General features: G+C 60.7%; 42 protein-coding genes and 1 tRNA gene (1 of these 43 running past the window's edge). 20 read left to right on the top strand and 23 right to left on the bottom strand.

From position 1 onward, the window contains the following. The 6 genes from ABNT42_RS12010 to ABNT42_RS11985 form a co-directional block, all read left to right on the top strand. Window positions 1–572 carry the final stretch of an efflux transporter outer membrane subunit gene (locus ABNT42_RS12010; protein WP_348697235.1) on the top strand. The gene continues 919 nt to the left of window position 1, outside the view, so only the last 572 of its 1491 coding nucleotides appear in the window; its start codon lies off the left edge, out of view; the stop codon is at window positions 570–572. Window positions 573–584: 12 nt separating this feature from the next. Then, window positions 585–1745: an efflux RND transporter periplasmic adaptor subunit gene (locus ABNT42_RS12005; protein ID WP_348697234.1), complete on the top strand. Its 1161-nt coding sequence runs from the start codon at window positions 585–587 to the stop codon at window positions 1743–1745. Between the two features lie 9 nt (window positions 1746–1754). Continuing rightward, window positions 1755–4901 carry an efflux RND transporter permease subunit gene (locus tag ABNT42_RS12000; protein ID WP_348697233.1) on the top strand — a complete coding sequence of 1049 codons (3147 nt, stop codon included), beginning with the start codon at window positions 1755–1757 and terminating at the stop codon, window positions 4899–4901. A gap of 39 nt (window positions 4902–4940) precedes the next feature. Next, window positions 4941–5396: a GyrI-like domain-containing protein gene (locus ABNT42_RS11995; RefSeq protein ID WP_348697231.1), complete on the top strand. Its 456-nt coding sequence runs from the start codon at window positions 4941–4943 to the stop codon at window positions 5394–5396. An 89-nt stretch (window positions 5397–5485) separates the two neighbouring features. Next, window positions 5486–6601: a glycosyltransferase family 9 protein gene (locus tag ABNT42_RS11990; RefSeq protein ID WP_348697229.1), complete on the top strand. Its 1116-nt coding sequence runs from the start codon at window positions 5486–5488 to the stop codon at window positions 6599–6601. Window positions 6602–6735: 134 nt separating this feature from the next. Further along, on the top strand, window positions 6736–7857 hold the full coding sequence (locus ABNT42_RS11985) for a branched-chain amino acid ABC transporter substrate-binding protein (protein WP_348697227.1): 1122 nt from the start codon (window positions 6736–6738) through the stop codon (window positions 7855–7857). A 25-nt stretch (window positions 7858–7882) separates the two neighbouring features. Here the strand turns inward: ABNT42_RS11985 and ABNT42_RS11980 are convergent, their stop codons facing one another. Beyond that, window positions 7883–8989: a two-component system response regulator gene (locus tag ABNT42_RS11980; RefSeq protein ID WP_348697226.1), complete on the bottom strand. Its 1107-nt coding sequence runs from the start codon at window positions 8987–8989 to the stop codon at window positions 7883–7885. Then, a complete protein-coding gene (locus ABNT42_RS11975; protein ID WP_348697224.1) occupies window positions 8986–12642 on the bottom strand; it encodes a response regulator in 3657 nt (1218 codons plus the stop codon). The genes ABNT42_RS11980 and ABNT42_RS11975 overlap by 4 nt, the downstream gene beginning before the upstream one ends. Before the next feature lie 224 nt (window positions 12643–12866). On the opposite strand from ABNT42_RS11975, the gene ABNT42_RS11970 reads away from it, so the two are divergent. Further along, on the top strand, window positions 12867–15929 hold the full coding sequence (locus tag ABNT42_RS11970) for a two-component regulator propeller domain-containing protein (protein ID WP_348697222.1): 3063 nt from the start codon (window positions 12867–12869) through the stop codon (window positions 15927–15929). Here the strand turns inward: ABNT42_RS11970 and ABNT42_RS11965 are convergent. The 13 genes from ABNT42_RS11965 to ABNT42_RS11905 form a co-directional block, all read right to left on the bottom strand. After that, on the bottom strand, window positions 15912–16676 hold the full coding sequence (locus ABNT42_RS11965) for a YoaK family protein (protein WP_348697221.1): 765 nt from the start codon (window positions 16674–16676) through the stop codon (window positions 15912–15914). The two genes, ABNT42_RS11970 and ABNT42_RS11965, sit on opposite strands and share 18 nt — an antisense overlap. A 145-nt stretch (window positions 16677–16821) precedes the next feature. Continuing rightward, complete coding sequence (locus tag ABNT42_RS11960) at window positions 16822–18879, bottom strand: glycoside hydrolase family 97 protein (RefSeq protein ID WP_348697219.1); 2058 nt, start codon at window positions 18877–18879, stop codon at window positions 16822–16824. Window positions 18880–18950: 71 nt separating this feature from the next. Further along, window positions 18951–19943, bottom strand: a complete 993-nt coding sequence (locus tag ABNT42_RS11955; RefSeq protein ID WP_348697217.1) for a LacI family DNA-binding transcriptional regulator — start codon at window positions 19941–19943, stop codon at window positions 18951–18953. Window positions 19944–20098: 155 nt separating this feature from the next. After that, window positions 20099–21205: a carbohydrate-binding family 9-like protein gene (locus ABNT42_RS11950; RefSeq protein ID WP_348697215.1), complete on the bottom strand. Its 1107-nt coding sequence runs from the start codon at window positions 21203–21205 to the stop codon at window positions 20099–20101. 18 nt (window positions 21206–21223) lie between these two features. Then, the gene (locus ABNT42_RS11945) at window positions 21224–22477 is read right to left on the bottom strand and encodes a sugar MFS transporter (RefSeq protein WP_348697213.1); all 1254 of its coding nucleotides are present in this window, start codon (window positions 22475–22477) and stop codon (window positions 21224–21226) included. A 60-nt stretch (window positions 22478–22537) separates the two neighbouring features. Next, window positions 22538–24967, bottom strand: coding sequence for a GH92 family glycosyl hydrolase (locus ABNT42_RS11940; RefSeq protein WP_348697211.1), 2430 nt, complete (start codon window positions 24965–24967; stop codon window positions 22538–22540). Between the two features lie 15 nt (window positions 24968–24982). Beyond that, on the bottom strand, window positions 24983–26461 hold the full coding sequence (locus tag ABNT42_RS11935) for a glycoside hydrolase family 47 protein (protein ID WP_348697209.1): 1479 nt from the start codon (window positions 26459–26461) through the stop codon (window positions 24983–24985). Then, a complete protein-coding gene (locus ABNT42_RS11930; RefSeq protein ID WP_348697207.1) occupies window positions 26458–27381 on the bottom strand; it encodes a carbohydrate kinase in 924 nt (307 codons plus the stop codon). Before ABNT42_RS11930 ends, ABNT42_RS11935 begins: the two co-directional genes overlap by 4 nt. Then, window positions 27374–28591, bottom strand: a complete 1218-nt coding sequence (locus ABNT42_RS11925; protein ID WP_348697205.1) for an AGE family epimerase/isomerase — start codon at window positions 28589–28591, stop codon at window positions 27374–27376. The genes ABNT42_RS11930 and ABNT42_RS11925 overlap by 8 nt, the downstream gene beginning before the upstream one ends. A 21-nt stretch (window positions 28592–28612) precedes the next feature. Then, a complete protein-coding gene (locus ABNT42_RS11920; RefSeq protein ID WP_348697203.1) occupies window positions 28613–29599 on the bottom strand; it encodes a LacI family DNA-binding transcriptional regulator in 987 nt (328 codons plus the stop codon). 249 nt (window positions 29600–29848) lie between these two features. After that, entirely contained in the window at window positions 29849–32563 is a 2715-nt protein-coding gene (locus ABNT42_RS11915) for a glycoside hydrolase family 2 protein (protein ID WP_348697201.1), read from the bottom strand. A gap of 8 nt (window positions 32564–32571) precedes the next feature. Continuing rightward, window positions 32572–34104 carry a tryptophan halogenase family protein gene (locus tag ABNT42_RS11910; RefSeq protein ID WP_348697200.1) on the bottom strand — a complete coding sequence of 511 codons (1533 nt, stop codon included), beginning with the start codon at window positions 34102–34104 and terminating at the stop codon, window positions 32572–32574. A gap of 92 nt (window positions 34105–34196) precedes the next feature. Next, complete coding sequence (locus tag ABNT42_RS11905; protein ID WP_348697198.1) at window positions 34197–37301, bottom strand: TonB-dependent receptor; 3105 nt, start codon at window positions 37299–37301, stop codon at window positions 34197–34199. A 522-nt stretch (window positions 37302–37823) separates the two neighbouring features. Between ABNT42_RS11905 and ABNT42_RS11900 the strand changes: the two genes are divergently transcribed. After that, window positions 37824–37967, top strand: a complete 144-nt coding sequence (locus tag ABNT42_RS11900; protein WP_348697196.1) for a hypothetical protein — start codon at window positions 37824–37826, stop codon at window positions 37965–37967. 95 nt (window positions 37968–38062) lie between these two features. Here the strand turns inward: ABNT42_RS11900 and ABNT42_RS11895 are convergent, their stop codons facing one another. After that, on the bottom strand, window positions 38063–38632 hold the full coding sequence (locus ABNT42_RS11895) for a hypothetical protein (protein ID WP_348697194.1): 570 nt from the start codon (window positions 38630–38632) through the stop codon (window positions 38063–38065). A gap of 144 nt (window positions 38633–38776) precedes the next feature. On the opposite strand from ABNT42_RS11895, the gene ABNT42_RS11890 reads away from it, so the two are divergent. From ABNT42_RS11890 to ABNT42_RS11880, 3 genes are read left to right on the top strand one after another with little or no spacing between them, the layout of a single operon-like run. Then, complete coding sequence (locus ABNT42_RS11890; RefSeq protein WP_348697192.1) at window positions 38777–39319, top strand: PAAR domain-containing protein; 543 nt, start codon at window positions 38777–38779, stop codon at window positions 39317–39319. Then, complete coding sequence (locus ABNT42_RS11885; protein WP_348697190.1) at window positions 39316–39930, top strand: hypothetical protein; 615 nt, start codon at window positions 39316–39318, stop codon at window positions 39928–39930. Before ABNT42_RS11890 ends, ABNT42_RS11885 begins: the two co-directional genes overlap by 4 nt. After that, entirely contained in the window at window positions 39927–40508 is a 582-nt protein-coding gene (locus ABNT42_RS11880) for a hypothetical protein (RefSeq protein WP_348697188.1), read from the top strand. Before ABNT42_RS11885 ends, ABNT42_RS11880 begins: the two co-directional genes overlap by 4 nt. 77 nt (window positions 40509–40585) lie before the next feature. Here ABNT42_RS11880 and ABNT42_RS11875 read toward each other — a convergent pair. The 3 genes from ABNT42_RS11875 to pepN all read right to left on the bottom strand — a co-directional run bounded on the left by ABNT42_RS11875 (window position 40586) and on the right by pepN (window position 44456). After that, window positions 40586–40661, bottom strand: a tRNA-Thr gene (locus ABNT42_RS11875). A gap of 106 nt (window positions 40662–40767) precedes the next feature. After that, a complete protein-coding gene (locus ABNT42_RS11870) occupies window positions 40768–41769 on the bottom strand; it encodes a class 1 fructose-bisphosphatase (RefSeq protein WP_348697185.1) in 1002 nt (333 codons plus the stop codon). A gap of 23 nt (window positions 41770–41792) precedes the next feature. Then, a complete protein-coding gene (pepN, locus tag ABNT42_RS11865) occupies window positions 41793–44456 on the bottom strand; it encodes an aminopeptidase N (protein WP_348697183.1) in 2664 nt (887 codons plus the stop codon). A gap of 200 nt (window positions 44457–44656) precedes the next feature. On the opposite strand from pepN, the gene ABNT42_RS11860 reads away from it, so the two are divergent. Beyond that, window positions 44657–45331, top strand: a complete 675-nt coding sequence (locus tag ABNT42_RS11860) for a DUF4136 domain-containing protein (RefSeq protein ID WP_348697182.1) — start codon at window positions 44657–44659, stop codon at window positions 45329–45331. 48 nt (window positions 45332–45379) lie between these two features. On the opposite strand, the gene ABNT42_RS11855 is transcribed toward ABNT42_RS11860, so the two are convergent. The 4 genes from ABNT42_RS11855 to ABNT42_RS11840 form a co-directional block, all read right to left on the bottom strand. Beyond that, window positions 45380–46354 (bottom strand): quinone oxidoreductase, encoded by a 975-nt coding sequence (locus ABNT42_RS11855; RefSeq protein WP_348697181.1) that lies wholly within the window; start codon window positions 46352–46354, stop codon window positions 45380–45382. A gap of 49 nt (window positions 46355–46403) precedes the next feature. Further along, a complete protein-coding gene (locus tag ABNT42_RS11850; RefSeq protein WP_155433060.1) occupies window positions 46404–46790 on the bottom strand; it encodes a methylglyoxal synthase in 387 nt (128 codons plus the stop codon). A gap of 12 nt (window positions 46791–46802) precedes the next feature. Beyond that, window positions 46803–47711 carry a DMT family transporter gene (locus ABNT42_RS11845; RefSeq protein ID WP_348697180.1) on the bottom strand — a complete coding sequence of 303 codons (909 nt, stop codon included), beginning with the start codon at window positions 47709–47711 and terminating at the stop codon, window positions 46803–46805. A 220-nt stretch (window positions 47712–47931) separates the two neighbouring features. Next, window positions 47932–50451 (bottom strand): alkaline phosphatase D family protein, encoded by a 2520-nt coding sequence (locus tag ABNT42_RS11840; protein ID WP_348697178.1) that lies wholly within the window; start codon window positions 50449–50451, stop codon window positions 47932–47934. A gap of 214 nt (window positions 50452–50665) precedes the next feature. Between ABNT42_RS11840 and ABNT42_RS11835 the strand changes: the two genes are divergently transcribed. The 8 genes from ABNT42_RS11835 to rng all read left to right on the top strand — a co-directional run bounded on the left by ABNT42_RS11835 (window position 50666) and on the right by rng (window position 57655). Then, window positions 50666–51391, top strand: coding sequence for a YebC/PmpR family DNA-binding transcriptional regulator (locus tag ABNT42_RS11835; RefSeq protein ID WP_348697177.1), 726 nt, complete (start codon window positions 50666–50668; stop codon window positions 51389–51391). A 6-nt stretch (window positions 51392–51397) separates the two neighbouring features. After that, window positions 51398–52666, top strand: a complete 1269-nt coding sequence (gene purD / locus ABNT42_RS11830; protein ID WP_348697175.1) for a phosphoribosylamine--glycine ligase — start codon at window positions 51398–51400, stop codon at window positions 52664–52666. Between the two features lie 104 nt (window positions 52667–52770). Continuing rightward, window positions 52771–53685 (top strand): oxygen-dependent coproporphyrinogen oxidase, encoded by a 915-nt coding sequence (gene hemF / locus ABNT42_RS11825; RefSeq protein ID WP_348697173.1) that lies wholly within the window; start codon window positions 52771–52773, stop codon window positions 53683–53685. A gap of 2 nt (window positions 53686–53687) precedes the next feature. Then, window positions 53688–54347: a nicotinate-nucleotide adenylyltransferase gene (locus tag ABNT42_RS11820; protein ID WP_348697171.1), complete on the top strand. Its 660-nt coding sequence runs from the start codon at window positions 53688–53690 to the stop codon at window positions 54345–54347. Continuing rightward, window positions 54347–55033, top strand: a complete 687-nt coding sequence (gene rsfS, locus ABNT42_RS11815; protein ID WP_155433053.1) for a ribosome silencing factor — start codon at window positions 54347–54349, stop codon at window positions 55031–55033. Before ABNT42_RS11820 ends, rsfS begins: the two co-directional genes overlap by 1 nt. A 6-nt stretch (window positions 55034–55039) precedes the next feature. Then, window positions 55040–55510 (top strand): 23S rRNA (pseudouridine(1915)-N(3))-methyltransferase RlmH, encoded by a 471-nt coding sequence (rlmH, locus tag ABNT42_RS11810; RefSeq protein ID WP_072789839.1) that lies wholly within the window; start codon window positions 55040–55042, stop codon window positions 55508–55510. Window positions 55511–55518: 8 nt separating this feature from the next. Further along, window positions 55519–56139, top strand: coding sequence for a Maf family protein (locus ABNT42_RS11805; protein WP_348697169.1), 621 nt, complete (start codon window positions 55519–55521; stop codon window positions 56137–56139). Window positions 56140–56188: 49 nt separating this feature from the next. Further along, window positions 56189–57655 carry a ribonuclease G gene (rng, locus tag ABNT42_RS11800; protein ID WP_348697167.1) on the top strand — a complete coding sequence of 489 codons (1467 nt, stop codon included), beginning with the start codon at window positions 56189–56191 and terminating at the stop codon, window positions 57653–57655. The last annotated feature ends 16 nt before the right edge of the window (window positions 57656–57671 follow it).

Below are 57671 nucleotides of genomic sequence, written 5' to 3'. Positions count from 1 at the left end.
CACGCTATCCGCGCCTGACGCTATCGGGTTCGGTGGGCGTAGCGAACTTCCGCGCCGGTGGCGACAACACCAAAACCGATACATGGACCATAGGCCCGCTGGCCATGAGCCTGCCCATCTTCGATAGCGGCAAACGCAGCGCCAATGTGGACGCCGCGCGCGCGCGCTACGACAGCGCCGTCAGCAGCTACCGCGCCACCGTACGTCAGGCCGTGAGCGAAGTCGAACAGGCGCTGGTCAATCTCGACGCCAGCGCGGCCCGCAGCAGCGATGCCGCCACCGCCCTGCAAGGCTACCGCATCAGCTTCGACGCAGTCGAACAACGCTATCAGGGCGGGCTGGCCAGCCTGTTCGAACTGGAAGATGCGCGCCGCAGCCGCCTCGCCGCCGAGCAGGCCGTCATCAATCTACAGCGCGAGCGCAGCGCCGCATGGGTGGCACTGTACCGCGCCGCCGGTGGCGGCTGGTCCGCCAGCAATACCGACACGACCTCCGGCACCAGCCCAGCGGCTGGCACCGGCTCCGACAACCGCAACGGTAGCGGGTCTAGCGCCCTCGCCAGCCCACAATAAACTCAGCACGCCATGAAAACTCTGAATACTTCCTACAAGCCTGTCGCTCTCGCCCTGCTGGCAATCTTCACTGCCGGTGTAGTCGGCATGACGCTGTTCTCGCCCGCCTCGCATGCTGCCAGCGACGCCAAAGCTACCAGCGCCAAACCTGCCCTCACCGTTACCACGGCCAAACCCGTCGCCGCCAACCTGCCCATCAAGCTAGCCGCCAACGGCAATGTGGCCGCATGGCAGGAAGCCAGTGTCAGCAGCCAGTCGAATGGTCTGCGTCTGGCCGAAGTACGCGTCAATGTGGGCGATGTGGTCAAAGCCGGCGATGTGCTGGCCGTGTTTGCCGCCGAAACGGTAGAAGCTGATCTGGCCCAGGCCAAGGCTGCCCTGCTGGAGGCCGAAGCCAATGCCGCCGAAGCAGTCGCCAACGCCGCCCGTGCGCGCAGCCTGCAGAATACCGGCGCGCTCAGCGCCCAGCAGATCAGCCAGTACACCACGGCCGAACAAAGCGCCAATGCGCGCATCGCTTCCGCCAAGGCAGCGCTGGCCAGCCAGCAGCTGCGCATGAAATACACCAAGGTGGTGGCACCCGATAGCGGCGTAATTACGGCGCGCAGTGCCACGGTGGGTGCTGTCTCCGGCACCGGCACGGAACTGTTCCGCATGATCCTGCAAAGCCGGCTGGAATGGCGCGCCGAAGTAGTCGCGGCCGATCTGCGCCAGCTCAAGCCCGGCACCACGGCCACCGTCAAAGCCGCCAATGGCAGCGAGACCACCGGCAAGGTCCGCATGATCGCCCCTACCGTAGACGCCCAGACCCGCTCTGCGCTGGTGTATGTCGACCTGCCGGCCAGTGCCGCCAGCGGCAAGGATGCACCGTTCAAGGCCGGCATGTTCGCCAGCGGCCAGTTCGAGCTGGGGCAGTCTGCCGCCATCACCGTGCCGCAGCAGGCCATCGTCGTGCGTGACGGCTTCAGTTTCGTGTTCCGTCTGAATGCAGACGGCCATGTGAGCCAGATCCGCGTACAGCCGGGCCGCCGTCTGGGCGACCGCATCGAAGTGCTGAATGGACTGAACGCCGAAACACAGGTGGTGGTGCGCGGCGCCGGCTTCCTCAACGACGGCGATCTGGTACACAACGTGGCGGAAAGCGCTGCGCCAGCCAAAGTGGCCGCCAAATAAGGATTCCCGATGAATTTCTCTTCACTCTCCATCAAGAACCCGATACCGGCGATCATGCTGTTTGCATTGCTCTCGCTGGCCGGCATGATGGCTTACAAAGCCAATCCGGTACAGGATTTTCCTGACATCGAACTGCCTATCGTCACCATTACCGCCACGCTGGACGGCAGTGCACCGGCCCAGCTGGAAACCGAAGTCGCACGCAAGCTCGAAGATTCGGTCGCCACCCTGCAAGGCGTAAAAAACATCTACACCACCGTGCTCGATGGCGTCTCCACCACCACGGTGGAATTCATCCTTGAAAAGCAGATCGCCGATGCCGTCAACGACGTGCGCGACGCAGTGGCGCGGGTCAAAGCCGACATGCCGGCCGAACTGCGCGACCCCACCGTCACCAAAGCCTCGACGGCTGGTCGCGTGGTGCTGACCTTTACCGCCGCAGCCTCGAACGCTGCCGGCGAAAAGCTCGATACGCAGGAACTTAGCTGGTTCGTCGATAACACCGTGTCCAAGCGCCTGCTGGCGGTACCGGGCGTGGGTGCCATCAAACGGGTGGGCGGCGTCAAACGCGAAATCCGCGTCGAGCTCGATGAAAGCCGCATGGCTGCGCTGCGCGTCTCCGCTATCGACGTCTCGCGCCAGTTACGACTGGTACAGAAAGAAGCCCCCGGTGGCCGTGGTGATGTGAGCGGCGCCGAACAGGCCGTGCGTACCATTGCCACCGTCAAGAGCGCGGCCGAATTGAGCGCGATAGAACTGCCGCTGGCCGATGGCCGCCGCGTGCGTCTCGATCAGGTTGCCACGGTGAGCGATACCGTGGCCGAACCGCGCGCCATCGCGCTGCAGGATGGCGTACCGGTGATCGGCTTCGAAATCTTCCGCACCAAGGGTGCCAGCGAACTGGCAGTGGCCAAAGGCGCCCGTGCTGCCATCGAAGAACTGGCACAGGCCAATCCGCGGGTGGAACTCAAGCAGGTGATCGACAACGCCTTCCCTGTGGAAGAAAACTTCGGCGGCTCGATGGAGCTGCTGTACGAAGGTGCGATACTGGCCGTGCTGGTCGTGTGGTGGTTCCTGCGCGACTGGCGCGCTACGCTGGTGGCCGCCGCTGCGCTGCCGCTGTCCGTGCTGCCGGCCTTCCTCGGCATCTACCTGTTCGGCTATACCCTGAATACCGTGACGCTGCTGTCGCTGGCACTGGTGGTCGGCGTACTGGTGGATGATGCCATCGTCGAAATCGAAAACATCGAGCGCCACCTGCGCATGGGTAAAACCCCGATGGAAGCGGCGATGGAAGCGGCCGATGAAATCGGCATGGCGGTGATCGCCACTACTTTCGCGCTGGTCGCCGTATTCCTGCCTACCGCCTTCATGGGCGGCATTCCCGGTCTGTTCTTCAAACAGTTCGGCTGGACTGCCGTGGTGGCCGTACTGGCTTCGCTGGTAGTAGCCCGTCTGCTGACGCCGATGATGGCCGCCTATCTGCTCAAACCTGCCGCCCATACCGAGCAGGCCGATGGCTGGCTGATGTCGCGCTACATGAAGGTGATGCGCTGGTGCCTGCAGCACCGTCTGGTTACGGCCAGTGCTTCCATGGCCTTCTTCGTCGGCTCCATCATGCTGGTAGGCCTGCTGCCAACTGGCTTCGTTCCGGCTGCCGACCGTGCGCAGACCCAGATCAATCTGGAACTGCCCCCCGGTGCCACGCTGGCCGAAACCCGCGTGGTGGCCGAGCGGGCCCGTACCGCTGCAATGGAAGTCAAAGGCATCAAATCTGTCTTCAGCTCCATCGGCGGCGGTTCCAGTGGCGACGCTTTCGCGCCCGGTGCTGCAGCCGAAGCACGCAGCGCCGTGCTGACCCTGACCACCGTGCACCGCAACGACCGCAAAGCCTCCATGGCCGATCTGGAATCTGAAATCCGCGACAAACTCAACGCCATTCCCGGCGCCCGCTTCAAGGTAGGTCCGCCCGATAACGGCGTGAAGATGCAGTTGGTGCTGCGCAGTGAAGATCCGGTGGCACTGGCCGAAACGGCGCAGAAGGCCGAACGCGAACTGCGTACCCTGCAGGGCGTGGGCAATGTGCGCTCCAGCGCTTCGCTAGTACGGCCGGAAATCATCGTCACGCCGGACTTCGCCAAGGCAGCCGATCTGGGCGTGACGGCAGCGGCCATCGGCCAGACCGTGCGCGTCGCTACGGCCGGCGACTACGATACCGATCTGACCAAAATGAATCTGCCCGAGCGCCAGATCCCGATCCGCGTCAAACTGCCGGACGCCGTGCGCGCCGACCTCGATGCCATCGGCCGCCTGACAGTGCCGGGCAAAAACGGCCCGGTACTGCTGGCCACCGTGGCCAGCATCGCGGTGGAAAGTGGCCCGGCCCAGATCAACCGTCTGAACCGCAGCCGTAACGTTACGCTGGAAGTGGAGCTGGGCAAACGGGCTCTGGGCGAAGTCAATGAAGAAGCACGCGCCTTGCCGACCCTGAAGAACCTGCCGCCGTCGGTGAAGATTGCCGAACTGGGCGACACCCAGGAGATGGCCGCGCTGTTCGCCAGCTTCGGCATCGCCATGCTGATCGGCGTGCTGTGCATCTACTGCGTGCTGGTGCTGCTGTTCAAGGACTTCATGCAGCCGGTGACGATTCTCGCTGCCCTGCCGCTGTCCATCGGCGGCGCCTTCGTGGCGCTGCTGATTACGGGCCGTGCGCTGTCGATGCCGTCCATGATCGGTCTGATCATGCTGATGGGGATCGTTACGAAAAACTCTATCTTGCTAGTTGATTATGCTATTCTGGCGCGTCAGGCGGGCATGAGCCGCTTCGAGGCACTGGTCGATGCCTGCCACAAGCGTAGCCGTCCTATCCTGATGACCACCATCGCCATGGGGGCGGGCATGATGCCGCTGGCGCTGGGTCTGGGGGCCGATCCGAGTTTCCGTTCGCCGATGGCGATCACGGTAATCGGCGGTCTGATTACCTCGACCCTGCTTAGCCTGCTGGTAGTACCGGCCGTGTTCACCTACATCGACGATCTGGAACATCTGCTGAAAAAACTGATGGGCAAACTGCGGCGCCGGCGCGCGCCACATGACGACAATCAGCCGGACCAGCCTACACAGCCGCTGCGTCAGGTGGGCGGAGGTGGTCACTAAACCGCTTAACCAACAACGACAGTAGCAAAGGGGCAGGACATGGAATACGACATCAAGCAGCTGGCACCGGTACGGGTGGTCTATCTGCGCTACAAAGGGCCGTTCGGTCCTGCCCTCGGCGAATTCTGGAAGGAAGTCTTCACCCCGTGGCAGAAGGCCATGGGGCTGGTCAGCAAAGTCACTTACGGCGTAGCGCTGGACGATCCGGCCAGCACCCCGGCAGCCGAATGCCGCTACGATGCCTGCGTCGAAGTCTCGGCCGAATACCCCGTGCGCGAACCGGCCCGCGCCACCGAACTGGCGGGCGGCAGCTATGCCGTGGCGCCATTCCACGGCACCGCCGCCCAGATCGGCGCAGCATGGAGCGATTTCTTCGCGCGCCTGCAGGCCGACGGCAAAGCACCTGCTGGCCCCTGCTTCGAACGTTATGCGGCTGATTACAGTATCGATCCCGCCAGCGGCGCCTTCCGCGCAGAACTCTGCATTCCCGTGTAAGTACCTTGTAAAGAAGCTGATACAAATCGGAGTGCAGCAGCCGCCATGGATATGCGATACTCCCAGCCAGTACAGGGACTTTTCAGAACATGGCGTTTTTCCGCAAGCTGCAGCCTTTACCAGCAACGGCAATGGCACCGGGCCGGCGCATCATGCTGGCCAAAACCACGCAACTGGGCGATCTGGTTATCAGCCTGCCCATGGCCGCTGCCCTCAAACGGCACGATCCTCATTGCACTGTCATCCTGCTGACCAACCGGCGCACGGCCGATATCGCACGCCACTGCCCCGATGTGGACGAAGTCTTTGCAGCACCGGAAGATGCGGCTGAACTGACTGCCCTGCTGGCAGCCGTGCGGCCCGACATCTTCATTCAGGTCAACCCCTGTCGCCGGCTAGCGCAATGTGCCTATGATGCCGCGCTGCCTATCCGTATCGGTTCACTATTCCGCCGCTATAACTGGCAGCGCTGCACCCATCTGGTGCCGATCTCCTCGCCCAACTCGGGCCTGAACAAACGCCTGCTCGATCTGCAGTATCTGCGCCCGCTGGGCATCGTCATCAAGGACGCCAGCGAAATACCGGCGCTGTACCACCTCGCGCCTCCGGCCAGCACCGGTGCCACGCCAGCAGAGCAGCAGTTGCCCGCCACCGTGCAGCATCCTGCGCACTATGCACAGGGTCGCCGCACGGTGATCCTCAGTCCGGCGCTGGTCACGGCACGCTCGCACCAGTGGCCACTGGAGTTCTATGCAGAGCTCATCGCCCGCATCGATCCGCGTGAAGTGCACTGGTTCATCTGCGGCACGGCCGAGGATCGGGCCAGCCTGCAGCCGCTACTGCAGCGCCACGCCCACGCGGCCAATGTCACCGATATGGTGGGCCGCCTGTCGCTGACGGAATTCATGGCCTTCATCAGCCAGTGCGACGGACTAGTCGCGGGCAGCACAGGGCCGCTGCATCTGGCCGCCGCGCTGGGCATCCACACGCTGGGGCTGTTCCAGTCACGCCGCAGCGATGTGCAGCGCTGGCGCCCGCTGGGGCCCATGGCCAGCGTGATCCACAGCCAGGTGCGCTGCCGTGGCGAGCGCCGTCTCGAACAGAGCGGCAGTGTGGTGCCCTGCCCCTGCATGCAGGCGATTGCACCGGCCACCGTGGCCGAACATGTACGCAGCTGGTTCGGGATGCGCGGTCAGCCGAACTAAATTCGGCTACAAACCTTATTTTAAGGACGGGGCAGGCAAAAAAGCCCCAATACGCCGCCAAGTCACGCGATAATATTTTCCGAATTTGGCGATAATCCTGCTATCGTTTTACCATACCATGACTCGGAGATCACATGAAATTGAAGCACATCGCACTGGCCGCTGCCTTGCTGGCAGCTACTCAGGTTCAGGCTCAGGAAACCGTGGTGAAGATCGGCCATAGCGGCCCGCTGTCGGGCTCACAGGCTTTCTCCGGTAAGGATAACGAAAGCGGCGCGCGACTGGCGGTAGAAGAACTGAATGCCAAGCCTATCACCGTGGCCGGCAAGAAGATCCGCTTCGAGCTGCAATCGGAAGATGATCAGGGTGACCCGAAAGCCGGTGTAGCAGCCGCCCAGAAGCTGATCGATCAAGGTGTGAAATATGTGGTCGGCCCGTATAACTCGGGCGTGGCGATTCCCGCTTCGCGCGCCTACAACGATGCCGGTGTGCTGATCGCCAGCGTGGCCACCAACCCGAAACTGACCCAGCAGGGCTACAAGGGTATCTTCCGCGTCAATGCCAGCGACACCCAGCTCGGTGGCAAGATGGCGCTGTACGCCGCCAATGAACTGAAACTCAAAACCGTCGCCGTGATCGACGACCGCACGGCGTTTGGTCAGGGGCTGGCGGAAGAATTCAAGAAACAGGCCAAAGCAGCCGGCATGACGGTGGCGGGCCACGAGTTCACCACCGATAAATCGTTCGACTTCAGCGCCATTCTGACCAAGCTGAAAACCAAAAAGGTGGAAGCCATCTTCTTCGGTGGCTATGCGCCACAGGCTGCACCGCTGGCACGCCAGATGAAACAGCTGGGCATCAATGCACGCCTGCTAGGCGGCGAAACCATCTGCACGGCAGAAATGGGCAAGCTCGGTGGCGATGCCGTGGCTGAAAACGTGCTGTGCCCGCAAGCCGGTGCCTTGCTGGACAAGGCTGCCGCCGGCCCTGCCTTCAAGAGCAAGTTCAAGGCGCGCTTCAAGCAGGATGCCGACGTGTACGCAGCCACCTACTACGATGCCACCATGATGTATGCACAGGCCATGCAGAAGGCCAATTCGCTCGATCCGCTGAAGGTAGGCGCCGTCATCGCTGGTGGCGAATACAAAGGCGTGGCCGGCAATTACAGCTTCGATGCGCGCGGCGACATGAAGCAGTCGCCCGTCACTATCTTCAACTTTAAAGCTGGCCAGCCTAGCGCCATCATCACCTACTGATAGACGCTGCGGAGCACGCGCTGTTTCAGGCGACGTGCTCCTCGTCGGCATAGCGCGCTGCAATGGCGCGGAACTCGTTCTGCAGCGTGATGAAGGCGTCGAGTATATCGGCGTCAAAGTGGCTGCCCCGCCCTGCCTGCATGATGGACAGCGCTTCCTCGTGGCTCTTGGGTTCCTTGTAGGCGCGACGCGAAATCAGCGCATCGTACACATCGGCCACCGCCATCAGCCGTGCCGACAGCGGAATCGCATCGCCCTTCAGCCCTTCCGGATAGCCGCTACCATCCCACTTCTCCTGATGCGAGTAGCAGATTTCCTTGGCCGTCTGCAGGAACGGTACGCTCACACCCAGCCCTTGCTCGGCATGGACGATGGCGTTGCGCCCCAGCGTGGTGTGGGTTTTCATGATTTCGAATTCGTCCGGATCGAGCTTGCCCGGCTTGAGCAGGATACGGTCAGGGATACCGACTTTGCCGATATCGTGCAGCGGCGCCGATTTGAATAGCTGGGTGATGTAGCGCGGTGTCAGGGTAGCAGCAAAGCGCGGATGGGGCGCCAGATACTCGGCCAGCAGCTTGACGTAGTGCTGGGTACGCAGAATGTGGTTACCCGTTTCATTGTCGCGCGTCTCGGCCAGCGAAGCCATGATCAGTATCGTCACATCCTGCAGCGCCTGCACTTCATCCGTGCGGCGCTGCACTTCCTGCTCCAGATAGGCGTTCTGGTCACGCAGGAAATCAGCCGAGGCTTTCAGCGTCAGGTGGGTCTGCACCCGTGCCAGCACGATGGGCGGGCTAACCGGCTTGGTGATGTAATCAACGGCACCCAGATCGAAGCCCATCTGTTCATCTTCGCGCTCGGTTTTAGCAGTCAGGAAAATCACAGGTATCCCGGCCGAAACGGGATCGGCCTTGATGCGGCGGCAGACTTCGTAGCCATCCATTTCCGGCATCATCACATCCAGCAGGATCAGATCGGGCGCCTTGTCACTCTGGGCGATCTTCAGCGCGCGGGCGCCGCTGGGTGCGACCTTCACGGTATATTGTTCCGACAGCAGATCGCTCATCAGCGTCAGCTTGTCCGGTGTATCGTCCACAACCAGAATGACGGGCTTACGTGCGGTGATGCTCATGCATTTTCCTTATTGGCTATAGTCTGGCTAGCACTGTCCAGCAGTTCCAGTGCCCGCTCCATATCGAATTCGTGTATTGCCTGTTCCAGCGCGCTAAACTGCTGCGGGAACGCGTCAGCAAACAGGGCTTTATGTTCATCCAGCAGATGCGCACTGCGCGCATCGTCATCGGCCAGCAGGGTCTTCAGTTCGCCCACCAGCTGCGCGCGCTGGGCCGGGGTGTAGTCCACGGCACTGGCCTGTTCCACCTGCGGCAGCGCCGCTTCGATCGCGCCGATCTGGCTGGCCAGCACCTGCGCCAGTTGCGCCAGCTGGGGTTCCAGCTGCTGCGCCAGCACGGCCGCACGGGTGCTGCCCGTCTGCGCCGGCGCCAGTGCATGTTCCATCGCGTCGGCCAGTAACTGCAGCGCATCGGCGCCGATATTACCGGCCAGTCCTTTCAGGGTATGGGCGCTGCGTTCGGCACCGGCACGGTCGCCCGCTTCCAGCTGGGCGCGCATCTGCTGCACGGCGCCCGCCTGATGGGCACAGAAGGCGCGCAGCATGCTGACGTAACGCGCTTGCCGGCCCATCACGCGGCGCATACCGCCCACCATATCCAGCCCCTCGATAGCTGCCAGCGGCGCTTCTGCTGGCGCGGCGTATTCCACCACGGGTTCGGCTGCCACCTCGGCCTGCGCTGGGCTGCTGCTTACCGCATCTGTGCGTACTGGTATCCAGCGCAGCAGCACGCGCCACAGTTCGTCCGGTTCGATCGGCTTGACGATGTAATCAACCATGCCGGCCTGCAGGCACAGTTCGCGGTCGGCCTGCATGGCATTTGCCGTCATCGCCACGATGGGCAGATCGACCAGCGCCGGCAAGGCGCGAATGGCACGGGTGGCCTCTACCCCGTCCATCTCCGGCATCTGCATATCCATCAGCACCAGTTCATACACGCCGCGCTGTGCCATCGCCAGTGCTTCCAACCCGTTCACGGCAATATCCACCTGCAGGCCTGCATCCATCAGTAGCTCGGCCGCTACCTGCTGGTTCAATTCATTATCCTCTGCCAGCAGCACGCGCGCACCGCGTATGGTGCCCAGCGCGGCCAGCATGCTGAGCGGCGCCACCCGCGCTTCGGCCGCATCATCCACCGCTCCACCCAGCAGGCGGATCAAGGTATTGAACAGCACGGAGGCATTGACCGGTTTGATCAGCACATCATCAAAGCCGGCGCTGTGCGCCTGCTGTATCACTTCTTCACGGCCGTAGTCGGTCACCATCAGCAATCGTGGCGGCACGGCCAGCGCCAGCGCGCGGATGGCGCCGGCCGTATCCACCCCGCTCAGCGCGCCCATCTGCCAGTCCAGCAGCACGACTTCAAACGGTACGTCGCTCAGTGCCGCTACCCGTACCATGGCCAGCGCTTCCGCGCCGGAGACCGCCGTCTGCACCTCGAAGCCCATGCTCGCCAGCATGCCGGCAATCACGCTGCGCGCGCTGGCATTATCATCGGCCACCAGCAGACGACGGCCACGCAAATCGGGCGATGGCAGCAGCGTAGGGCGCTGGGTCTGGCCGATGGCCAGCCGTGCCGTGAACCAGAACGTCGAGCCCTGTCCCAGCACACTCTCCACCCCGGTCTCGCCGCCCATCAGGTGTGCCAGCTTGCGCGAAATCGCCAGCCCCAGTCCCGTGCCGCCATATTTGCGCGTGGTACTGGCATCGCCTTGCTGGAAGCTCTGGAATAGCTGGCCTATCTGTTCTTCGCTCAAACCGATGCCGGTATCGCGCACGGCAAAATGCAGCATCACGTGCTGCGCATCGCGGCTCTGCACCCGCACCGTTACGGCTACCTCGCCCCGTTCGGTGAACTTGAGCGCATTGTTGGCGTAGTTGATCAGAATCTGCCCCAGCCGCAGTGCATCGCCTTCCAGTGCCGTCGGCACATCGGCTGCCACATCGAACACCAGTTCCAGCCCTTGCGCGCTGGCTTTATCGCCGATCAGGGTAGCCAGATTTTCCAGCAACTGATCCAGCTCGAACGGCTGCTTATCCACTTGCAGCTTGCCCGCCTCGATCTTCGAAAAGTCCAGAATGTCGTTGATGATGCCCAGCAGGTGCTGGCCGGCGCGCTGGATTTTCTGCACGTAGTCGTGCTGGCGCGGCGTCAGTTCGGTCTTCAGCGCCAGATGGCTCATGCCGATGATGGCATTCATCGGCGTACGGATTTCGTGGCTCATGTTGGCGAGGAATAGCGACTTGCTGCGTGTTGCCTCTTCTGCCGTCAGCTTGGCCGCGCCCAGCGCCTGCGCCGCCGCGTGTTCGGCCGTAACATCGGCCAGATAACCGTTCCACACTTCTTCCTCGGCGCTCTGGTGCACGCAACTGCAATGCAGCTCGACCCAGCGCTGCGACAGGCCGCCTTCGGCGCCAAAGGCGATACGCCGGTGTACAAACCAGTGCTGGCGCGCGCCATCGGCAAACTGCGCCAGCAGGCCGCTCTGCCCTTCCGGATCGAGCAGCGCGAACAAGGTGGCGCCATCGGCCAGCACATCGCTGGCCTGCAGGCCAGTGATCGCGGTGATGGCGGGACTCATGAAACGGAAATGCGGCAGGCCGTTCGCATCCAGCTTGAACTGGTAGACCGCCACCGGCAGGTTGTTGGTGATTTCGCGCATGCGCCGTTCATTCTCGAAGCGCACCTGGCGCGCATGTTCGGCCGCACGGCTGCGCCCCGTCATCACCATGGCAAACAGCCAGACCGCCACCATGCAGCCGGCCGCCAGCGCCAGCTGGTGCCACAGCGGCAGCCACTGGCTGCGGTCTTGCAGGATCAGCACGCGCCACTGGCCACCATCATCGGGCCAGCTCAAAGTAGCATTGGCCAGTGCATAGCTCTGGCCATCGATGTTGGTCAGGCTGCCACGGGTCTCGAACGGTAATTGCAAAGGGCCGGTGGCAGCAAATACATCGCCGAACTGGCGCTCCTTTTCCAGTTGCGCCATGCGTGCCGGCGCAATCTGGCCGCTCACCATGAACAGGTACTCGTTGCGGTTGGTGGCGAACACTACGCCGTCAGGCGACAGCAGCAGCGCCGGATCTTTGCTGCGCGCGAGTATGCGGTCGATTTCTGCGGCCGCCATCTTGATGGTGTAAACCCCGGCGATGGGGGTATCGCGCGAGTTACCGCTGTAGACGGGCGCGGCGAAATACAACCCGCGTTCATGTGAATTACTGCCGATGGCGGCATACACATTCGCCTGCCCTGCCAGCGCACGCCGTACGTAAGGGCGGTAGCGCAGATTGCGCCCCACGCCTATGGCCTTGCCTTCCTTGTTGAGATAAGCCACGGTGGTGCCATCGCCGGCCAGCACGAACACGGTGTCAGCGTTGTACTGATCCAGCACGGCAGCGAAATTCACATGCAGGCGGTAGGCGTCGGCGCTCATATCGCCCGCCAGCAGCTGCTTGACGCTGTCCTCCACCAGTCCCATCAGAATCGCGCCGCCCATCACGCGGCCATCGGTACTATCGATCTGGATCTGCCGCGCAATATCGTCGGCACGCGCGCGCAAGTCGCGGCTGTGCTCCTGAAACACTACCTGACGCTGGATCAGCACGGCGCTGGCCGCCACCAGCACGGCCAATCCGGCCCAGCGTATCAGCATCAATTTACGCCAGCCACGCCGGTGCAGGCTGTTACGGAAATGCCGTAGCGGGCGGACAGGCAGAGCCGCCGCTGGCTGAGGTCTTCCGTCTGCTGGTCGGTCCATTGCGCCTGGCATTGCGTGAATATTTGACAATAGAGTATAACTGAAAAGTACACTGCAAACGCTTCCACCCTGCCCCATTCTGTGATTTACTGGGTGGGCTGACACCGCGAGGATAGAAAATGTTGCGCAATACGGGACGTATTTCCACGGTTTTACTACTGCTGGCGGCGCTTGGCGCTAGCGCACCAGCCGTGGTAGCTGCGCCACGTCCGCTGGCGTTTACCGCCGTCGACTCGCTGGGCGCCGATAGCCGCGCCATTCTCAGCATCCTGCAGGACCGTCAGGGCTTCGTCTGGATCGGCACGATCGAGGGCGGCCTGTTCCGCCACGACGGCCACAAGCAGGTGCGTTTTCTCAGCGATCCGTCCAATCCCGCCAGCCTGCCCGGCGGCCGCGTCACCTCCTTGTTCGAGGATGAAAAAGGCCAACTGTGGGTCGGCACCGATGAAGGGCTGGCGCGCTTCGATCCCGTAACTAACGGTTTCGTGCGCTATCTGCCCAAAGAAGGGCCGGCCAATGCCCGCATCATCCGCCGCATCATCAGCGACAACCGCGGCGGCATGTGGCTGGCCACGTGGGGCGGCTTACAACACTTCGACCCGCGCAGCGGCGCATTCTTGATCTACCAGCACGAAGAAAGCCGCCCGGACAGCCTGCAATTCAACGATGTCAATGCGGTGGCAGTGGATAACAAGGGTGGCGTGTGGGCCTCGACCTGGCCGAGCGGGCTCGATTATCTGCCCGCCGGCGCCAGCGGCTTCCAGCACTTCCGCATCGACGATGCGGCCCGCCCCAACCCCAAGGCCAACGATGTACGCGCACTCTACTTCGATAGCGCCACTACCCTGTGGATAGGCACGGCCGATGGCGTCTACACGTGGAAATTTGGCCAGCCATGGGAGCAGCGCACGCTGATGCCGGTGGCCGCCAAGCGCGTGACGGATATCGATGAAGACCGCGCCGGCGACGTCTGGATCAGCACCCGCACGGCCGGCCTGATACGCTACGACCGCGAACTGCGCCAGTTCCAGAGCTACCGCCATCGCGCCGAGGATGCGCATAGCCTGAACAGCGACGCCATCAACACCACCATGCGCGACCGCGCCGGCACCCTGTGGGTCGGCTCGCTGACGGATGGCGTGAGCCGCGCCAATCTGGGCTACCACGGCTTCGAGCGCTTTGTGCCGCGCGATATCGAACCGGACTTCGTCAAATCCAGTAACTTCGTGCGCAGCATAGGCGCGGCCGCCAACGGCCAGCTTTGGCTGGCACTGGACGATGGACTGGCCCTGTTCGATCCCGTCAAACGCGATATGGTGCGCACCTACAGCGCCATTCCGAAGCGCGAGGGTGCGCTCAGTTCCAACGTCATCTACAGTACTTACCACGCGCCCGATGGCACGCTGTGGGTGGGCACCTCGGAAGGCCTGAACCGGCTGGATAAACCGGACGGCCCGTTCAAGGTGATACGCTTCGGCAGCAAGACCAGTAATTTCGTCAACTCTATCGCGCCCGGCAAGGACGGCGTGTTATGGCTGGCCACAGGCGCAGCGCTGCTGCGCTACGATCCCGCCAGCGGCGCCACCGAAAGCTTTACCCACGATCCGAAAGACCCCGATAGCCGCAGCGTGAACGGCGCCACCACCGTGATCGAAGACCGCGCCGGCCGGGTCTGGACGGGCGAGTTCTATCGCGGTGGCGGGCTCGATATGCGCGACCCCGTAACGGGCAAGTTCCGCCACTTCCGGCACGATCCGAACAATCCGGCCAGCCTCAGTAGCGACCGTGTCAGCACCATGCATCTGGATGCCGACGGCAGCATGTGGATAGGCACTTCGAAAGGTCTGAACCACGTCGTGGCCGGCAAGGACGGCAAATTTAGCGTCACCCGCATCCAGGAAAAAGGCGAACTGGGTACCCGCCTGATCGAAGCCATACGCACCGATAAAAACGGCTTTATCTGGGTCACCACGGCAGCCGGCATGAGCAAGATCGACCCCGCATCGTGGACGGTGACGGAGTACGCGGTGGAAGATGGTCTGACCGAAGGCTTCTACATGGATTCCGCCGCCAACAGCAGCGACGGCCTGCTCTACTTCGGCAGCAGCAGCGGCGTCACGGCCGTCAATCCATCCATCCACAGCAGCGCTTCGCGTCCGCCCCAGCTGGCGATTACCGACCTGCGTGTGCTGAACCGCTCGCTCGGTAACGGTGCGCTACCGGAAGGCGTGCAGCTGGAAGGCACGCTGACCCAGCCCCGGGCACTGACGGTGCCATGGAGTGCCAACACCATCTCCTTCGAATTCGCCGCCCTGCACTACGCCGAACCGCGCCGCAATGCCTATACCTACTGGCTGGAAGGCTTCGACAAACAGCCGGTGCAAGCCGACGCCAGCCGCCCGGTCGCCACCTACACCAATCTTGCGCCGGGCAAGTACCACTTCCACCTGCAAGGCACGAATAACAAGGGCGTGGCCGCGCGCGACGAAATCATCCTGCCCGTCACCATCACGCCACCACCATGGGAAACCGGCTGGGCGCGGGCAGCACAGGCAGTGCTGATGCTGGGCGCGGCCGCCATACTGGCACGCTGGCTGATGCGGCGCTGGCGCGCCCGCGCCCGCGAGCTGGAAGCGCTGCTGGCCGACCGCAATGAAGAACTGCGCAAGGCCCAGCACAAGCTGGCCTACCTGTCGGCCAGCGACAGCCTGACAGGCCTGGCCAACCGGCGCAATTTCGATGACCAGCTAGTGCGCGAATGGCGCCGCGCAGCGCGCGACGAACAGCCGCTGGCCATGGGCCTGATCGCCTTGCAGCAGTTGGACGTGTATCAGGAACTGCACGGCCAGATCGCCACCGACGAACTCCTGCGGCAGGTAGCACAGACGCTGAAGCACTGCATGCACCGCGCGGGCGATACGCTGGCCCGCTACGGCTCCGACCAGTTTGCCTTCCTCGCGCCGGGGGTCGATGCCGATGCGGCGCACCTGCTGCTGCGCCAGATCGGCGGCGGTCTGGAAGCTTGCGGCCTGCCACGACAAGGTGCGGGCAGCCTGCGCTTTAGCGTCGCAGCACGCATCGCCAGCCCGTATCAGGAAGCCAGCGTACTGCAGCAGGCGGCCGAAGAGGCCCTGCACCAGCAATATGGTCAGCCGCTGCAGACTTCAGAAGTTGAGGGGTGACTGGCGCCGCCGCACGGCCTGCCAATCGTCGTAGACGGGGATGATGGCCAGCGTCAGCAAGGCCAGCGCCAGCGGCACGGTCACGATGTAGCCGATGTATTTGAAGCCGAAAGCACCGGCCAGACCACCGCAGAAAAACATCGCCAGCAGCGAGGTCAGCAGGCGCAGTTTATCGCGGTCGGCACACACCGGTTCCAGCGCGGGATCATCGCTGACGCGATTCCAGTACAGCATTTTGCCCAGTTCGATGCCGATATCGGTGACCAGACCGGTAACGTGAGTGGTACGGATTTCGGCGCGCGAAATCTTGGTGACGATGGCGTTCTGCAGCCCCATGACAAAACACAGCAGCGATAGAATCGCTTCGATGTGGCCGGAGGCATCGAGCGTCGCGCCCACCAGACCAAAGCTTAATAGCAGCATGGCTTCCAGTATCAGCGGCAGGGCAAACTGGCTTTGCGCACCGCGCCGCTTGCCCCAGTTGACCATGATGGTGGAGAACGCAGCGCCCCAGACAAACGACAGCAGCGACATCAGGCCAGCGCGCAGCACCGGCACATCGCCCAGTGCCGCACCGTCGGCCAACGAAGAGACGATGCCCGACATATGCGAAGTGTACTGCCCTACTGCGAAGAAGCCGCCGGCATTCACGGCACCAGCGACGAAGGCCAACGAGCGGCCCAGATGGCGATTACTCAGATGTGTGCGATGCGGGCTGGTTAAGGCCCGGAGGTAGTGCATAGGCATAGAAAACCCGATGTGGCAGACGGCTAAACCATTGTAAGCCATCGTCACACCGGATCGTCAAGCTTCACGCATTCTGTCGCACAAACTGGCGCTTTGAACGCCAATACGGCGCTTTTATACGACAAAGCGTGAACTTCTGCCTACATTAGTCGAGCGCCTTGAAGCGGATCGCGGCACCGCCACCGGCTGCCAGATGCAGCGCCAGGCTGTCGCCGGCGCGCACTTCGCGCTGCTCGATCACCATATCGTAAGGCGCGGTTTCCCAGTCAGCCGTAGCGCCATCGCGGTAGATCTGTGCCTGATAGCGCCGCTGCGGATCGAGGAAATCCAGCTTGAACTGCAGCTCGCGCGCACGCTCATTGGTCAGCGCCCCCAGATACCAGTCCGCGCCACCACGCTGCTGGCGTGCCATCACCACGTATTCGCCCACCTCGCCCGCCAGTGCGCGGCTCTGTTCCCAGTCGGTCGGCACGTCGGCGATAAACTGGAAGGCGGCGGGACGGGCCTCGTAGTTTTCGATCAGGTCTGCCGCCATCTGCACGGGCGAGTACAGCACCACATACAGCGAAAGTTCTTTGGCCAGCGTGGAACGCACACGGTTCTCGTGACCTTTACCGTTAGGTTCAAGATTGAAGATGCCGGGCGTGTAATCGAACGGGCCAGACAGCATACGGGTGTAGGGCAGTATCGCCGTATGTTCGGGCGGATTTGGCGGATAGCCCCAGGCGTTGTACTCCTGCCCGCGCGCACCTTCGCGCGACAGCCAGTTGGGATAGGTGCGGCGCAAGCCGGTATCCTTGATCGGCTCGTGGGTATCGATGGCGATATGGCGCTTGGCCGCCTCCGTTACCGAGCGCAGATATTCGCCCGCCATGAACTGGCCGTCATGCCACTCATAGCGTACCTGCCCGTTCTCGTCGATGCGTTTAATGCGCTCGTTGTCAGCCACATAGCCGGTCTTGATGGTGTCGATATTATTGGCGCGCGCATAATCATAGGCTGCCCCCATCTGGCTGGCATAGTGGCTCACGGCGCCGGAAGTTTCGTGGTGGCCGATCAGCTTCACGCCTTTGCTGCGGCCATACGCTGCCACGGCTGCCATATCGAAGTCCGGATACGGCTGGGAGAACTTGAACTTCTCGCCATTCTCCGGCCAGTCGCCATCCCAGCCCACATTCCAGCCTTCGGCCAGCACGCCAGTGAAGCCATGCTTGGCGGCGAAGTCCATATAGCGCTTCACTTCGGCCGTGGTGGCACCGTGCTTGTCACCGGAAGCCCAGGTTTTCTGCCACAGGTGCATGCCCCACCAGATGCCCACATATTTACCCGGTTTAACCCACGACACGTCACCCAGCTTGTTCGGCTCATTCAGGTTCAGGATCAGATCGGAATTCAGCAAACCGGCCGCATCGGGCGACACCTGTACCGTGCGCCATGGCGTATTGAACGGCGCCTGCAACTTCACCTTGCTGCCGTCCGACCATGGCGTCAGATCAGCCTTGAAGACACCTTCACGGCGCTGATTCAAGGTCATCGAAGCGTAGTTGGTCAGTGCCGCTTCATGCATTGCCAGATGTACGCCGCTGTCCAGCCGTACCGTGAATGGTGTCTCCACGTGCGGTGCAGCGTGCAATGCAGTCTTCTGATACAGCGCCTCGTAACTGCGCCAGTAACGCGCCGGAATCCACCATGCGCGCGCCTTGGCGCTATCGGCAAAACGGAACTCGGTACGTTCGTCGGTAATCTCCACCTGCTCTACCCCGCGCTGGCGCGGCACTTCGTAACGGAAGCCCAGCCCATCATCGAACACGCGCAGGCGCAGCGCGAATTTGCGCGGCGTCTTGCCGCCACGCGCCAGTTGCACCAGCAGTTCGCGGTGGTGATCACGCACCAGCCGGCGCTCGCCCCATGGCTGCTGCCAAGTCTCATCCTTGTCCGCCTTGCGGCTGGCTGTAATGGTAAAACCCTCGCCCAGCTCCGGCCCGTCGCGCAGCACCAGACCAAGGCGGGCTGCCGGCATGATTTCCTTGCCCGCATACTGCACGCGATAGTCCGGTGCACCGTGTTCGTCACTGACGATCACGGTCAGCTTGCCATCGGGCGAGCTGACGCTGACTTCCTTGCCCTGCGCCTGAGCACAGACCAGCATGACGGCAGCGAGCAGCGCCGCATTGCGTTTATTCGATTGCAGCTCACGACGCATCGTCTAACTCCCCAATGAATTCAACAGCAAAAAAACCACCATCGCACTGCCCGGCGGGCAGGCGACCTGGCTCAATTATTCGGTCGGCAGACCGTACTCTCGCGCACGACCAGATTGACCGGCAATACCCGCTCTATCACTTCATCCGTTTCGCCATTCAGCAGCAGTTCCACGCCCAGTGCGCCGAGCGCGCTCTTGTCCACACTGAGGGTGGTCAGAGGACGGCGCGCATGGGCAGCGGCGGCAATGTCATCGAAGCCGACGATGCTGATATCGTAGGGGACTTTCAAACCAGCGCGCATGCAGGTATCCATCGCCACCAGTGCCGCCGCATCGTTGTAGCAGAATACGGCATCGGGCGGATGGGGCAAAGCCAGCAGCGTTTCCATGGCTTCGCGCGCAGCCGCTTCCAGCTCCACGCCTTCCTGCATCATCACTTCCAGCCGCGGATCGGCCAGCACACCCGCATTGAACAGCGCCTGGCGGAAGCCACGCGCCCGTTCGCGGATACTGAAGTGTGCCAGCGAGCCGGAGATAAAGCCTATGCGTTCACGGCCGATATCGAGCAAGTGGCGCGCAGCCAGATAGCCACCCATCATATTGTCCGGATTGGCCGAAGTGTAACCGGCCAGCTTCATATCGATCAGCACCAGCGGCTTGCCTATGCTGCGCAGCACAGCCAGTAGTTCCGGCTCGAAGTAGCCGGCGCACAGAATAGCATCCGACTGATGCAGGCGAATCTGTTCGACGATTCCGTCAGCGGGCCCCACTGCCGTGAACGACAGAATGATGCCGTGCTTGCGGCAGGCTTCCGCCGCGCCATGCAGCACGGGCGTATAGAACGGACTGCTGGACATATTGTTGTGCTGGCGGTGCAGCAGAAAGGTCAGACGGCGCAGCTTCTTCTGGCGCAGCCGGCCCATGTCGTAGCCCATGCTGCGGGCTGTTTCCACCACCATGCGGCGGGTTTCTTCCGTCAGGCCGCCTTCATTTTTCAATGCACGCGATATGGTGCCGCTGGAAAGCCCGGTGGCTTTAGCGATATCGCGGATGGTAATGCTCATGTGTCTCGCTCCCGTATTTACTAAACCCCTGCAAGCTGCGCCTCTGCGGGCTGCTACGCCGACCAGTATAGCCATGGCATGGCCAGCGGCAAGCGCTGGCATGGCCGTTGATAGCGAGTTTATCGGGAATTTACTAAACAAAACTGCCGCATGACTCAGTGCAGCAGACCATCGTGGTCAATCTGCAGCACGGACTGCCCATCGCGCGCCTGCAAGCGGGCCGAGAACTGGTAGGGCGTCGCATCGATGCGGGGCGGCCAGACATAGCCCGCCACCGGCGCCAGCTTCAACCCTAGTTGCGGCAGGCTGGCAGCAAAACGCTGGTGTTTAGCAAAATAGCTACGCTGGGCGTAATACACCTGACGCAGCGCCCAGCGTGCCGCCTGTGCAGGATCGGTACGCCACGCGTCGCGCACGCCGCCTACACCATGACCGGAGAACTGCACCACGCCCCACATTTCGGGATAGTGCATATTGATGACGCCCTGCGGCGACCAGACCCAGTTATCCTCTGCCAGCGGTTTGCCCGTCGCAGCGTCGCTCAGCTTGCGGTAGCGTCCATCGGCGCTAGTGGTCTGCCACTCCACCCGTGAAAAATTCAGGCGCCACTGCTCGCCCGCCAGCGGATGCAGCACAGCGTCATGGCTTTCGCGCAGCGCGCGCCACGGTATCGCCACTTCCACCGTCCAGCCCTGATCTTTGTCGCCGGGCTGGTTCAGCGTGCCGCGCAACTGGCGACCGATTTTCAGGCCATGCATATCCCAGCCCGTATAGGCCACCCGCTCGCCATCGCGGTAAGGCTTGGTCAGCAGCAGATCCCATGCCGTACCGTGCTGATTAACTTCCAGCTCCATGTAGCGGTGTGTGCTGCCTTCGGGATCGATGAAGAGTTCGATATCGTTGTCGTGATAGATCACGCTATCGCGCTCGGTCAGCGTGGCCCACAGATCCGGTTCTTCCATCTCCACGGCAAAGTACAGGTATTCGTCGTCCCACAGCATCTTGGCGCGGGTCCGGAAGCGCGGTGCCGGCTTGGCACTGCCTTCGATATCGACAAAGTCTTCCGTCCACTGGGCCTGCTGCCAGTCCGCCTCATTCAACTGGCCATCGATCTGCGGCGGCGTAGTGCTGCGGTAGGCGATGTAGTGGCGCGGCTGGAAGGCGATGGCGGGCGGCGCCACCGCCGCCAGCTGGGGATGGGCAAGGGCACCCGCCCCTGCCAGCGTGGCACAGAGGGCGAACACAGGTTTCAGAATAGGCATGGCGCTGATCCGCGCGCTTTAAGGCTGTTCGCCAGCGCTATACAGACCGGCGTATTTCACACCGAAGTACAGCACAAAGGTATAGCACAGCAGCGGCATCAGGAAGGACAGTTGCAGCCCGATGGAGTCAGCCAGCAGGCCCTGTGCAAACGGCACGATGGCACCACCGACGATGGCCATGCAGAGTATGCCGGAAGCCTGTCCCGTCAGATTACCGAGGCGGTACAGCGCCATACTGAAAATGGTCGGGAACATGATGGAATTGCACAGACCTACTGCCAGTATGGCCCACATAGCCGTCTGGCCATGGCCGAAAATAGCCACCAGTATCAGCGCCATCGATGCAGCCGCATTGAAGGCCAGCGTCTTGCCGGGGCTAACATAGCGCATCACGAGGAAGCCGATGAAGCGGCCTACCATGGCACCGCCCCAGTAGTAGCTGACAAAGTGCGCTGCCGTATCTGCCGGCATACTGGCGATGTTCGGTTCGCCGAGGAAGTTAATCAGGAAGCTGCCGATACTCACCTCGCCACCCACGTACAGGAAGATGCCGATGGAGCCCATCACCAGTTGCGGATGCGATAAAGCTGAGGCCTTGCTGCCAGCGGCGACGGCAGTCACTTCTTCTGCATAGTCGATTTTCGGCAAGCGGGCAAAGGCAAACATCAGTGCCAGCAGCAGCAAGGCGCCCGCCAGTGCCAGATACGGGCCTTGTACGCTAGCCGCTTGCGCGGCACGGTCCGTGACATCGCTGGACAGAATCAGGATGCCGCCCAGCGTAGGCGCCACCGTGGTGCCCAGCGAATTGAAAGCCTGCGTCAGCGTCAGTCGGCTGGACGCCGTGCGCGCATCACCGAGCACGGTGACATAGGGATTGGCTGCCACCTGCAGGATGGTGATACCGGCAGCCAGTACGAAGAAGCCCAGCAGGAATAAGGCGTAACCGCTCATGGACGCTGGATAGAACAGTGCGCAGCCGGCAGCAGCAATCACCAGCCCTGCCACGGCGCCATTCTGATAGCCGATCTTCTTGATCAGCATACCGGCCGGCAGCGAAACGAGGAAGTAAGCTCCGAAGAAGCAGAACTGCACCAGCATGGCCTGTACGTAGTTCAGCGTGTACAGCGCCTTCAAATGAGGGATCAGCACATCATTGAGTGCCGTCAGCAGCCCCCACATGAAAAACAGCGTGGTGATGATAATCAGCGGGCCCGTATTGCCGCTACTGGCCTGCGTTTGCTGCAGCGGCGCGCGCTGCGAGATATGTTCCATCGTGAACTCCTGTGGTCTCTTCGTTGTCGTTGTTATGCAGTGGCGAACCGGTAATCCCGATCAAGGTGCGATGCCGGCTGGCGCCTTGGGCAGATCACGGGCACGGGTGCCCCAGCTACTACCGGCTTGCGGCGTCAGGCTGTAATCGAGCGTGCCGCCTGCCTGTATCTGCTCCCAGTCCAGCCATACGCGCTGCTGCGGCTGACCGGCCCAGCGCACACTCTCGACAAAGCGGCGCTGGCCCGCCACAGCGGCTGGCGCGCTGATGCTCAGCATACGTCCCTGCGGCAGATCGATTTCGGCCTTGGCAAAGCGCGGCGCATGCAGCAGGAAACGGCCGCTGCCCGGTGCATCGGGATACAGCCCCAGTGCGCTGAACAGATACCATGCCGACATGGTGCCCAGATCATCGTTACCCGTCACGCCGCTAGGGCTGTTACCGAACAGCGTCTCGGCAGCGCGCAGCACGGTGGTAGTTTTCCACGGCTGTCCCATCAGCGTGTACATCCACGGCGTGTGCAGATCTGGTTCGTTGTTAGGGTTGTAGCGGAACTGGCTGTAATAGCTATACGGTCCCACTACCCACGATTTACGCACCGCTGCCGCATCGGCCTGCACGGCATCGTAATCGAAGAACTGATCGAGCCGGTGCAGCGCAGCCTTCTGGCCGCCCATCGCTGCCACCAGTCCGGGTACATCCTGCTGTACCAGCCACTGATACTGCCATGCCGTGCCTTCATGGAAGCCACGATCGCTGCGCGGATCGTAGCCACCCGTCAGTTCGCTAAACCAGCTGCCATCCATCAGGCGGGGACGGGGGAAGCCTTGCAGACCGGTAGCGCCATCCTTGACGCTGGCATCCCATATCTTGCGCCAGTTGAGGGCGCGCTGTGCCAGCGTCGCCGCATCGCGCTGCTGCCCCAGTGCCTTGGCCATGGTGGCCAGTGCACCATCGGCTAATGCATATTCCAGCGTGGCCGAAGCGCCGTGGTGCGGATCAACGTCCATGCCTTTGGAGACAAAGCCGCGGTCATACTGCACAAAGCCCTGCCGCATATAGCTCTCGTTACCGGCACGTCCCTGCGCACGGATGCCGTTAGGCGGCACGCCAAAGGCGTTTTCACGCAAGGCTGCATAGGCTTCCTTCTCGCGTCCTTTGAGTGCACCGTAGCGCCACAGGTCAACCAGGAATGGCGTGACCGGATCGCCCGTCATGATATTGGTTTCAAAGTTGGCATAGCCCCAGCGTGGCAGCCAGCCGCCCTGCTCGCGTATCTTCAGCACCGAGTTGGCGATGTCACGCACCCGCTGCGGGTACAGCAATGCCAGCATCTGGTTTTGCGCACGATAGGTATCCCACAGCGAGAAGAACTCGTAATAAGTCCAGTCTTTGGCCGTATGGATCGCACTGTCATAACCGCGATAGCGGCCATCGGCATCGTTACCCGTCAGCGGCTGCAGCAGCGTATGGTACAGCGCCGTGTAGAACACGGTACGGTCATCCTGCGTGCCACCCTCGATGCGCACACGCGCCAGTTCGCGCTGCCAGTTGGCTTGCGCCTGCGCGCGCATGGCATCGAAGGTCAGCGGCCGGCCCGCGGCCATGCCTTCGGCCTGCAGATTGATGCGGGCGCCCTCGGCATCCACATGCGAAATCGCGCTGACTGCCGTAATGCTGCGGCCAGACTTCAGATCGAAACTGAACCATGCGCCGTGGGGGCGCGCTTCGCCCTGCTGGCTAGGGCCGTTCACGCCGGCTTTGCCGCCCTGATCGTCCCAGATGCCGTGTGCCAAGAAAGGCTGATCGAACACCATGCGGAACCACGTGGTGTACTGGGCGCCACCGCAGAAGCTCTTGGTGACCACCTTGCCTTCGACGCTGTGGTTGTCGATAACGCGCAGTTCGCTGCCCACCACTGCATGGCGTTCATTGGCCTGTCCCAGATTGACCAGCAGATGGCCATCTTTCATACCCCCAGCAAAGGTATAGCGCTCGGCAGCGGCGCGCGTCAGTGCCGTGGCTTCGGCGGTAATGCCGCCATAGCTGGTTAGCTGCACTTTATAGTATCCGGCCTGTCCCACTTCGCCATCGTGCGTATACTCGGCCGCATAGCGCCGGTAGTCGAAGCTCTCCGCCTTGGCCGTATCGATATCGCCACCGGCGCCGATACGCCCCGTCACCGGCAGCACCGACACCTGCCCGCCCTGCTCCCAGCAACCGGCGCCGGACAGATAGGAGTGACCGAAGCCGCGGATGCGGGTATCGCTATAGCGCCAGCCAGCGTAATGTTCGCCGCTGGGGCTGATCTGTATCATGCCGAACGGCGCTGAGGCACCGGGGAAGGTATTGCCTTCGTCCTGAGTACCGATGAAGGTATTCACCGGCATGCTGCCAGCCGGCATAGCAGCCAGCGCGAACTGGGGCAGCGCACTGGCTACCAGCAGCAGCCCGATGCAGCGCAGGCTACGGCTTATCGTGATGAGTGTCATCTGTCTGCGCTCCGCTTAGTGCACTGCTGGTGCCGTCGGCGCCGCCGCTGGCAGATGCAGCGGGTGGGCTTCCGTATTAAAGGTCACGGCATCGAAATTCAATGCGCTCTTAGGTGCGAACAGCAGGTAGAAGTACTTGAAGGTCTCGGCAAACACAAAGCTCTCCATCGAATCTTCCTGTTCCTTGCTACGTACATCTTTCAGCGCAGCGTAGCCAGCTTCCGTGCGGCAGTAGCGTACGAACGCTTGCCAGAACTCGCGGCCCATAGCGCGGTAGCGTGGATTGCCCGTGTAGTGATGCAGGTAATAAGCCGATTCCACAATCTCGGGACGCAGCGCGTAGCCGGGCGACTGCACCGTCATGCTGGCATAGTCCAGCGATTCCGGCTCGATGCCATGCAGGCGCCACATGCGCAAGCCCGCTTCCTGCAGCGACTTGGCGCGCTTCATGTCGCCGCCCAGTGCCAGCAGCGCAGGCATGAAGGCATCCAGCGCACCATACTGAGTCTTACTGCGCGCCCCCGTATTCATATCGGCATGGCCGTACCACAGTACGCCACCGCGCTGCTCCGCCAGCGCCTTGTTCACACCCTTGATGCTGTGCTCCCACATGGCTTTGCATTCCATGTCGCCGAACAGACGCCAGCATTTATTCAGGTACTCGTAGTAGGAATCTATGCCACCGCCGATGTGCGCCCCCGTGTCCGTCCAGCGCCCCGTTTCCACATCGATGGTGGAACCTACCAGTCCCAGCGGCGAAGCGGCTTTATACGTCGCCACCAGCGCACGTTTGGATTTCTCGAAGTAGACGGGATTGCCCGTCAGGCGGCTCAGCATACCGAATTCCAGCACCAGCGTGCCCGTTTCCGCGGGATTACTGAGTTTGCCGCGTACTTTACCCGTACGCAGATTTACATGGGTATATGGCATGCCGGTCGGCGTCTCGAACACCGGCAGCAGGCGCTTGCCCAGATCTTCTGCCTTGTTCAGCAGGCGTACATCACCACTGATCTGATAGGCCGACAGCAGGCCACCGAGCAGACGAATCGTGATTTCGAAGTTCTGCACATACATGTCCTGATCGAAGTTGAGCTGCTGGGCGATCAGTTCGCGCGCCTCATCGGCTTCTTCTTTCAGCCCCATGATCATCAGCGTATCGAGTGCGTCCACAGGCGTCATCAGCAGCGAGTGCTCGTACCAGTCACGTGGCTTCTTGCTCAAAGGGCTGAGCGCATCATGGCCCCAAGCATACTGCTTGTAGCCGCGCCAGGCATGGCGAGCTTCTTCCTTCACCTGCTGCGCCAGTGCCGCCGCTTCGGCCTCGCTGACGGGGCGCAGTGGCTGATCCGCCGCAGCTTTGCTGCTTGCCTTAGGTGCTGCCGGCACATCTGCAGCGCTGGCATTCTGCGCAAACAGCGGCAAGGCTGCCAGCAGTGCGATGTTCAGTGCGCGCAAGGTGGGCTGGAACAGGGAAAATCGGAATGCTTGTTTCATTTACTGTCTCCTTGTAATTGTTCGAAGAATTGATTCATCGCCGCGGCCTGCGGCGGATTGGCGCCCGCCTGCAGGCATGCAGCCGAACCGGCTGCCAGCGCTGCATGCAGATGCGCCTGCAGACTGCGCTGCGGATAACCGGCCAGACTATGCAGCAGACCCGCCACGCTGGCATCGCCAGCACCGACGGTATCGACCACCTCAACCTTGGGTGCCCGCGCATCGGCACGCTCGCTGCCATGGAACAGGGTCGCGCCCTGCCCGCCGCGCGTCAGCAGGCAATAGGCAGCTGGATTAGCGGCGCGCAGCTGCTGCAAAGCCTGATCCAGCGTCACATCGGGGAACAGTCCGCGCAGGTCATCATCCGACACTTTGATCACATCAGCCAACGCGGCCATAGTACGCAGCGTAGGCTGATAGCTGGCATCCATCAGATTGCGGTAGTTCGGGTCATAGCTGATCGCCACGCCCTGCGCCTTCAATTGCTGCGCCAGCGCCACCAGCGTGGCCGCCAGTGGCTGGCGCGCCAGACTGATGCCACCGAAGTGGGCCCAGCGCAGCGCACCCGACCAGCCAGCGGGCAGCGTGGACGGATCGAAGTGCAGGTCGGCGCTGTTGTCGCCTACGAAGAAGTAGCTCGGTGGTTCACCCTGCTCCACCACCGCCAGCAGCGGCGAACGCTGCACTCGCTGGATCAGGCGCAGATCCAGCCCCACCGCCGCACTGGCATTCCACAGCGCCGCGCCGAAGCGGTCATTGCTGATGGCACCGGCGAACGCCGTACGTTCACCCAGCGCGGCCAAAGCACGGGCCACATTCCACACCGAACCGCCCACCTGACTGATCCACTGCTCATTCCCCTGATGGATCATATCGGTCAGCGCCTCACCGGCGCACAGCATTACAGGCGCTTCATGCATGATAGTCCTTTCCCAGCACAGTCAGAATATCGTAGCAGGCGCCCATGGTGTGATAATCGACCTTACCGGCAGGGCTTTTGTCGTCACTGAGCTTGCGATTCTGCTGGTCGAGGATGCGATACCACGCGCCGTATTGGTGATCGACCAGATAAGTCCAGCTATACGCCCACAGGCGCTGGTACCAATCCCAGTATTCGCTATTGCCCGTGCGTTGCGCCAGCAGCGCCGCAGCAGCGGCACTCTCGGCCTGCACCCAGAAATATTTATGGCCATCGCACACATGTAGTTCCGGCGCCAGCGAATAGCATACGCCACCATGCTCGGGATCCCAGCCTTTTTCCAGCGCCACGCGGAACAGTCGTTCTGCTGTCGGCACCAGCCAGTCTAGCGGCTGCGCCAGTACGCTGTTTGCACGGGCTTCCAGTTGCACCAGCAGCTTGGCCCACTCGGTAAAGTGACCGGGCTGATAGCCCCATGGACGGAACAGGTTTTCCGGATCGTGAATATTGAACTTCCAGTCAGGCTGCCACTGCTCGTCATAGTGCTCCCAGATCAGACCTCCGCAACGCTGGGCCTGGCGCTGGGTGATGTTGTAGGCCACCGTGTAGGCACGTTCTAAATAGCGCAACTCACCCGTAGCCTGATGGGCCGCCAGCAAAGCCTCGCAGGCATGCATATTGGCGTTCTGGCCGCGATAGCTGGACAGCACACTCCAGTCGCGGCTCGCCTCGTCGGCATACAGGCCCGCTTGCGGTTCCCAGAAGCGCTGCTCCATCAACTCGAAGGTCTCAGCGATCCACGGGCGGGCCTGTTCCAGACCGGCCATGGTGGCGTGCGCATAGGCCAGCAGCACAAAAGCCTGCCCATAGGCGTGCTGGGTACCATCGATGACCTGCGCACCGTCCAGCAGCCATGCATAGCCACCGCCGACGCGATCGCGGTGCACTTCGCGCAGGAAGCGCAACGCATGCTCGGCGCCCTTAAGGTAAGCCTCGTCCTTGAAATGGCGATAAGCCATGGAGTAGGTGAAGACAAAGCGGGTACTGCTCACCAGATGGCGCTGCTGCATGTCATACACGCTGCCATCATCCTTGAAGAAGTGGTACATGCCGCCAGCCGGATCGATGGCGCGCGGATGATAGAAGCGCATGGTGTGCTGCGCATGCTCGAGCAGGACACTAGGGTTACGGAAATCGGGTAAGTTGGTCATGTTTTTTCCGGTGGGTGTGGGTTAGGCGCCGTGGCTGCTCTCGCGCACGATCAGCTCAACTGGCACGGTTATCTGGGATGGGTGGTTTTCGGTTTTCTGTAGCAGTAATTCGACGCCGGTCTGGCCTAGCGCGGCTTTATCCACCCGCACAGTGCTGAGTGGCGGGATGCCGGCAGGGGCCGCGGCGATATCATCGAAGCCGACGATGGCGATGTCCTGCGGGATCTTCAGCCCCGCTTTGCGGCAGGCTTTCATGGCAGCCAGCGCAGTGCTGTCGTTGTAGCAGAACACCGCATCGGCGCGTTTGGGTAGCGCCAGCAAGGCCTGCATGGCCTCGCTGACACTCTGCTCGGCATCCCCTACAGCTGGCAGCGTGACTTCCAGATCAGGATCGGCATGGACCTTGGCATCGAACAGGGCCTGCCGGAAGCCGCGATTACGCTGCTGTATGCTGTAGTGCGCCAGTGAACCGGACAGCATGGCGATGCGTTTGCGTCCAGCCTTCAGCAGATGCTGGGTAGCCAGATAGCCGCCATGCAGATTGTCCGGATTGACGGAGGTGAAGCCGCGTCGCTGCATATCCACCAGCACCATAGGCTTGCCGGCCTGCTGCAAGGCAGTCAGCACTTCCGGCTCGAAGTAACCGGCGCACAGAATGGCATCGGGCTGATGCAGGCGGATCAGGCCCATCACCGGCTCGGCCGGACCAACGGCAAAAAATGATAGCGCTATCCCTTCGCGCCGGCAGACTTCTTCGGCGCCGTGCAGTACGGGCGAGAAGAAGGAACCGGAAGCGAGAGTGTTGTGCTGGCTGTGCAGCAGGAAGGCGATACGCCGGATGGGGCCACTGCGCAACTGGCCGTAGTCATAGCCCAGACGCTCCGCCGTTTCCAGCACCAGACTGCGGGTGGACTCCGTCATGCCCGACTGGTTCTTCAATGCGCGCGACACCGTACCGATCGATAGACCGGTGGCAGCCGCAATATCACGCAGGGTGGCCTGGCTCACGCCTGCCCCCGCGCAGCACAGCGCTCAAGGCACAGCATACCTTGTAGCAAATTCAGGTACATCCAGAGTCTCCATTATCGGGTTTAATAAACGCTTCGGCGAGCGCTAGTGATCAGCTTTTTAGCGACAGTAATTTCGGCTTTCACCTTGAGCTGCCTAGGACGCTTTTATATCAGCGCCACTTTTCAGCAACAATCGTCCACTGCTATGCAGGGCGCTCTTTAGCATTGTTTAGTAAAAAAGTGCGCATCAACGCAGTCCCTGCGCCAGCACATCGCCCACCGATTGCACCCGCATCGCACGGCGCAAGGCGGCCAGACTGGCAGGCGAACGTAGCGACAGGCGCACGCTTTCGCCAGGCAGCAACGTGATCGCGTTATCGCCCAGCTCTGCATCGAGATCACCGAAGTCGATCCAGACGGCGCGGGCAAACTGGCGTGCGCTGAGCTCCAGCTGATAGCCACCTGCAGCGGGCTGCAGCCGTGCCTGCAACTGCGCATCGGGCCAGCGCATTTCCTTCGCGGGCCGGAAGTACAGCACGCTGCGCGCGGGCGCTTCGCCCTCCACCTGCAGATCGAACACGGCCACTGTATTGGCGGGATCGGCATTGCCCAGCAACTGCGCATCGCTATACTCGGCACTCCGCTGCGCGGACAGCGCTGCCAGTTCCACTGCACGGTGTTCCTCACGCAGCAACTGACCATCGAGCGAGGTAACGCGCAAGCGCAGCGTGCCACGCAGGCTATGGCTGCGGTCATTCAGCAGATGCACGCGACTCATGCCATTTGCATCACGCAGCGCTGCCACCGCCACAGGGGCATAGAAACGGCGCGCATAGAACTGCAGCGCCTTCCAGCGCCCGTACCAGTCCACGCTGGACCACGAAGCGCCGGGCCAGACATCGTTCAGCTGCCAGTACAACGAGCCCATGGTATAAGGCCGGCTGGCACGGTGGTGGCTGGCCGCCAGTGCAATGCCCTCGGCCTGCGCTATCTGGCTCAGGTAGATGAAATCGGAAAAACCTGCAGGTGTACCGAATTCGTCGTTGACGTATTTAAGCAAGCGCTCGTTGCCCTTACCCGCCATGAATTTCTGATGCGCCTCGATCACCGGCGTGGCCATCCCCTGCTCGGCGCGTTTAGCAAACGCGTCCACCGTGCGCTGCACGGGCCAGGCCTGCAGGCCATATTCCGACATGAAGCGCGGGGTAATCTCCAGATATTTACTGACAGGGTGGGCCGGATTACCCCACACTTCCCAGTAGTGCATATCGCCGCTGGCGACGGTATTGGCTACCTCGGCCAGATCGTTGCTGGGCGAGCTAGCCCAGTAAGCCACGCCGCCGCCCTCTTGTGCCACCACCTTGCGCAGATCGCTGCCGAATAGCTGCACATAGCCGTTCCACACACGGGTGGCAAACGCGGGATCGGCCTGCATCATGGCTTTGCCCGGCCCCCAGTATTTCCAGGCGATTTCTTCTTCGTTATTGCCGCACCAGAGCGCAATGCTGGGATGGTTGCGCAAGCGCCGCACATTGTCGCGTGCTTCGGCCACCACGCTAGCGCGGAAGGCGTCGTCATAGGCAGGCTGCATGCCGCCGCCAAACATGAAGTCCTGCCAGACCAGCAACCCCAGCTCATCGGCCAGATCAAAGAAGGCATCGCTTTCGTAATAGCCACCGCCCCAGCTACGCAGGAAGTTCATGTTCGCATCACGTGCCGATTCCAGCACACGGCGCAACTGCGCCTTGCTCACGCGCGGCCGGAACATATCGAACGGGATGGTGTTAGCACCTTTGGCAAACACGGGAATGCCATTCACTTCAAAGTAGAAGCTCTGTCCCTGCGCGTCACTGTCGCGTTTCAGCACCAAGCTGCGCAATCCGGTGCGGGCGCTGGTGCTAGCCACCATCTGGCTTCCCTGCACCACTTCCAGTTCGTAGCGATATAGCGCCTGCGCGCCATAGCCGTTCGGATACCAGCGCTGCGGATTCGGCACATGCACGGGTAGTTCGATGCGATTGCTACCCTGCTTTAGTTCGGTTTTCTGCTGCACTGCCAGCACCCGCTTGCCATCGGGCGCGGTCTGCCACAGGCGCAATTCGACACTGCCAGCAGCTACGGCATCAAGTGTGGCGATGGCCGCCAGTTCGGCGCGCTGCTCGTCCACATGATCCTGCCGCAATTGCAGATCATCGATACGCAGCACGTTCCAGCTTTGCAGCTGCACGGCGTTCCAGATACCCGCCGTGACATAGCGCGGCCCCCAATCCCAGCCATAGTGATAGCCGGGCTTGCGGGCAAAGTTGGCCGTCATCGCGTCGGCTGGTTCATCGCCATATGGCGAGGGATAGTTACCGGCCAGCTTGTTCGGCATGGCCGCAACCTGCGGCAGCAGCTTGCTGATAGGGGAACGCAGCACGATGCGTAATTCATTGGCACGCGCACGCAGCCGCCCCTGCACGGGGATGCGCCAGACGCGGAAGGCGTTGTCGGCATCGAGCAGCTTCTCTCCATTGAACCAGACTTCGGCATAAGTATCGAGCCCGTGGAACACCAGATCGCTGCGCGCGCTATTGCGGGTGGCTGCTGGCACATCGAAGCGGCTGCGGTACTCCCAGTCCGCCAGACCTATCCACTGCAGCCCCGCTTCCGGTGCCCCCACATACGGATCGGGGATCAGCTTATGGGCAAACAGATCGGTGTGCACGGTGCCCGGTACAGTGGCCGTCTTCCAGCCTGCCGCTTCCGGATGGCTGACCAGCTGTGCATCGCCCGGCAACAGCCGGAAGCTCCAGCCCCGATCGAGCGATTGCAGCATGGCCGCCTCGCGCGGAGGCTTTACGGTAGCAGCCTTGGCGCGCGCGCCAGTACCTGCGTCAGAACTCACCACAGCACTGGCCGGCGCCAAGACCAGCAACGCCATCAAGGCAGCAGCCCATGCCGCCGGGCGGCAGCACTTCATCAAGTCTCTCATGCTGCACGCGCCTTCCAGTAACGTTCTATCCATTCCTGATGGGTCGGCATCGCGGCCACCGCATGCGACAACATGCCGCGCATACCTTCCACCAGTTCCACCAGCTTAGGCTCCGGCATTTCGTCGACGATAGGGTGATAGCCCTGTGGCGTAATGCCCTGCCCCAGCATCACCTGTACCCAGCTAGGTAGCGCAAAGAAATCTTCACCATTGCGGAAATAGCGACCATCGCTACGGAACAGTTCCATCGCCTCGCGCAGACTGTCCGGTATCGCCATGGTGCGACAGTAGTCCCAGAACGGCGTGTCATTACGCTCGGTGGCGTGGTAGTGCAGGATCAGGAAGTCGCGCACCCGCTCATATTCGAAGGCCGTCTCGCGATTGTATTGTTCGGCCAGTTGCGGGTTGAAGTCCGCATTCGGGAACAGACTCAGTAAGCGGGTGATGCCCGACTGCGCCAGATAGATGCTGGTCGATTCCAGCGGTTCCAGGAAGCCGCTGGCCAGTCCCAGCGACACCACATTGCGGTGCCAGATTTTCTTGCGCATGCCAGTGGTGAAACGCAGCAGACGGGGCTCGGCCAGCGCCTTGCCATCGAGATTGGCCAGCAGCGTTGCCGCTGCTTCGTCATCGCCCAGATAGCGACTCGAATACACATAGCCATTGCCGATACGGTGCTGCAGCGGGATGCGCCACTGCCAGCCGGCCTCACGTGCCGTCGAGCGGGTGTAAGGCGTGATCGGCTGCACACTCTCGCAAGGCACGGCCACGGCGCGGTCACACGGCAGCCAGTGCGACCAATCTACATAGCCGGTCTTCAGGGTTTCTTCAATCAGCAAACCACGGAAGCCGGAGCAGTCGATAAACAGTTCACCATCGACCACCTGCCCCGATTCCAGCGTGACGGATTCGATGAAGCCATCATTGGCGCGCTGCTGCACGCTGACGATCTTGCCTTCGATACGCTGCACACCACGCTGCTCGGCCACTTCGCGCAGATAGCGCGCATACAGCGCTGCATCGAAGTGGTAGGCATAGGCGATATCGGCCAGCGGCGAACCGGGGGCCGCATTGCGGTCGCCCGAAGTGAATTTACCTTGCGGCGCCATCACCGTCTGCGGTGAATAATCGCCTATCGGGCCAGCCTTGCCAGCCAGATGCAGCTTGAGCCAGAACTGGTGAAATGGCAGCGGCCCCAGTGAACGCCCGATGGCGCCGAAGCCGTGAATATAACTGTCGCCGATGCGGCCCCAGTCATTGAATTGTATGCCCAGCTTGACCGTACCCTGCGTACGCCGGACGAATTCTGCTTCGTCCAGCCCCAGCCACTGGCCATTGAACTGACGGATATGCGGCACGCTGGCCTCGCCCACGCCGACGATGCCGATTTCCTCGGACTCGATCAGACGCACACGGGCGCCCTTGCCTAGATAGGTGGTCAATGCTGCTGCGGCCATCCAGCCGGCGCTGCCGCCCCCTACCACGGTGATGCTAGAAATGCGTTGTTGTGTCGCTTGAGTTGTGTTCATAGCGCCGCCCAAAACAAGAATGCAGTTGCCGGCGTAACCGGCAACTGCTGAGAAAACTCCCCATCCGGCGGGACGGGGAGCCGGGGGAAGTTTTAGAACTTGTAGCTCAGGCCACCGTAGATCACACGGCCCGTGTAGTTATTGCCGTAGAAGCGATCAGTGGTGTCGTTACCCAGATGCGAACGGGTCTCCTGACGGGTCAGATTCAGCACGGAAGCGGTGAGGCTCAGTTGCTTGCTGAAGTTGTACGACGCGTTCAGATCGATCTGGCTGTACGGGTCCGAGTACACATTCAGACCATTGATCAGGCCACCCACCACTTCGCCGCGACGGTTGTACGACGCACGCACCATGTACTGGTCCGTGCCGTAGAACACGGTCAGGTTGCTCTGGTTGCGGGCGCTACCCACCAGCGGCGAAGTGCCGATCTGCTTACCATCAGGCAGCGTGATCGCAGCCTGATTGGTCTTGTTATAGGTGTAGTTGAACTGGAAGCCCAGACCCATATCGAGCGTGTGCTGGCCATACAGTTCAATACCCTGCGACACCGCATCACGACCACCGGCACTGGTCGAGTAGTTCTGCACCGTGACCGTGTTGCCGCCTACCGTCATCGGCATGCTCAGTACCACTGGCACTGCGAAGTTGCTCACGTTCTTGCGGAACAGGCCAGTACCCAGCACCGAACCACGGTGGAAGTACCACTCCAGACCCAGATCGAACTGCTTGGCTTTGTACGGCTCCAGCCCTTTGTTACTACCTTCGCCGAACCAGCCCTGCTGGTCACCACCACCGATCAGACGACGATCGTTGACGTATTCCTGGCTGTAGTACTGCAGGCCACCCGGCGAAGCGATATCGCCATAGCTAGGACGCGCCACCACTTTCGATGCAGCGGCACGCAGCAGCAACTGGTCACTCAGATCATAGGCCAGATTGAAGCTCGGCAGCACATCGTTGTAGGTACGGTCCAGCGAGCTGACCACGAACGACGACGTATGCGCGGTGCTGTCTGGCAGCGTGGTGAAGCCGCTGACGCAACCCGAACCGGCCGGTGCGCCCACGGCTGGCTTGCCGCCTGCCTGGCATGGTGCAGGTGCACCGTTAGCGCCGTTGAAGAAGTAGTCGTTGTAGTTGTCGACGCGGTCAGTCGAATCCGCATGCTGACGGGTACGCACGACGCGCAGACCGGCGTTACCACGCAGACGATCCGTCTTCACATTCGCCTGCAGATACATCGAGGTGATCTTCTCGCCCACGTTGTAGACGAAGTTATCTTCGTTACGGGTCTGCATAGCGCCATAGGTTTCGTTCAGATGCGCGATGTAGGCCGGATAGTTAATCGCCGGGAAAGCGCTAGCTTTGATACCACCGGCCAGATTCGACAGCGATTCCGAATACAGGTAGCTGGACTGGAAGCGCGAAGCCGTCGAATCGCAACCGGCCTGGAAGCGGTTATCGTAGTTGCTGGCATCCTTGCCTTTGCAAGCCCAGTAGTTATTACCAGTACTGCGGTGGGTGCCGCCGTCACGGTACTTGGCGCCGAACTGCAGCGAATCGAGCCAGTTGGTATCGGTGTGCCACGTGAAATCACCCTGCAGATATTTCTGTTCGGTGCTGTTACGCGTCCACGAAGACTGGGTAGAACCAAGGTCGATCTCGCCGATGCCCTTCTGCAGATTGGCCATCAGCTCAGGCGAGAAGGTCATGGTCGGCGTACCTTGCGTGGTCCATGCGCTGGCGTAGTTACCCAGCGTCCAGCTGCCATCGGCATTCTGCACGCGCGGCTTGATCGGCATGGTGAACTGCATCGACGGACCGCCGGTGGCCCAGGTACGACCCAGCTTGAACAGCGCATCGAGCGACTGACCGTGCCAGTCTGCTTCGAAGTCGGCCGTCTGCGACAGCGACTTCTCCTGATTGTAGCTACCAGTGATTTGCGGGGTCGGGATGGTGCAATCATCCGGACCGAAACCGCCCGTGTTCTTGTAACCGGCGGCTGCCGCTGCATCGCCGCTGCAGTAGTATTTCTTACCGGCGTGGGCACTGTACTGGGCGCCTGTAACAATGGTACCGCTACGGTCGAAGGTCAGACCATCGAGCATACGGCCACCGGGCCAGTTACCGTCGCCATCGTAGCGCGCCAGATTCCACTCAGGGACTTTGAGGGTGTTGGTCTGGGAATCCTGCGACAGATCGAAGCGGAAGTAGTTACCGGTCAGCGTCAGGTTGCGCATCGGCTTCAACTGCATGGTCAGCTGGCCGCCTTTACGTTCGCGCTCCTCGCTCTTCACGTTCAGATTGACGGAAGTCGGCATCATGAAGTTGGTGTAGTACTTGCCGTTCTGGTCGTAGAAACCGGACTGGCCCCACCAGCGCGAATTCAGACCCGAAGGTTTGCCGTTCACGTCCGTCGCCGGATGGGCTTTGTAGTCGTCAGCGTACCACTGCCAGTTTTCCGTGCTGGCGCCCATGGTGCGGGTAGTACGTTTCTGCTGGGTGAAGCCGGCCAGAACGCCGAAGGTGTTGGCTTCATCGTGCCATGCATACTGGCCGGAGAACTGGCCATCGGTTTTCTTGGTAGTGTCGGCCCACGTGCCTTCAGCCGAAACGAAGCCGCTACCGGACTTCACTTCCAGCGGACGGCGCGTATGCAGAATCACCGTACCGCCAATACCGCCTTCATCGATGCGTGCTTCCGGGGTTTTGAACAGCTCTGCGCTGGACAGCATATTCGACGGCATCAGCATGTAGTTGAACGAACGGGTAGGATCGCCATTCGATTCTGCGGTAGCGATGTAATTGCCGTTCAACTGGGTCAGCGTCAGTTCCGACGACAGACCGCGCACGCTAACGTTCTTACCTTCGCCGCCATCGCGGTTGACGATCACGCCCGGCACGCGCTGCAGCGCATCGGCCACGTTCTTGTCGGGGAACTTGCCCACGTCTTCGGCGGTAATCACCTCGACGATGGCATTGGCATTGCGCTTCTGATCCAGCGCTTGTTCGATCGCGTAGCGGTAGCCGGTAACGACCACGGTTGCCGGTTGTGCTGCATCGGTTTTGGCATCGGCGGCCTTGCTGGTCGTTTGCGCATGCGCGCTGGATAGCGCCACCAGTGCCGTCGCCACGGCAAGGGCAACTGGCTTGACAGAGCAGCGAGGCTGCCGGCTTGCGAGATGGGTACTGAACATCATGTAGATCTCCTAGTTATGCCCGAAGTCGGGCTTTTTTTATTTGGCGGTAGCATAGTTCCCATGACCCGTGGAACTGGTGGCGGACTCCCGCGTCTCTCCGTATTCCTGCACTGTGCCGTGCATTTCACGGCGCAATCTCAGACGATTTACTAAACGACAGAGGTGCCACCTGCATGTCGATGGGCATCGCGTTTCGCCCATAACTGTTTATACAAACTTAGTTTTGGCCCTTCAACAGGATTTCAAAATTGGCATTTAGTTTAGTTTGATTACTAAACAAGAGTGACGGGATTTTGCGACAATACCAATTTCGCCCCATGCAGCCCGAATGGCGCTACTAAACAAGGGGGAAGCGGCAGAAAAGTCGCGCAGATATGGTTGGCCGTTTTACACTGGCAGGCAGCTCATTACGCGGGGAACTGGGATGCAGCAGTTCGAAAGGATCGCGGCCGCCATGTTCGCAGGGTGGGCTTACGCTGACACCGGCGCAGCTATGCCGATGTGCAGGTCAGATTGGCGCGCATGATCACCAAAGTGCGGCGTGGGCAATGCTTCGAGGCCGCGTTTGCGCAGGTGTTCGGGGTGGAATTCAGTCAGGTGCAGAACTGCTTCATCGACTTCGTCAGCCAGTACCATGGCACGGGACGGGGCAAGAACATGACCTAGGAAGGTTTGATCCGCAAAGGTTAAACGTACGAAGGCGCGTACTAGCAGATAAATGTGATTTTAGACATACGCGCCAACTAGCCATCACTCGGCCTTCAATTCGGATTTGCCTTTTCGGGATGTGGCTCGATTTCGTCTTCATATTCGCGCAATCGCGAGATGACGCGTTCATCATTCGCATACTTCGATCTTAATCTGGCAAGAGCCTTGTCAGTTCCCTTGCACGAGGCATTGAGATGCCGTATTACTTCTTTCATTCTTCGCTTCTCAGAGGGATCGGGTATCTCCCCTCGAAAGTGATCACAATCATCTCTCTTTGCGATAAAGGATTGCACCTCCTTCGGCAACTCCGATGCTGCAAAGGAGGACCGCAATACGAAGCAAATCAGAATTGCCGGCAACAATACGTTTCGCATAGATTGGCGCTTATCCATTTGATGGGGTGCATTCTGTGAGAAAAAGGAATCGATATTTCCTGTGGCGAAATAGAGAGTTCTGCGCACGTTCGCTTTATTAGACGGCATCAGGTAAGCACTTCTATTCATCTGAAAGCTTCCACTGTGCCCCAAGACACCAAACGGGAAGCTGACGCACAGATATCCGTCGTCGGCGTCCGTCACCATTCCCCACTCCGCAGCAAGAGGATTCAGATCAGTAGGTTGCACTTCAAAACCTAATAAATTGGACTAAGCCACAACACTCGTTAGCTAGAATCTTCCACTGATTCAATGCGCACTATGATTTAACTCAATTCCTAGCGTAGGGGTAAACTTAAACTGAGGCCTTCACTCTGATGGAAGGCTCTACCTATGCGGCGCTATAACATCACAGTAGGTGCAAAGACAACCACAGGCGGTGTCGTGCAAGCGACTACGACTCCAGCAATGATAAGCGGGAAGAGGATTGCCGTCGAAGGCGACACCATTTATTGTCCGAAATGCAAAAAGACAGGAACAATAGTATGTATCTCACCACGGCATAAGCAACACCTTCAAGGAAAAAACTGCGCACTTTCTGACGATATTTGTTCATGTGGATGCTTTCCCCCTCCTCGCCTGCTGGCAAGTCAAACTTTACGCTACCAATCCTTTTCATCAGAGCAAAATTCTCAGAATTCTAGCGTTTCAATTGCGACATTACTGCTCGCCTCTGAAATCAAAGATTTTGTGCCTGACGAATTGGAACAATACTTTATAGTCACCAGAGATGAACCAGAGACACCTAATCTGACATACGTTATCCATGAAGATGGCGTAGTTCTGGACCGAGGTATGTTTGGTGCTGATTCAAAAACCAAGGCATTCTCGATTCATCAAGACCTGCAATTCACCTGCTGGGCGAATCCAACATGAGTATTCTCGACCCACAGACCAAACTACTCGCCGCAATTGCGTACGGCGAGGCTTCACCTGCGAATCTAAAAGATGAATTTATCGGAATTGCCCACACTGTGATGAACCGATGCAGAATCTGGGGCAATAAAACAGTCGAGCAATTGATCGCAGCAGACCCAAACTACACTTATGTCGTACAGGGAAAAAGTAAGCGCTACAACAATTTCATGGAAATTTATGAAATCAAACAGTTGAGCAAGGACGCTGGAAAACTGCTCGCCTGGGAGTCAGCCCAGGAAGTGCTCGCAAACTCTACATCAGATCCATCGCATGGTGCATTTTGGTGGGATGGAGTAGATTTCTCAACCAACTTTTCACGTCACCCAAAAGTCATCGATGGTTTCAAGTTTGGCTCGCCTGATCACAATATATTTGGAGTTAAGGAGCAACTTCGAAAGACAAAAATTTACTGGATCATCAAGAATAAAAATACCGGAAAAGAAGTTGCATCTAAAGTACGCGGTGAATATACGTGTGTTTGGTTATCAACCGCCGCTATCGGAAAAACTATCTTCTGGAAACACGCACCGGAATATCTTGCTGCAACTGGCTGCAAGGAGTATCGATGACGTCACTTATACTGACTCTAGGCTTGGTGCTTACCAACGAACTAGCTCAAAGCTATCAAGACTATTTCAGCACTTTACAAGGGCAGGTGTTTTCCCCTCGAACCATTATTCAGGGGCCTAAAATAACGCACAATTATTTGTCCTGGAAAGAAACCAGAGTTTCTTTTGCAAGCGCAACGGTCTTTCCAGCCGAACAAATTATCCCGGGAGACTTGGGCTCCCATCCCACCGCCTATCGATCGGGAAAGCTAGACTGCATAGAGGGACAAGCCGCTGCGAGCAGCGGCACTGCCGTACGACACTTTGCCATCTACGTGATAGACCGTCGTCAAAAAAAACCCGTCATGTATAAACTCCCTGGTATGTTTGGCTCATGCCGAAACATACGCGAAGGAGACAGGGGAGATATACTTTTTGACGACATTAATTACCGATATGAGCCCGAAATGGAGATTCCGTACGGGATTAGCTTTACTGAATACCGCATTGATCACGGAAAATTCAAACCCACAGGCAAAATTCGATACGCCCGGTTTATCGAACAAGAGAATGTCTGGAAGTTCCAACTAGAGAACTAAAAAAGCCCCCCAAAAAAAGTCTTGGCAGAAAAGGAAAAAGCCTGCTACTCCGTGAGGAGTAGCAGGCTTTATGATCCTGGTGCCGCTTGCCGGAATCGAACTGGCGACCTTTTCATTACGAATGAACTGCTCTACCGACTGAGCTAAAGCGGCTGGGTCGCATATTCTAACAAATAATTCTCGCAGCGCGCTAGTCCCAAATCGAAAAATTTGCAACGCGCTAACGAAAACCCGTCAGAACCCGCGAAAAACCGTGGTTTTAGCCCTGATGGTAGCTGGTCACCACCGCCACTTCATCGCGCGAACCGAGGAATACCGGCACGCGCTGATGCAGTTTGTGCGGCTGGATATCCATGATGCGCTGCTTGCCATCGGTGGCCGCGCCGCCGGCCTGCTCGACGATGAAGGCCATAGGATTAGCTTCATACATCAGACGCAGTTTGCCCGGCATCGAGGTATCACGCAGATCGGCCGGATACATGAACACGCCGCCGCGGTTCAGAATACGGTGCACGTCGGCCACCATCGATGCGATCCAGCGCATGTTGAAGTTGGTGCCGCGCGGGCCCGTTTCGCCGGCCAGCAGTTCGTCGATGTAGCGTTTGACAGGCGGGTGCCAGTGGCGCGCGTTCGACATATTGATAGCGAATTCCTTGGTCTTAGCAGGAATCTGCATATTGCGCTGGGTGAGTACCCACGAACCCATCTCGCGGTCCAGCGTGAAGCAGTTCACGCCATTACCGGTGGTGAGCACCAGCATGGTCTGCGGGCCGTACACGGCGTAGCCTGCGGCCACCTGCTGGGTACCCGGCTGCATGAAGTCCGCTTCGGTCGGCTGGCCCATGCCTTCCGGTGCTTTCAGCACGGAGAAGATGGTACCGATCGAGACGTTCACGTCGATGTTGGAGGAGCCGTCCAGTGGATCGAACAGCAGCATGTATTCGCCCTTAGGATAGCGATTAGGAATCGGGTGGATGGATTCCATCTCTTCCGACGCCATCGCTGCCAGATGGCCGCCCCACTCATTCGCTTCCAGCAGAATTTCGTTGGAGATGATGTCCAGCTTTTTCTGCACTTCGCCCTGAATGTTTTCCGTTTCGGCGGTGCCCAGCACTTCGCCCAGCGCGCCTTTGCCGACGGCATGGCTGATGGTTTTGCAGGCGCGCGCCACCACTTCGATCAGCAGGCGCAGTTCGGCCGGAATCGAGTTGTGCTGGCGTTGTTCTTCCACCAGATATTGAGTAAGGCTGATACGTTTCATAAGTACCCTTGGTTTGGTTTGAATTAGTTAGCCAGTGCTTTGCTGACGACTTCCTGCACGTCGTTCGACAGCTTGCTCTGGGCGGCGACCTGTTCCAGCGCCTGCTTCATTTTTTCCTGTAGCGCCGGTGCGTAACGGCGCCAGCGATCCATGCTGCGGGCCAGTCGCGCCGCCACTTGCGGGTTGATGCCATCGAGCTGTATCACCAGTTCGGCCCAGAAGGCGTAGGCGCTACCGTCAGCTGCATGGAACTGGGCCGGATTACCGTTGGTGAAATTGAAGATCAGACTACGTGCACGGTTAGGATTTTTCAGCGTGAAGGCCGGATGCTGCATCAGCTTGCGCACGGCGGCCACGTTGGTGGCCGGTGCGGCGGCCTGCATGGCGAACCACTTGTCCACCACCAGCGCTTCGTTCTCGAAGTCCTTGTAGAAGGCATCCAGATACGGCGCTGCATCACTGCCGCTGTGGATCAATGCGACCAGTGCTGCTGCGCGGTCGGTCATATTGCTGGCGTTATCGCACTGCTGCTGCGCCAGTTGCAATTCGGCCGCTTCCGGTGCCACCAGCAGATACGACAGACACAGATTCTTCAGCGCGCGTTTGCCGGCCGACAGCGCATCGGGGCTGTATGCGCCCGGAGTCTGGTTGGCGTGGTATTGCGCCAGCAGCTCGCTTTTCAGCGCAGCACCGATAGTGCGGCGCATGAACTGGCGCGCCGTGTGAATGGCTTGCGGGTCCACCACTTCCATCTGCTCGGCGATGATGGTTTCCGATGGCAGTATCAGCGCCAGCTCGCGGAAGGCTGGATCGAGCGATTCATCGACCAGCAGCGCACGCTGCGCTTCGATGAAGGTGTTATCGAGTTTGAGCACGGCGGCATCACCATGCGCCGTCACCTGCGCTGTCAGTTTGAGCAGGCGTTCCATCGCTAGGCGCTGCCCCGCTTCCCAGCGGTTCACGGCATCGCTGTCATGACGGTACAGGTGCAGCAGTTCGTCGTCCGTATAGTCATATTCCAGCACCACCGGTGCCGAGAAATCGCGCAGGATAGACGGGACAGGACGTTCGTCCACATTGCGGAAGCGGAAAATCTGCTCCTGCTCTTTGAGCTCGAGCACCACCGTGGTGGCACCTTTCGGATGGTCGCCGCCTTCCAGCAGCAGCGGCAGGTCTTTGCCATTGGCGTCCAGCAGACCAACCGCCACAGGGATGTGGAACGGCAGCTTGTCCGGCTGGCCTGCCGTGGCTGGGCAGCGCTGACTCAGGATGATGTCGAAATTGCGTTTGACGGCGTCGTAACGGGTGCGCGCCGACACCACCGGCGTGCCGGCCTGACTGTACCAGCGCTCGAACTGGCGCAGGTCGCGGCCATTCGCATCGGCCATGGCGGCGCGGAAGTCATCGCACTCCACTGCCTGCCCGTCGTGGCGGGCGAAGTACAGATCCATGCCCTTGCGGAAGCCGTCACGGCCCAGCAGGGTCTGATACATGCGCACGACTTCGGCGCCTTTTTCGTACACGGTCACCGTGTAGAAGTTATTGATCTCGACGAAGGAATCAGGCCGTACGGGATGCGCCATCGGGCCCGCGTCTTCAGGGAACTGCGCCTGACGCAGCGTGCGTACCTGATCGATGCGGGTCACGGCGCGGCCGCTGTCCGTACCTATCATGTCGGCGCTGAATTCCTGATCGCGGAATACCGTCAGGCCTTCCTTCAGCGACAGCTGGAACCAGTCGCGACACGTCACGCGGTTGCCCGTCCAGTTGTGGAAGTATTCGTGGCCCACCACGGCTTCGATCCCGGCGTAGTCGATATCGGTTGCCACGCGCGGGTTGGCCAGCACGAACTTGGTGTTGAAGATGTTCAGGCCCTTGTTTTCCATCGCGCCCATGTTGAAATCACCCACGGCGACGATCATGAAGCGGTCCAGATCAAGTTCGAGGCCGAAGCGTTCCTCGTCCCAGCGGATCGAGTTCTTCAGCGACTGCATGGCGTAGTCGGTCTTGTCCAGATTGCCCTCTTCCACCCACACTTGCAGCAGCACCTCGCGGCCCGACTTGAGCGTGTAATGCTCTTCCTGACACACCAGCCGCGCAGCCACCAGCGCAAACAGGTAGGAAGGTTTCTTGAACGGGTCTTCCCATTTGGCGTAGTGGCGGCCGTCGTCCAGGTCACCCGATTCGATCAGGTTACCGTTCGACAGCAGCACCGGATAGCGCGCCTTGTCGGCCCGCAGCATCACGGTGTACTTGGCCATCACATCGGGACGATCAGGGAAATAGGTAATGCGGCGGAAGCCTTCCGCTTCGCACTGGGTGTAGAAACTGCCGTTCGACACGTACAGGCCGGACAGCGAGGTGTTCTGCACGGGCGTGCACAGGGTTTCGATTTCCAGCACCACTTGCGCCGGTGCGCGCGGGATCGTCAGCACCGAGCCGTCGATCTTGTATTCGGTCGGCGCCAGTGCGCGGCCATTCAGGCGCAGTTCCACCAGATCCAGTTCCTCGCCGTGCAGCACGATGGAGCGGCTAGGACTGGCCGGATTGTGCTGCATGGTGATGCGGTTAGCGACGATGGTGCGGTCCGGATCAAGATCGAATCCCAGCTCCACTGTTTCCACCAGATAACTTGGGACGGTGTAATCTTTACGGTAGATGGTCGGTGGCGTGCTGTCTGGTCGCATGAAAATCCCGTGAAACGTGAGCAAAAGTCTATTTTACCAATACCGGCGCTGACGGTCGCATGAAATCGGGCATGCCAGCCATAATGAAAGTGACAGCTTTCCCGTCGGCCGTAACTTTCTGTAAGATTCGTGCAACGGTGCGCAGAGCGTCGTAAACTACCCTGTGCACCCATCCGACTAACTTTTGCCGAGGCCAGACCATGAAAAAAATCGCCCTCATCGCTACCGCCGCCGCCGTGCTGCTGAGCGGCTGTGCCACCACCCTGCGCAGTGACGTCACCTCCTTCAACGCATGGAGCGCGGAAGCGCGCGAGCAAAGCTATGCCTTCGAAGCACCGCAGGGCGCCGACGATACGCTGGAATACCGCAGCTACCAGCTACTGGTGGCGCGTGAACTGGACAAACTGGGACTGCGTCAGGCGGCAGCCGACCAGCCGGCGAAATTGCTCGTGGGAATGAAATACAGCACGGTAGACCATCCCGTGCGCATACTGGAAGCGCAGGACCCGTTCATGGTCGGGCCATACTGGGGACCGGGCTGGGGTCGTTACGGCTGGGGCTACAGCCGGCTCGGCTATCGTCCCTACTTCTACGATCCGTTCGGCTATGGCGCGCCCGTCATGGTGACCGAACGCATCAAACATGAATACCAGCGCCAGCTGCGCATTACCATCAATGGTACGGATGGACGCAAGCTGTACGATGTCACCGTCAACAACACCAGCCGCGTGGCAGCCACGCCGCAAGTGATGCCGGCGCTGGTGCAGAGCGCCTTCACGGGCTTCCCCGGCCAGAACGGCGTACCGCGCCGGGTTGATCTGGAACTGAAACCGCAGACGGAATCGGCGCCCGTAGCACCCGCCAAAGCCGGCTAAACCCGCGCCGCCCCTCTCATGCAGCCGGTTCTACCGGCTGCAATGCGTTTACGGCAGCAATATCGATGAGCCGGTCGTCTGGCGGGCTTCCAACTCCGTATGGGCGCGTCCCACCTCGGCCAGCGCATAGCGCTGACGCACATCGATTTTGACCTCGCCGCTGGCGACCACGCCGAACAGCGATTTGGCCGCCGTTTCCAGTTCGGCACGGGTGGACATATATGCCATCAGCGAAGGGCGCGTAACAAACAGCGAGCCACGGTTGGCCAGTTCGCTCAAGCTGAACGGGTCTACCGGCCCCGAAGCATTGCCGAAGCTGACCATGGTGCCCAGCGGGCGCAGACAATCGAGCGAACCGATGAAAGTATCCTTGCCGATCGAATCGTAGACCGCCGTCACGCCTTTACCACCGGTGATTTCGCGCACCCGCGTGGTGAAGTTTTCCTTGTTGTAGTTGATGACGTGGTGGGCGCCGTTGCGCGTTGCCAGCTCCGCCTTCTCGTCCGAACCCACCGTGCCGATCAGGGTTACGCCCAGCAGCTTGGCCCACTGGCAGGCGATCAGACCTACGCCGCCGGCAGCGGCATGGAACAGGATGGTGTCGCCCGCCTTCAGCGGCACGGTACGGTGGAACAGATACTGCACGGTCAGGCCTTGCAGCATCATGGCGGCAGCCGTGTCGAAGTCCACGTTATCAGGCAGCACCAGCAATTGCGAAGCAGGCATATTGCGCGCCTCGGCATAGGCGCCGATAGGACGACCCGCATAGGCCACGCGGTCGCCCACTTTGACTTCGGTGACACCTTCGCCAATGGCTTCCACCACGCCGGCGCCTTCCATGCCCAGCCCGCCGGGAAGGGGCTGAGGGTACAGGCCGGTACGGAAGTACACATCGATGAAATTGATGCCGATGGCGTGCTGGCGCACCTGCGCTTCACCGGGGCCGGGCGCGCCCAGCTCCACATCCACCAGCTCCATCACTTCCGGACCGCCCACGCGGTTCATGCGGATCACCTTGGTCATAACGCCTCCTGTACGCTCTGGCTTGAGGAAAGAGAAAGTCTAGCGCCGCTTAGCCGCGTGCAGCGCGCTGCTGCAGTTGCGACAACACCAGATGGGCCGAGGAGACATTGGTAGCGCACGGCGTGTTGTGCACGTCGCAGGCGCGTACCAGTGCATTGATGTCCGGCTCGTGCGGCTGCGGCGTCATCGGATCACGCAGGAAGATCACGCAATCGATACCGCCTTCCACCAGCATGGAACCGATCTGCAAGTCGCCGCCGAAAGGCCCCGAATGCTTGCGGTCCACCGTCAGACCCACTTCCTTGACCAGACGACCACCCGTGGTGCCCGTTGCAGTAAGCTCGCAGGTAGCGAGGAAGTCCTTGTACTGGCTGGCCAGCGCAATCATGTCGTCTTTTTTCTTATCGTGGGCAATCAGGGCAATGCGGGTTTTCATCAGAGAGTTTTCCTATTTTTTCGATAAAAGATAGATCCCGGCCAGCACCAGCGCGGTGCCGCCCAGCTGCCAGGATGTGACGGGTTCGCCCAGCAGCAGCGCCCCCAGAAACAGCGTAGAAACGGGCCCGATCATACCAGCCTGCGAGGCCGTACCGGCGCCGATGCGCTCCACCGCCGCCATAGTCATAAACACCGGCATCACGGTACACAGAATACCGTTCACCAACGACAGCCCATATACAGGCAGCGGCTGCAGCAGCCCCGTAACGGGGCGCAGTAGCAGAAACTGTCCCACACAGGCCACGGTGGACACGCACATGGCATACGAAACGAGCCGCAGCGAACCAAGCCGGCGCACCATTTCGCCCGACAGCAGCAGGTAGACGGCATAGGCCGCGGCCGATCCCGTTACCAGCGTAGCACCGAGCGCCACGTTACGGTTGCCGCTATTGAGGTCATGCAGGAACACGAACACGATGCCGCAGTAGGACAGCAGCAGCGCCAGCCACTGGCGCCGGCTGATATGCTGCTTGAGCAGCGTAGAGGAAATCAGGAGAACGAAAGTCGGCGTGAGGAACAGGATCAGGCGTTCCAGCCCCACCGAGATGTATTGCAGACCGAGGAAATCGAGGAAGCTGGACAGATAGTAGCCCACCAGCCCCAGTCCCAGCACGCGCCAGCGGTCGGCGCGCGACAGCGGCGCCTCGGTGCGCATCTTCCAGATCGCCACGGCCGCGAACACGGGCAGCGAGAACAGCATACGGAAAGCGATCAGCGTAACGGCGTCGATCTGATAACGGTACAGCAGCTTCGCCACCACCGCCTTAGTCGAAAACAGCACAGCCCCGCCGACGGCGATACCGAGTCCGCCCAGATAGGCGGCACGCGCCGCAGCGCCATCCTTGATCCCTTTATCCATACAGCAATTGTAAAGGCAAATCAAAAACGGGGTCAGGTCGGGCAAAGTGCAGGTGTCAGGTCGGGCATTTGTGCAGCCTCAGCCAGCGGCACTGAGATCAGACTATATTGGGACAGGTCGGCCGTTCGTGCGGGCAAAGCCATGAAAAGTAACAAGCCGCAACTTGCCCCTTTGCCCGACCTGACACCTGCACTTTGCCCGACCTGACCCCACGCTGGAGTTAGCTGATGCTCACTGCTGCGCTGCCGGCGTTGACGGTCGCGGTGGTGATGCGTGCCACCACGTTCGCTGGCGCGCTGCCGCCTACCAGTTTGTTGACTTGCTTGAACTGCGCTACCAGTTTGTCCGGCGTCAGCGTCACCACGGTGTAGCCCTGCGCATCCGTGTTCAGGTGCTTGAGCCACGGATTGTTGCCCAGACCGGCCAGTTGCTGCGCCAGCGCCAGCAGGCTGGTGTTGAAGTCGCTATTGGCTTGCAGGCCAGACAGGACGGCACTGGTGGTGGCATCGAGTTGCGCTTCCGGCAAACCTTTGGCACCCAGTGCACCACGAATCTGCACGCGGGTCTGCTCCAGCAGGCTGGTCACCGTCGGTGCGGCCTTGCCCATGGTGTAGTCGAGCAGGTTGAAGCTGAGGTTCAGCGTGCCCAGCCCCGTTACCGGCACCGCCATCGGGTAGGTCACCAGTGCTGCGATATCACCCAGCGCCGTGGCGGCATCGCGCAGATACACGAAAAAGGAATCGGAACTGATACCCGCCGTGACCAGATCCGTCATCACGGGTGTACCGCCGCCCGCGGCGTCGAAGTCGTCGCTCACCGTGCCGGCAAAGAAGGCATGGATATCGCCCGTCAGCGCCACTACGTTGCTCACGCTGTTGGATTTCAAGTGTGCCATCAGCGCCTTGCGCTCGGCGTTGTAGCCATCCCACTGGTCGCAGTTGAGCAGGAAACGCGCGAAGAACGGCGCCAGCGCGGCCTGCTTGCCCGCTGCCTGCACGAATACGGAGGCGGCCTTGTTGGCCTGCACTTCCGGCTTGATATAGCCGAAGGCGATGGTCTGCGCGCCCGTGCCGACCAGCGTGGCTGGCGTAGCAGCGACCACGCCGCTGCCGGCGATATACACGGCGGTGTAAGTCGCCACTGCGATGCCGGCCTGCGATGCCGTCAGCCCGGCTTTCATGCCGGCCGCCACACGCGCTTCGTTGCTGCTGCCAGCTACCGCGTAAGCTGCCATGATGGCACCTGCGCCCTGCTGCGCCAGTACAGGCGAAGCGCCCGCCGTAGCCGCGGCCACGATGGCTGCCGCCAGCGGGAAGTTGCCGCCCGTCGCCGTCACGGTGTTACCGATCGACGTGGCCAGCGTGGCGATGGAATTCAGTGCCAGCAAGGTGGCGACGGCATCCGTGCCGTTCAAACCCATGCGCAGCAGCGACACTTCATTGCCCCACAGCTTCCAAGTGCTGCTGGCCGACTTCATCTTGTCCATCCACCACTGACGCTGGGTGGCTCCCAGTATCGATACGGTGGCCAGCGGTTCCAGCCCGATGGCCGCGGCACCGCCCATCTTCTGGGCTTCCACCGTGTTGTAAACATCCTGCTGCACCAGATAGCGCGCGCCCAGACGCCCCAGCGGCTTGCCCGTGGCCGGATTGATGGCCGACTCGGGAATCACGTGGTCGGCGCGGTACAGGCGCTGGTCCGTCATCACCAGCTGCATCAGTTTGCCGAACTGGAAATCGCGGTAGATCTTGATGTTCTGGAAGCCGGCAGCGGCCGTATCGAGCACCACATCGGCGGGCATGAATTCAAACCATGCCTGACTGGCGCTGCGGCGACGGCTAGTCTGGTGCAGATCGGAGCCGTCGGTCTGATTAAAGCTGCCGTCATAGGTCTGGGCATCCTGCCACGCATCGTCGCTAAATTCGTGATCGTCCCAGATGGCGATGAAAGCAAAGCGCTCGTGCAGCGCCTGCAGGCGCGCATCGGTGCGGTACTTTTTGTACAGATAGCGGTAGTCGGCCAGCGTGTTGGCATACTGCACGCCGCTGCTGCCATTCTTGTAGGCGCCATCCGGCAGCTTGAGCTTTTCGTGACGGCTTTCCACACTGCCCTGCTGGAAGTCTTCGCCCACGGTCTCGTAGATGTAGTCGCCCAAATGGACGATGAAATCGAGGTTCTCGCTGGCGATGCTGCTCATCGCGCCCCAGTGGTTGATGCTCCAGTCCTGACAGGTCATGTAGGCGAACTGCAGCTGGGCCACATCGGCTTCGGCGGCCGGTGCCGTTTTGAAGCGTCCCACGCGGGAACGGCTGTCACCGGCGATGAACTGATAGTAGTACAAAGTGTTCGGCGTCAAGCCGGTCACTTTGTGGCGCACGGTGTTGTCAAATTGCGACTGCAAAGGCACGGTGGCATCGGCCACCAGCTGTCCGGTCAGGGCCTGATTGCTGCCCATGGCGGCGCTATTATCGGCTGCCGTCAGAATCACGCGGATGCTGCTATCGGCCACGCCCGTCAGCACGGCCACATCGTCGGCCGTCGCCGGTACGGCACGGGTCCACAGAATGATGCTGTCGCTGTGCGGATCGCCCGACGCTACGCTTTGCGGGAACTTCCAGGCGCCGCTGGCCGCTGGCGCACTGCCAGCGCTGCTGCTACCGCCGCAGGCCGTCAGCCCTGCCCCCGTCGCCACGGAAGCCGTGATGAAGCTGCCGAACTTAATAAATTGCCGTCTATCCATAGTCTCTCTCCTGGTTTTATTTTGGTTATAAGAAAGAAAATGTTATCAGCGGAAAATGACGCTCGTGCTACATAAAATGGAGGTATCCCTCTAAGCCGACTTCCGGTTACCAGCCGCCGGCGCTAGCGTGGATGGCCATGCGGCCTATGCTAAAATATCGCCCTCACCCGAATACCAACCAACACCAACGAACACCGCCGAAGGAAGAGCAAACATGGCTGGACATAGCAAATGGGCCAATATCAAACACAAAAAGGCTGCCGCTGACGCAAAGCGTGGCAAGATCTGGACCCGTCTGATCAAGGAAATTACCGTTGCTGCCCGCATGGGCGGTGGCGACGTGCAGACCAACCCCCGTCTGCGTCTGGCTGTGGACAAGGCTGCCGACGCGAATATGCCGAAGGATAACGTACAGCGCGCGATCAACCGCGGCGCCGGTGGCGACGATGGCGCCAACTACGAGGAAGTCCGCTACGAAGGCTACGGCATCGGCGGCGCTGCCGTGATCGTCGACTGCATGACCGATAACCGTGTACGTACCGTGGCCGAAGTGCGCAATGCCTTCAACAAGAACGGCGGCAACATGGGCAACGAAGGCTCGGTGGCCTTCATGTTCAAACACTGTGGCCAGTTCCTGTTCGCCCCGGGCACCAACGAAGACGCGCTGATGGAAGTGGCACTGGAAGCAGGCGCCGAAGACGTGATCGCCGACGAAGAAGGCGGTTTCGAAGTGCTGTGCGGCCCGCACGATTTCGCTGGCGTGAAAGACGCACTGGAAGCGGCCGGCTTCAAAGCCGAAGTGGCCGAGATCATCATGAAGCCCGCCACGGAAACCGTGTTCAGTGGCGACAACGCCGTCAAGATGCAGAAGCTGCTCGATGCACTGGAAGCTCTGGACGATGTACAGGAAGTCTACTCCAACGCACTGATCGAAGACTGAGGACATATGAAAATTTTGGTAGTCGGCTCTGGTGGCCGTGAACACGCACTGGCCTGGAAACTGGCGCAATCCGAGCGCATCCAGATGGTCTACGTTGCTCCCGGCAATGGCGGTACCGCACGCGATGCGCGTCTGGTCAACGTCAACATCACCGACCTGCACGAACTGGCAAATTTCGTCGAACAGGAAAACATCGGCCTGACCGTGGTCGGTCCGGAAACCCCGCTGGCTGGCGGCATCGTCAACCTGTTCCGCGCACGCGGCCTGAAAATCTTCGGCCCGTCGAAAGAAGCAGCCCAGCTGGAGTCGTCGAAAGACTTCGCCAAGGCCTTCATGCAGCGTCACGGCATTCCTACGGCCCGCTACCAGACTTTCTCCGATGTGACTCAGGCGCACGCCTACATCGATGCCAACGGCGCGCCTATCGTCATCAAGGCCGACGGCCTGGCTGCTGGTAAAGGCGTAGTAGTGGCACTGACGCTGGAAGAAGCCCACCGCGCAGTGGACGATATGCTGGCCGATAACCGCTTCGGCGATGCCGGCGCGCGCATCGTGATCGAAGAATTCCTCGCCGGCGAAGAAGCCAGCTTCATCGTCATGTGCGATGGCAAAAACGTGCTGCCACTGGCCACCAGCCAGGACCACAAACGCCTGAAGGACAATGACGAAGGCCCCAACACGGGCGGCATGGGCGCCTACTCGCCTGCACCGATCGTTACGCCGGCCATGCATGCGCGCGTAATGCGCGAGATCATCAACCCGACCATCGCCGGTATGGCCAAGGATGGCATCGTGTTCACCGGTTTCCTGTATGCCGGTCTGATGATCGACGCTGCCGGCAATCCGCGTACGCTGGAATTCAACTGCCGCATGGGCGACCCTGAAACCCAGCCTATCATGTCGCGTCTGAAAACCGATCTGGTCACGGTGATGGAACATGCCGTCAACGGCACGCTCGATCAGGTGGAACTGGAATGGGACCGTCGCACGGCCGTTGGCGTGGTACTGGCAGCCGCCGGCTATCCTGACACCCCGCAAAAAGGCGCGGTGATCGACGGCATTCCGGCCGAAACGGCGGAAAGCGTCACCTTCCACGCTGGTACGGTGGAAAACGCTGGCCAGTTGCAGGTCAGCGGTGGCCGCGTGCTGTGCGTGGTGGGTCTGGGCGATAGCATCAAGATGGCGCAGAAGCAGGCTTACGAAGTGGTCGACCAGATCAGCTTCGAAGGCATGCAGTGCCGTCGCGACATCGGCTGGCGCGGTCTTAAGCACTAAGTTCTCGCACTAAGCTCTACTTAGTTCTGCTGTAGGCAGGTGGGTATCACAAAAACGCGCAACAGGGTACAATCCACCCTCACTTTTTTTAATTGCGCCGCTTTATGCCCACCTCCCCTAACCCTGAAGCCGTCAAGGCTTATCTGCTGGAGCTGCAAAACCGCATCGTTCAGGCACTGGAGACGGTGGATGGCAAGCCCTTCCTGCGCGATGCGTGGGAACGGCCGGAAGGCGGCGGCGGGATTTCCCGTCTGGTTGAAGAAGGCAATGTGATCGAGCGCGGCGGGGTGAATTTCTCCCACGTGGCCGGCGCCAAACTGCCTCCTTCTGCGGCGGCCTCGCGCCCCGATCTGGGCGGCAAACCATGGGAAGCCATGGGCGTATCGCTGGTACTGCATCCGCGTAATCCGTATGCACCGACGGTGCACATGAATGTGCGCTTTTTCACCACCACCAATGCAGCCGGCGAACCGGTCTGGTGGTTCGGTGGCGGCATGGACCTGACGCCATACTATGGCAATGTGGACGACGCCAAGCACTTCCACCGCACCTGTGCGGACGCGCTGGCGCCACATGGCGCCGAACTGCACCCGCGCTTTAAAAAGTGGTGCGACGAATATTTTTACCTGAAACACCGGCAGGAAGCACGCGGCGTAGGCGGCATGTTCTTCGATGATTACAACGAAGGCGGTTTCGAGGCCAGCTTCGCCATGATGCGCAGCGTGGGCGACGCCTTCCTCGCGGCCTATCAGCCTATCCTGGAACGCCGCAAAGATACGCCGTATGGCGAGCGTGAACGCGATTTCCAGGCGTATCGCCGCGGCCGTTATGTCGAATTTAATCTGGTGTTCGACCGTGGCACGCTGTTCGGCCTGCAGTCGGGCGGCCGCACGGAAGCCATCCTGATGTCGATGCCGCCTATCGTCAAATGGCGCTATCGCTGGGAACCCGAAGCCGGCTCGCCGGAAGCGGCGCTGTACACCGACTTCCTGCCCCACCGCGACTGGCTCGCTGCGTGACGATGGCCCGCCGAATCGCACTGCTGGGAGGCAGCTACGATCCGGTGCATAACGGTCATGTGGCGCTGGGACAGTATTTCGCGCACTTGCTGCAGGCTGACCAGTTACGCATCATCCCGGCCGGCGCGCCGTGGCAGAAATCCGGCCTCAAGGCCAGCCCGCTGCAACGGGCAGAAATGACAGCGCTGGCGTTTGCCGGCGCGGCCGCCAACGTGGTGATCGACCCGCAGGAGATCGAACGGGCCGCGCAAGGGCAGCCAACCTACACAATTGACACGCTGCGTCAGGTACGCAGCGAACAGGGGCCGGACGCTTCCATCAGCTTCATCATGGGCGCCGACCAGTTGCAAAAACTCGATAGCTGGCGCGAATGGCGCGTGCTGTTCGACTACGCCCACATCTGCGTAGCGACCCGCCCCGGCTATGACATTGCCACCGCTGGCCTGCCGCCAGCCGTGGCCGAGGTGTTTTCCAGTCGGCTGGGAACACCGGAACAAATCCGTAACACGCCGCACGGTCTGACTTATCTGGCACAGGACCTCGCGGTGGATATCTCTGCCACCGGACTACGTGCGGCATTACAACGGGGGGAAGCGGCAAACTCGCTTATCCCGCCGCTAGTGCTAGACTATATTGAACAACACCATCTATACAAAAGCTAATGGACATCAAAAAACTGCAAACCCTCGTCGTTGACGCTCTGGAAGACGTCAAAGGCCAAGATATCGTCCTGTTCGATACCACCCACCTCACCAGCCTGTTCGACCGCATCGCTATCGCATCCGGTACCTCGAACCGCCAGACCAAGGCGCTGGCCGCCTCGGTGCGCGACAAGGTCAAGGAAGCCGGCGGCGACGTCTACGGCATGGAAGGTGAAGACACGGGTGAATGGGTACTGGTCGATCTGGGCGATATGATCGTCCACATCATGCAGGCACCTATCCGCGCCTACTACCGTCTGGAAGAAATCTGGGGCGACAAGCCAGTCAAACTGGGCGCCGCCAAGCGTAAATCGACCAAGGAAGGCGAAGCTGCTGCAGCGCCGAAGAAGGTCAGCACCCACCTCGCCGCTGGCAAGAAAGCCGTGGATGCTAGCCCTGTGATCGAGAAGAAAGCCCCGGCGCGCAAAGCCGCTGCTGCCAAACCGGCCGCCGAGAAGAAGACCGCAGTCAAGAAAGAAGCTGCTGTCCCAACTGGCAAAACCGTCAAGGTTGGCAAAACCAAAACCGCGATCGCTGCTGCCGCTGCACTGAAAGCCCAGCCGCCTAAGCGCAAGCCAGCCAAGCCTAAGGCGGAAGAAGCACCGGTGAAAACCGTCATCAAGCGTATCAAGAAAGCTGCCGAGTAAGTCTAGATGCAGCTCATCATCGCTGCGGTCGGCCATAAAATGCCGGCCTGGATAGAGACTGGCTACGCCGAATACGTCAAGCGCATGCCGCCGGAACTCAAGATCGTGCTGAAGGAAATCAAGCCGGTCGAGCGTTCCGGTAGCAAGACGGCTGCCACCGCGATGGCGCTCGAACGCGAGCGCATCGAAGCAGCCCTGCCCAAATCCGTGCGCATCATCGCGCTCGACGAACGGGGCAAGGACCTGACTTCGGTGGGTCTGTCGCAGCAGCTCGAAGCGTGGCAGCAGGATGGCCGTGATACGGCCTTCCTGATCGGCGGCGCCGACGGTCTCGATCCTGCATTAAAAGCCCGCGCCGAAGGCCTGATCCGCATCTCCAGCATGACCCTGCCGCACGGCATGGTGCGGGTGATGCTGGCCGAGCAGCTCTACCGCGCGTGGACCATCACCCAAAACCATCCCTACCACCGAGTCTGAGGTCCGCCATGCAGTCAGCCGAAAACATGATCTATCTTGCTTCCAAAAGCCCGCGTCGTCGTGAACTGCTGCGCCAGATCGGCGTGGATTTCGAGCTGCTGCAACTGCGTAGCGATGGCCGTCGCGGCATGGACGTGACGGAAGAAGTGCTGCGCGGCGAAACTCCGGAAGTGTATGTGGCGCGCGTGGCGCATGAAAAAGCCCACTTCGCCAACCGCATCGTCAAGCTGCGTAACATGCCTTCGCGCCTGATTATGGGTGCCGATACCACCGTCACCATCGACGGCCGCATCCTCGGCAAGCCGGGCAGCGTGACGGAAGCGCGCGGCATGCTGGAACTGCTGTCGGGCCGCACCCATCAGGTGCTGACCTCGGTGGCAGTGTGCTCGGATGCGTTCCAGGGCCAGTTCACGCAAGTGTCCGAGGTGCGCTTCTGCAAGCTGTCGCCGGAAGCCATACAGGCCTATTGCAATACCAAGGAACCGTTCGACAAGGCCGGCGGCTACGGCATCCAGGGCATGGCCGGCCAGTTCATCGAACACATCTCGGGCAGCCATTCCGGCATCATGGGCCTGCCACTGTACGAGACGGCCCAGCTACTCAAGCAGGCCGGTTTGCCGCTGCTGTAAGCGGCGTGTATGATCGACGTTCATAACCAGATGCAGTCCCCGGAGACCTATGAACGAAGACATACTGATCAACATCACCCCGCAGGAAACCCGCGTCGCCCTGATCCTGCAGGGCGCCGTGCAGGAACTGCACATCGAACGCACGCTCACGCGCGGCCTCGCCGGTAACGTCTATTCCGGCAAGGTGGTGCGGGTACTGCCGGGCATGCAGTCGGCCTTCATCGACATTGGTCTGGAGCGCGCCGCCTTCCTGCACGTGGCCGACATCTGGGAAGCCCGTCCGCACGACGGCAGCCAGAATGCTGCACCGACCCCGATAGAAAAAATCCTGTTCGACGGTCAGGTACTGACCGTACAGGTGATCAAAGATCCGATCGGCACCAAAGGTGCCCGCCTGTCGACCCAGATCTCGATTGCCGGCCGCATGCTGGTGTATCTGCCGCAGGATAGCCACATCGGCATCTCGCAGAAAATCGAAAAGGAAGCCGACCGCGAAGCGCTGCGCGTACGCCTGCAAAGCCTGCTGCCGGAAGATGAAAAAGGCGGCTACATCGTGCGTACCCAGGCCGAGGAGGCCAGCGATTCCGATATCGCGGCCGACATCGAATACCTGCGCAAGACGTGGGCGGCGATCAGCCATGGTGCGCGTACCAAACCGGCCACCACCCTGCTGCATCAGGATCTGAGTCTGGCCCAGCGCGTGCTGCGCGACTTTGTGCACGACGAAACGGCCACCATCCAGGTGGACTCGCGCGAGAACTATCTGAACCTGCAGGAATTCGGCAAGACCTACACGCCTAGCGTACTGCCTCGGTTACAGCACTACACGGGCGAGCGTCCCCTGTTCGATCTGTACGGTGTAGAAGAAGAGATACTACGCGCACTGGGGCGCCGCGTCGACCTGAAATCGGGCGGCTACCTGATCGTCGACCAGACCGAAGCGATGACCACCATCGACGTCAACACGGGCGGCTTTGTGGGCGGGCGCAATTTTGCCGACACCATCTTCAAGACCAATCTGGAAGCGGCGCACGCGATTGCGCGCCAGCTGCGCTTGCGCAATCTGGGCGGCATCATCATCCTCGATTTCATCGACATGGAAAACACCGAGCACCGTAACGCCGTGCTGCAGGAACTGAAGAAAACCCTGTCGCGCGACCGCACCAAAGTCTCCGTATCGGGCTTCTCGGCGCTGGGACTGGTGGAGATGACGCGCAAGCGCACGCGCGAATCGCTGGCCCACATCCTGTGCGAACCCTGCCCTGCCTGCAACGGCAAAGGACAGGTCAAAACCTCGCGCACCATCTGCTACGAAATCCTGCGCGAACTGCTACGCGAAGCCAAGCAATTCAACCCGCGCGAATTCCGCATCCTCGCCTCGCAGGAAGTGGTCGACCTATTCCTCGAAGAAGAGTCGCAACACCTCGCCATGCTGGGCGACTTCATCGGCAAGAAAATCTCGCTGCAAGTAGAAACCGCCTACCACCAGGAACAGTACGACGTCATCCTGATGTAAAGCGGGGTCAGGTCGG

It is taken from the genome of Duganella fentianensis, from assembly GCF_964031615.1.
GTDB lineage: Bacteria > Pseudomonadota > Gammaproteobacteria > Burkholderiales > Burkholderiaceae_D > Rugamonas > Rugamonas fentianensis_A.
This window is presented reverse-complemented; position numbering and strand designations above follow the sequence as displayed.

Coding starts and splice junctions, on each gene's coding strand:
- ABNT42_RS12005 (WP_348697234.1), top strand. CDS start 585: ATGAAAACTCTGAATACTTCCTACAAGCCTGTCGCTCTCGCCCTGCTG.
- ABNT42_RS12000 (WP_348697233.1), top strand. CDS start 1,755: ATGAATTTCTCTTCACTCTCCATCAAGAACCCGATACCGGCGATCATG.
- ABNT42_RS11995 (WP_348697231.1), top strand. CDS start 4,941: ATGGAATACGACATCAAGCAGCTGGCACCGGTACGGGTGGTCTATCTG.
- ABNT42_RS11990 (WP_348697229.1), top strand. CDS start 5,486: ATGGCGTTTTTCCGCAAGCTGCAGCCTTTACCAGCAACGGCAATGGCA.
- ABNT42_RS11985 (WP_348697227.1), top strand. CDS start 6,736: ATGAAATTGAAGCACATCGCACTGGCCGCTGCCTTGCTGGCAGCTACT.
- ABNT42_RS11980 (WP_348697226.1), bottom strand. CDS start 8,989: ATGAGCATCACCGCACGTAAGCCCGTCATTCTGGTTGTGGACGATACA.
- ABNT42_RS11975 (WP_348697224.1), bottom strand. CDS start 12,642: ATGCTGATACGCTGGGCCGGATTGGCCGTGCTGGTGGCGGCCAGCGCC.
- ABNT42_RS11970 (WP_348697222.1), top strand. CDS start 12,867: ATGTTGCGCAATACGGGACGTATTTCCACGGTTTTACTACTGCTGGCG.
- ABNT42_RS11965 (WP_348697221.1), bottom strand. CDS start 16,676: ATGCCTATGCACTACCTCCGGGCCTTAACCAGCCCGCATCGCACACAT.
- ABNT42_RS11960 (WP_348697219.1), bottom strand. CDS start 18,879: ATGCGTCGTGAGCTGCAATCGAATAAACGCAATGCGGCGCTGCTCGCT.
- ABNT42_RS11955 (WP_348697217.1), bottom strand. CDS start 19,943: ATGAGCATTACCATCCGCGATATCGCTAAAGCCACCGGGCTTTCCAGC.
- ABNT42_RS11950 (WP_348697215.1), bottom strand. CDS start 21,205: ATGCCTATTCTGAAACCTGTGTTCGCCCTCTGTGCCACGCTGGCAGGG.
- ABNT42_RS11945 (WP_348697213.1), bottom strand. CDS start 22,477: ATGGAACATATCTCGCAGCGCGCGCCGCTGCAGCAAACGCAGGCCAGT.
- ABNT42_RS11940 (WP_348697211.1), bottom strand. CDS start 24,967: ATGACACTCATCACGATAAGCCGTAGCCTGCGCTGCATCGGGCTGCTG.
- ABNT42_RS11935 (WP_348697209.1), bottom strand. CDS start 26,461: ATGAAACAAGCATTCCGATTTTCCCTGTTCCAGCCCACCTTGCGCGCA.
- ABNT42_RS11930 (WP_348697207.1), bottom strand. CDS start 27,381: ATGCATGAAGCGCCTGTAATGCTGTGCGCCGGTGAGGCGCTGACCGAT.
- ABNT42_RS11925 (WP_348697205.1), bottom strand. CDS start 28,591: ATGACCAACTTACCCGATTTCCGTAACCCTAGTGTCCTGCTCGAGCAT.
- ABNT42_RS11915 (WP_348697201.1), bottom strand. CDS start 32,563: ATGAAGTGCTGCCGCCCGGCGGCATGGGCTGCTGCCTTGATGGCGTTG.
- ABNT42_RS11910 (WP_348697200.1), bottom strand. CDS start 34,104: ATGAACACAACTCAAGCGACACAACAACGCATTTCTAGCATCACCGTG.
- ABNT42_RS11905 (WP_348697198.1), bottom strand. CDS start 37,301: ATGATGTTCAGTACCCATCTCGCAAGCCGGCAGCCTCGCTGCTCTGTC.
- ABNT42_RS11900 (WP_348697196.1), top strand. CDS start 37,824: ATGATCACCAAAGTGCGGCGTGGGCAATGCTTCGAGGCCGCGTTTGCG.
- ABNT42_RS11890 (WP_348697192.1), top strand. CDS start 38,777: ATGCGGCGCTATAACATCACAGTAGGTGCAAAGACAACCACAGGCGGT.
- ABNT42_RS11885 (WP_348697190.1), top strand. CDS start 39,316: ATGAGTATTCTCGACCCACAGACCAAACTACTCGCCGCAATTGCGTAC.
- ABNT42_RS11880 (WP_348697188.1), top strand. CDS start 39,927: ATGACGTCACTTATACTGACTCTAGGCTTGGTGCTTACCAACGAACTA.
- ABNT42_RS11870 (WP_348697185.1), bottom strand. CDS start 41,769: ATGAAACGTATCAGCCTTACTCAATATCTGGTGGAAGAACAACGCCAG.
- pepN (WP_348697183.1), bottom strand. CDS start 44,456: ATGCGACCAGACAGCACGCCACCGACCATCTACCGTAAAGATTACACC.
- ABNT42_RS11860 (WP_348697182.1), top strand. CDS start 44,657: ATGAAAAAAATCGCCCTCATCGCTACCGCCGCCGCCGTGCTGCTGAGC.
- ABNT42_RS11855 (WP_348697181.1), bottom strand. CDS start 46,354: ATGACCAAGGTGATCCGCATGAACCGCGTGGGCGGTCCGGAAGTGATG.
- ABNT42_RS11850 (WP_155433060.1), bottom strand. CDS start 46,790: ATGAAAACCCGCATTGCCCTGATTGCCCACGATAAGAAAAAAGACGAC.
- ABNT42_RS11845 (WP_348697180.1), bottom strand. CDS start 47,711: ATGGATAAAGGGATCAAGGATGGCGCTGCGGCGCGTGCCGCCTATCTG.
- ABNT42_RS11840 (WP_348697178.1), bottom strand. CDS start 50,451: ATGGATAGACGGCAATTTATTAAGTTCGGCAGCTTCATCACGGCTTCC.
- ABNT42_RS11835 (WP_348697177.1), top strand. CDS start 50,666: ATGGCTGGACATAGCAAATGGGCCAATATCAAACACAAAAAGGCTGCC.
- purD (WP_348697175.1), top strand. CDS start 51,398: ATGAAAATTTTGGTAGTCGGCTCTGGTGGCCGTGAACACGCACTGGCC.
- hemF (WP_348697173.1), top strand. CDS start 52,771: ATGCCCACCTCCCCTAACCCTGAAGCCGTCAAGGCTTATCTGCTGGAG.
- ABNT42_RS11820 (WP_348697171.1), top strand. CDS start 53,688: ATGGCCCGCCGAATCGCACTGCTGGGAGGCAGCTACGATCCGGTGCAT.
- rsfS (WP_155433053.1), top strand. CDS start 54,347: ATGGACATCAAAAAACTGCAAACCCTCGTCGTTGACGCTCTGGAAGAC.
- rlmH (WP_072789839.1), top strand. CDS start 55,040: ATGCAGCTCATCATCGCTGCGGTCGGCCATAAAATGCCGGCCTGGATA.
- ABNT42_RS11805 (WP_348697169.1), top strand. CDS start 55,519: ATGCAGTCAGCCGAAAACATGATCTATCTTGCTTCCAAAAGCCCGCGT.
- rng (WP_348697167.1), top strand. CDS start 56,189: ATGAACGAAGACATACTGATCAACATCACCCCGCAGGAAACCCGCGTC.